Genomic DNA, 57,671 nt, shown 5'->3' with positions numbered 1-57,671 from the left:
CGTTGATATCGAACGTGATATCAATGTCGCCATTGAAATTCGCATCTGGCGTGATAGTGAAGCTACCATCGTCGTTTGCCGTAACCGTTGCATCACCGTCAACCACTAGATTAGATGCGGTTAGCGCGTCGCCTTCTACATCCGATGCTTGAGCAAGAAGCTGCTCTTGGCTAAGCGTAATTGAATTGTCTTCATCGACACTGTAAGCCAAGTTGCCCGATACTGGCGCATCGTTGATTGGCAATACATCAATGTTTGCATTGGTTGCTACCGTTGCACCATCTTCATCGGTCACGACCACATCAAGGCTGACATCACCGTTGAAGTTTTCGTTTGGTGCGAAGCTGAATGTGCCATCGCCGTTATCAGTAAAGATACCGTCGGAGCCACTGTAGCTGACGCTATCAATCGCAACTTCACCTTCAACATCAGAAGCGTTCGCCAATAGCTGCTCAGAGCTAATGGTGATGACTTCGTCTTCGTTCACTGAGTAGCTGGTCGCGCCTGCGATTGGTGGATCGTTCACCTCAAGTACTGTAATACCTGCGGTAGTTGAATCCGTCGCACCGTCTTCATCGACAACGACAACATCTAGGCTCACCTCGCCACTGAAGTTCTCGTTTGGTGAGAAGGTGTACGTACCGTCACCATTGTCTTGGAACACACCATCTGTGCCGCTGTAGCTCACGCTATCAATCGCCACTTCGCCTTCTATATCAGACGAGTTAGCCAACAGCTGTTCGTTACTAATGGTAATCGAATTGTCTTCACGAACGGTGTAAGCCGTGCTGCCTGCCACCGGAGGATCGTTCTCTGGTGTGACTGTCACATCGATATTCGCAGTCACGGTATCCGTGCCATCGGAAACATCGAAAGTGAAGTTCACGTCGCCATTGAAGTTCTCATTCGGTGCGAAGCTATATGTGCCATCGCCATTGTCAGTAAGAACACCGTCTGCGCCTGTGTAAGTGACGCCCTCAACAGATAAGTCATCCCCTTCAATATCGGTAGCGCCTGTTAGGAGATCCGCATCAGTAAAGGTCAGCACACCATCTTCACCAATGGTGAACGCTTGATCTTGTGGTTCAGGCGCATCGTTAACTGGTGACACCAATAACTCAAGGTTGGTTGAGACAACATCATCGCCGTCAGACACATCGAACGTAAAGGTGATGTCACCATTAAAGTCCGCATCTGGCGTTAAGGTGTAAGTACCGTCACCATTGTCTGTGATGGTGATGTTGTCATCATCCGTTGCCAAGTTCAGTGCTGTCAGTTGGTCTCCATCCAAGTCACGCGCATTAGCGAGCAAATCTTCTTGCGTGATTAGGATTGAACCATCTTCTTCAACCACAGCAGAAACAGGCAATGCTTCAGGCGTATGTTCAATGTGAGCACCCGTTGCATTGACGTAGATGGTTTGAGAAACGGTTTCAGAATCATTATTTGATAGCTCTGTCGCCGTTGCCGTTACATTGATTTCTAGCTGTTGGTTAAAGTCTTCTGGCAATTGAATCTGTAGCTCTTGTTCAATTGCTGTGGTTGGAAGCGTTACAGAACCATCTGGACCGACTGTTACTTCACCGCTGTAGATCTGGCTGTTCACTTCACCTACATCAATGGTGAAGTTGAAGTCACTATAATCGGCATCGCCGCCACCGTAGAGATCTTCAAAGCCGTAAACCAGTTCACCGTCTTCGTTCACAGTAGTTCGAGTATGTTCAATGCCATCTTGGTTGAGCTCTGAGCTTGTGCCGCCATGGAAGACTGCATCACCAAATTGGCTTTGAATCACGGTTTCAGAACCATCAGCACCCACAAACACGAGTTGTGGGTCGACCGTATCCATGTTCGCAGGAGAGCCATCTGCCGCACGGAACTCATACTGACCATCTTGCATGGACGCAAAGTCATTGAAGTTATGACCGTTAGGAATCAAGAATAGGTTGAAGCTTTCCCCTTCCGAGATTTGGAAGCTGAACTGATCTTGTCCCGGAATGAGGTCACCGCCTCCGCCAACTTGAGAGGCGTTTTCGTACACCACTTCAACGCCCGTGATATTGCCGTCTTCATCAACTTTGTAATAGCCAGCTGCGTTTTGGTAACCCGCGGTTTCACCTTCAAAGGTAACCGTGATTTCAGTATCGTTAAAACTGGTGATACCGTTGTCTTGATCGTTAAGTACCCCTTCGTTGTCGTAGCTGATCACCGAACCTTCTGGGACACCATCCACGGTCACAGTCAGCGTTTCTGACAAGTCTTGGTCAACCAATGCAGCGGCGATGTTCACTTCAACAATACCGCCTGGCTCAACCAAGATTGCTTGATCATCCACGTTTCGACCATCGCCATCAGTGATGACTAGGTCTGGCGCATCTGCCACGGCTTCGATATGGACATTAATGTCTTGCTCAACTTCATCAGTGCCGTCAGAAACCGTAAAGCTGAACTGCAAGTCACCACTGAAGTGCTCTTCTGGTACGAAGCTAAATGTACCGTCACCGTTGTCCGTTACAGTACCTTCATCACCCGAGTAGTTAATGCTGGTAACGGTGAGGTCATCACCGTCAATATCAATCGCGCCACTTAGAAGATCTTCTTGCGTGAACAGGATGCTGCCATCCTCTTCAATGTGGTACATGCCAGGCGCAACAATTGGAATGTCATTGACTGGGTTCACCGTCAATGTCATTTCATTGGCAACACTCAATTCGCCGTCGCTTACTTCATAAGTAAACTCTATGTCTCCATTGAAGTGCTGTGAAGGCGTAACGGTAAAGGTGCCGTCGCCGTTATCCACGATAGAGGCATTCGGATCATTGGTTTCTAGCGCCGTTGCGTATAGGTCATCACCATCTTGATCGCTGGCGTTTTCAAGTAGCATTTCTTGTGTCACGAGGATAGATCCATCCTCGTCCACGTCTGCCACGATTGGTGCTGCTTCTGGTGCGTCGTTGACGAACTCAACTTTCAAGTCGATGTTTGCCGCCACCACATCGGTGCCATCACTCACATCAAACGTGAGGTCAACATTACCAAAGAAGCCCTGCTCTGGCGTTAACGTGTAAGTGCCATCGCCATTGTCTGTCACTTGAACCGTGTCGCTTAAGCTCGTCACGTTCACAACAGATAAGTCATCGCCTTCGATGTCCGTTGCTTGAGCCAGCAACTCTGCTTCAGTAATCGTGATAGCTTCGCCGTCTTCTGTGGTGAAGGACAAATCAGGCACATCTGGCAGGTCGTTCACTGGGTTAACGGTGAGGTTTAGATCCGCGGCGACGGTTTCGATCGCGTCAGTTACGTCATAAGTAAATTCGATTTCACCAAAGAAGTTTTCGCTCGGTGTAATCGTGAAGCTACCATCAGCGTTCTCAACGATGGTTGCATTAGGATCGTTGGTCGACAGGTTCACCGCTTCAAGGTTGTCACCATCCACGTCCGTCGCGTTCGCTAACAAGTCTTCTTGAGTGATGGTAATTGAGCCATCTTCATCGACGACCGCATCAACCGGGCCGCTGACCTCTGGACCTTCGTTGACGATCTCAACATCGATCTTCGCAGTGCTTGGGGCACTTGCTTGACCATCGCTGATGTCGAAGGTCAAGTTCACTTCACCGTAGAAGTTCGAAGTTGGCTCGAAGGTAAAGGTGTTGTCGCCGTTATCTGTCAACGTACCTTGTGACTGGTCAACAAGCAGCAGATTCTCGATATGCAGAATGTCGCCATCCACATCAGTCGCACCTGATAACAGGTCTTTTGCTTCGATGATGATGGTGCCGTTTTCTAGCATTTGAGTATGCAGCGGTGCACCAGGAACTGGCACATCGTTGACAGGAATAACGGTCAGATCTAGATGGGTATCGACTTCATCGGTGCCATCGAAGACTTTGTAGTCAATGTCGACTTCACCATTGAAGTTTTCATTCGGCATAAAGGTGTAAGTGCCGTCGCCATTGTCGACAAGCTCACCGTTATCACCGCTGTAAGAGATATCAGAGATAGACAGCGCATCGCCTTCTACATCACTTGCATTCGCAAGCAGGTCGTCCGCGCTAAACGTAATGCCCACATCCTCATCAGTCGACAATACAATCGGACCAGAAACGATTGGCGCATCGTTTACTGCTTCGAAGTTGATGTTGATGATGTTGTCGTCAGTGAGTTCACCATCCGTAACTTGGTAGCCAAGCTCAATCTCACCGTAGAAGTTCTCATCTGGTGTGACTGTCCACGTACCATCGCCGTTGTCGGTTAACGTAGCGTGCTCCGCGTTATCCCCCACCAGCTCTAGGTTTTGAATATCAAGAACGTCACTATCGATATCACTCGCTTGTGCAAGAAGCTGCTCTTCTGTGATTACCACAGAGGCAAACTGCGTAGAACCTTCGGTATCGATGGTCACATTTGGTAGATCAGCGGTCAGTTCGATTTCACTGTCACCTTCACGGATATTCAGCTCTACCGTTTCCGTAATTTCCGTGCCGTCCACGCCAATAGATGTGAACACCGCTTCATCATGACAAGTTTGCGATACCGTCATGTTTTGAACCACGTAAGTACCGTTACCTTGAATCGTACCTAGCTCAAAGTAAGATACCGGCTCGTTCACCGTTAGGGTGTAATCCGTCTCATAGCTACCACGATCTTCTTTGTGGTAAGTCATCGAGTCGATCAAGTCACCATCAGAGTTGAATGCGCGAATTTCGACTTCGGTAAAGTGGCGAGACTCTTCCATAAACCAGCCGCCTAGACCATCTAGGTGGAAGCTGATTTCGTTGATGTCTTGACCTTCAACGGTCACAGTCAGTTTTTCATCACCACTCAAGCCTTGACGGTCAGTATCACCAATACCGTGACCGATGTGTGTTTTACCATTCCACGCACCGAGTGGGTCATCATTACTTTGAACAGTAACTTTCAAATCGCCATCAACAAACTCACGTGTGTAAGGGTCAACAGCAGTACCCCAATCATCGAGGCTAGCGTTGTCGTCAAAGGTACCAATTTGACTCGTATGCGTACCGTTCGCCAATGCATCATCATTTGGAATGAAGCGCACTTCCGTGTCTGCAGGAACCTCCTGCCCGACTTCTAGCTGTACCCATTCGTCATTTAGATTTGCTTCAATGATGCCGTTTTCAGGGGCTTGGTCGAGACGTAACGCAGGCTCTTCACGCAGAGAAACACCCACTGTTTGGTCTTCTTCTGCTTGAATAAAGATCTCGTCGCCCGCTTCTGGCGCATCGTTGACAGGATTAACGGTCAGATCCAACGTGGTCAGAACATCATTTTCGCCATCGCTGATGTTGTAAGTGAAGTCCAACTCACCATTGAAGTTTTCCGTATGCGTAATCGTGAATGAACCATCATCGTTGGCTACGATCGTCGCATCTGGGTCATTGGTTTGTAGATTGCTGGCAACAAGGTCATCACCTTCAATGTCTGTCGCATTCGCAAGCAATTGTTCTTGCGTGATGGTGATGGCGTTATCTTCATCCACTTCAGCTTGAATGCCTGATGTTTCAGGTGCGTCGTTCACCGCGATAACATCGATGCCTGCGGTTGTCGTATCCGTTGCACCATCTTGGTCGATGACCGTAACGTCGAGCGAAATATTACCGTCAAAGTTCTCATTTGGCGTAAAGGTATATGTGCCATCGCCGTTGTCCACGAAGCTACCGTCGTTACCAGAGTAGCTAACATTCGCCAAGGCTACATCGCCTTCCACATCAGAAGAGTTGGCTAACAACTGCTCGTCACTAATGGTGATTTGACCGTCTTCTTGAACCGTGTAAGACGTAGAACCTGCCACCGGCGGATCGTTCACTGGAGTCACGCTGACATCAATGAATGCAGGTGTTGAACCTGTGCCGTCAGACACATCGAATGTGAACTGAACATCACCGTTGAAGTTCTCATTCGGCGCGAAGCTGTAAGTGCCATCACCATTATCGGTAAGCACGCCGTCCGCACCTGTGTAGAGAACATTTTCGATAGACAGATCATCGCCGTCAATATCCGATGCGCCTTCCAATAGGTCTGCATCCGTGAAAAGCAAGGTGCCGTCTTCTTCTACCGTGAACTGTTGATCTTGCGCTTGTGGCAAGTCATTCACAGGATTAACCGTAATATCCAGACCAACTTGTACCGAGCCGCCATCGTTATCAATGAGATCGAAGGTCAGATCTAGGTCACCGTTGTAGTTTTCATCCGGTGTGATGGTGTAGCTGCCATCATCGTTGTATTGAATCGTCGCGTTGTCATCTGTCGATAGATTGATGGCTTCAAGGTTCTCGCTATCAATATCGCCCGCTTTGGCAAGCAGCTGCTCTTGGCTTAGCGTGATTGAGCTGTCTTCGTTGATGGTGTAAGCCAAATCACCCGATACTGGTGGATCGTTGATTGGCAATACGTCGACATTGATGTGCGTATCAACGGTTGCCCCATTTTCATCTTGAATGGTCACATCCAACTGAACTTGACCATTGAAGTTCTCGTTTGGTGCAAAGCTGCAAGTACCATCACCATTGACGGTAAAGATACCATCCGAGCCTTCATAGCTGATGCCAACAAGCTCTACATCGCCCTCAATATCAGATGCGTTGGCAAGAATTTGTGACTCACTGAATGTCAGTACTGAATCTTCATCAATCGTGTAAGACGTTGGACCGGCAACTGGAGGATCATTCACTTCAATGACGGTAATGCCTGCAGTCGTTTCGTCAATCGCACCTTGCTCATCCGCCACAATCACATCAAGGCTGATATCACCGCTGAAGTTCTCATTCGGCATGAAGGTGTAAGTGCCGTCACCGTTGTCTTGGAATACGCCATCGGTGCCTGAATAGGTCACGCTATCGATGGACACTGCGCCTTCCACATCCGAAGAGTTAGCCAGAAGCTGCTCGTCGGAAATGGTAATCGCGTTGTCTTCATCAACCATGTAAGACGTTGCACCCGCAACCGGAGGATCGTTGACTGGAGTGACGCTCACGTCCACATTTGCTGGTACGGTCTCAGTGCCGTCAGAAATACCAAAGCTAAAGCTGACATCACCGTTGAAGTTTTCGTTTGGTGCAAAGGTGTAAGTACCATCACCGTGGTCAGTCAGCACACCATCGCTGCCTGTGTAGCTAATGCCATCAACCGTTAAGTTATCGCCATCGATGTCGGTCGCGCCAGCAAGCAAGTCTGCGTCAGTAAACTGAAGCGTGCCGTCTTCTTCAACACTAAACTGCTGGTCTTGAGGAACAGGAAGATCGTTAACCGGATTAACCGTTAGATCCGCCGTTGCTTGGATAGTGTCTGTGCCGTCCGTAATGTTGAATTGGATATCAATGTCACCATTAAAGTCCGCATCTGGCGTAATCGTGAAGCTGCCATCGTCGTTCGCTGTGACGGTTGCGTTTCCATCTACAGTCAAATCGCTAGCAGTCAGACCATCTCCCTCAATATCAGACGCTTGAGAAAGAAGCTGTTCTTGGCTGAGTGTAATCGCACCGTCTTCATTAACGCTGTAAGCCAAACCACCCGATACTGGCGCATCATTGATTGGCAATACATTCACATTAATGACGGTATCAACTTCTGCTCCATCTTCATCTCGAATGGTCACATCAAGTTGAACTTGCCCGTTAAAGTTCTCGTTTGGCGCGAAGCTGCACGTGCCATCATCGTTAACGGTGAAAATGCCATCCGGACCATCGTAACTAATGCCAACAAGCTCTACATCGCCTTCCACATCAGAGGCATTCAGCAGCACTTGCGATTCACTGAAGGTCAGAACTGAATCTTCATCAATGGTGTAAGAAGTTGGTCCTGCGACTGGTGGATCGTTCACTTCCAGCACCGTAATGCCAGCAGTGGTGGCATCCGTTGCGCCTTCTTCATCAGCGACGACAACATCAAGCGTCACTTCACCATTAAAGTTTTCATTTGGAGAGAAGTTGTACGTACCGTCACCATTGATTTGCAACACACCATCGCTGCCAGAGTAGCTCACGCTATCTATCGAGACATCCCCTTCTAAATCCGAAGAGTTTGCCAACAGCTGCGCGTCAGAAATGGTAATAGAGTTGTCTTCGTGAACCGTGTAAGACGTTGAGCCTGCCACCGGAGGATCATTCACCGGCGTGACGCTCACATCTACATTCGCTGAAACCGTATCTGTGCCATCAGATACGTCGAAACTGAAGTTTACATCGCCATTGAAGTTCTCATTTGGCGCAAAGCTATACGTGCCATCGCCATTGTCAGTTAGAACGCCATCGGTGCCTTCATAGCTGATTCCCGTTACAGAAAGGTCATCGCCTTCAATGTCGGTCGCACCAGCAAGCAGATCCGCATCAGTAAATTGCAGCGTGCCGTCCTCTTCCACACTGAATTGTTGGTCTTGAGGAACCGGCAGATCGTTGATTGGATTAACGGTTAGATCAGCGGTTGCTTGAACGGTGTTCGTGCCATCGGAAATATCGAAGCTGATGTCGATATCACCATTGAAATCTGCATCTGGCGTGATAGTGAAGCTGCCATCGTCGTTTTGAGTCACCGTCGCATTGCCATCTACCGAAAGGTTAGAAGCCGTCAGTGCATCGCCTTCCACGTCAGAAGCTTGCGACAACAACTGCTCTTGGCTTAAACGAATCGAGCCATCTTCGTCCACCGAGTAAGCAAGATTGCCAGACACTGGCGCATCATCGACTGGTGTGACGCTTACATCAATGTTGGCAGAAACCGTATCTGTGCCATCGGATACATCAAAGCTGAAGTTCACATCACCATTGAAATTTTCATTTGGCGCAAAAGTGTAAGTCCCATTGCCGTTGTCGGTCAGGATGCCATCGCTACCGTCGTAGCTCACACCTTCAACGGTTAGGTTATCGCCTTCAATATCCGTTGCGCCAGTAAGCAGGTCTGCGTCCGTAAAGATCAGCGTGCCATCTTCTTCCACGCTGAACTGCTGGTCTTGAGGAACCGGCAAATCGTTTATTGGGTTAACGGTTAGATCAGCGGTTGCTTGAACGGTGTTCGTGCCATCGGAAATATCGAAGCTGATGTCGATATCACCGTTGAAATCTGCGTCCGGCGTGATAGTGAAGCTACCATCGTCGTTTTGAGTCACCGTCGCGTTGCCATCTACCGAAAGATTAGATGCCGTCAGTGCATCGCCTTCCACATCGGAAGCTTGCGACAACAACTGCTCTTGGCTCAAACGAATCGAGCCATCTTCATCCACCGAGTATGCAAGATTGCCAGATACTGGTGCATCGTCGACTGGCGTAACGCTTACATCAATGTTGGCAGAAACCGTATCCGTGCCGTCGGACACATCAAAGCTAAAGTTCACATCGCCATTGAAGTTTTCATTTGGCGCAAAAGTGTAAGTCCCATTACCGTTGTCGGTCAGGATGCCGTCGCCACCGTCGTAGCTTACGCCCTCAACTGTTAGGTTATCGCCTTCAATATCCGTTGCACCAGCAAGCAGGTCAGCATCGGTGAAGATCAGCGTGCCGTCTTCTTCCACCTCAAAGGTTTTATCTTCCGGCACTGGTGCGTCATTGATTGGACGAACAGTTAAATCAATCGAGCTAGAAATGGTTTCTTGACCATCACTGATATCAAACGTTAAGCCGAGTTCACCATTAAAATCAGTATCAGGTGTGACGGTATAAGTGCCATCACCATTATCCACAACCGATGCATTAGCACCCACTTGCACGTTGAATGCGGCAAGATCATCGCCATCAACATCACTCGCGTACCCGAGAAGTTGTTCTTGAGTGAAGGTAATAGTGCCATCTTCATCCATGATGTATGCCAGATCTTGCCCTACTTCTGGCGCGTCATTTTCACCTTCGACTTTAATTTGGAACGTCTCGCTCGTAGTTTCGGAGTCGAAATCGTCTTCTACTTGCGTCGTGGTTTCTTCGCTGGTGTCTTGTACATCCACCGCGAAGCTCTCTTCAGTGGTTTCTGAATCTAGCTCGTCACCACCTTGAGAACCTTCAGAGTCTGAAGAAGCACTTGGCGCAGATGAAGTTTGTACCGCTTGTCCTTGCGCTTCATTGCCTTCTGCGTCCGAACCACCTTCAGAGCCAGAGGCATCACCACCACCGACCGCTTGGGCACCCGCCCCAGAATCCGAACCACCGCTGCCCAGAGCCTCGTCACCTGATTCTCCGCTAGAAGCTACACTATCAACAACATTGGATTGTGCAGCGTCAGAGTCGCTGCTACTTTCAGTATCCTCTTCTTGAACTGCGCCACCCGAGCTCACTGCTTCTTCTTCCGTACCCGCGCCACTAGGATTTTCTTCCATCGCACGATTGGCTTCATCAACAGCATCTGCACTTTCAGCACCGGTCGCTACAGTCGAAGAGACGGTCGACTGCTGTTTTTCTTCTTTTGTCCCCGTATCCTTCGTTTCTGTTTGCTCTACCGCATCGTTAAGCTTTTCATTGTCTTTTTCTTGATTAGTGTCGCCTGCCATTACAGCCTCCGTTGCTTTTAGCTAACTGATCGTATTTAGAGGCAGTAAAGGACACCATTTTTAGAAACCAACTTTTTTATACAACTTTTTTCATACCTTTCGAGTTCTATAAAAACAAAAAAATTTGAAAACCCAGTATAAAGATCCTTACTTGTTGTCATTAAAGCAATTAGTGCGGTGGGATAATGATAAATATGACAAATCTGTTGCGCTCAGTCGACAACAGCCATAAAGGGCTGCAATTGCTATTAGGCGATTTTTACCAAGATTTCAGTGACGCAGGGATTGATATTGAGATGCTGCATAAACAAAACCGTTTTGAAGCACTCAGATGTTATTCAAAAAGACTAAAGACCATTCTCGTCTTGTTATGTGATGACGACTTACCACCAAAATTGGCAAAGCTTGAACACTTAAACAAACACCATTTCCCTGCTCCTAATGAATTGATCGAGGACGTTAAAACCGAGCTTAACAACGTAAACAAACAAATTAGCCAGCTGTTAAAAATCGAAAATTCAATCGATAGCCGCACAGGTAGTGAATCGTAGGGGTGGCTCATGAGTAATAAGCAAATAGAACATCACCTCAAAAAGGCGCTCGTTTCGAACAACGAAGCTTCGAAGGTAACAACAGACGATACAATCGTGCTAGCCAGTGCAATGACCAGCGTACACAAAACCTTGCTGGTTATCTTTTTGCTTTCCATGGTGGCTATCGCCGTGGCATCTCAGGCTCGTATCGACATTGTGGTGTCGGTGCGCGGTGAGCTATTGCTCGAATCTGACATCGAAAAAGTGCAACACCTTGAAGGCGGTATTCTAGAAGAAATGCTAGTGCGCAAAGGCGAAGTAGTTTACGAAGGTCAGCCTATTGCACGCCTTCGCTCTCTGGATAGAAACACTCAACTCGATACGGTAAACACAGAGATCATTCAGCTAGAGCTAGACAAGATTCGTTACGAAAGCCTGCGCGATATGGTGGAACCCGATTTTTCTGCCTACATCGAAAACTACCCAGAATTAGTGCAAGTCAACATGAATACCTGGCAGCAAGAATTTTCTAAAAACCGTTCCAATGAAGAGTTGATCACTCACGATATCCAACATAAGAATTCGCTTATTGATTCAATGCTCAAGCGCCGTAAAAGCTCCGAGAACCAGCTCTCCTTGATACGCAAGCAGCTCAATATTAAGAACACCTTGTACAAAGAGGAAATGGCGTCTTACGTCGATGTTCTGAATATGCAGGTTCAAGAGTCAAACATGGTGCGTGAGATAGAAAACCTTGATGAGTCGGTCATGAATGAGCGCTTCCAACTCGACAAACTAGAGAAGCAGTACCGAGACTTGGTGGAGAATCGTAATGCCGAGTATCAAGCACAAATCATTCAAGCAAACAAGGACTTAAAGTTGAAACGTATATTACGTCCTCAACACTCAGATAAAGTGGATCGCCTCGTGGTTTACGCCCCTATTGACGGTGTAGTAGATAAAGTGCACTTCAACTTCCGCTCCGCTGTGATACCGCCAGGTGAAAGCATCGCGGACATTGCACCGATCAATAACGCCCTTCACGGAGAGGCGAAGATCCCGCGTAAAGACATGGGTTTTGTAGAAATCGGACAAGCGGTCAAAGTGAAGATGGATACCTACAACTTTGCCAAATACGGATTTTTGGAAGGTCGAATTGCATCGATCAGCCGTTCTTCTTATGAAGAAGAAGACGCAGAATTCTATCTCGCGGAAATCCAAATCAGTCAAAACTATCTAGAGCGCGGAGGCACACAATACAAGCTGTCCCCTTATATGGAGTTTACCGCAGACGTGAAAACAGGTTCACGCCGGGTGATCGAATACGCAGCGAAGCCGGTTATGTCGGCTATCGAAGACGCATTCGATGAGAGGTGATGGATGAGTAGCAAACCTTCTTACAATATTTCCGTTCCTGTTATGCGCCTAAGCATCGCTTTCAGCTTGATGCTGGCTGCCCTCGCCTTTTATTTGTATATCTCTTGGGAAAAAGTGGATTCAGTCGAGAAAGTGCAAAACGCGCCTCTGTTGGTTCAAGCTCAACAGCTCAACCAAACTATCGAGTTTGATATTCAAACGCTTCAACGCTGTTTAAGCGCACGTTATTGCAGTACAACAGAGCTTGATTTTGAGGTTCTGAAAGACGAAATTGACCAATTTAAGTCGCTCGCGTCACTCAACAAAACCGAGTTTAGCTTGGTGGGCGCGACCGAATACACGCAGCTTGAACTGGCAATCAATCGCTTCTCAGACAGCCAAAAAACACGCGACGATGTGTTGGCACTGTACCTCTCGCTCACCAATAACTACCTACAAATGGACGACAACTACCGGACCATATTTAACAACCATGCGAGCGACCTAATGATGGAGAAAAACGAGTTCTTCATTTGGTTGTTTGTGGTCGTTGTCGTACTGGTTGGTATCGCAGTGCTATCGAACTTGGTGGCAATCCTTAAACTGAAAAAATCCAGCTCGAATGAGCGTGACATTGACCAAGAATTCGATGAGCTTTATCAAGAACTCAAACTACTGGATTTACAAAGGTTGGAAGAGTTGCTGAATGAAGTGAGCATCAATCCTAAGCAGCGTCAGATCTACTCACACCTAAAACTGATTTTCAGCAAACTCGAAGAGCAAAAACGCAATAACGATCTCTACAAGCAGCTCTATGCTCTGATTGGTTACGAGATTCGTGGCATCACCAACACCATTAACGGCGGCGTGCAATATCTCGTTCAAGAGACCGATGAGAGCGGAGTGTTGATGGCGCAAGATATAACCTCGGCTGCCAATACCCTGTCTGAATTGGCAGAGAACTACAACCGACTCATTTCACAAGGGACCGAGAGCAAATCGAAAGAGTTTTCACTGCTGAATGTACTGTCTGAATTGATGATTCACATCAGTTCAAAAGTGCAGCGAAATGAAGGTGAGCTAGACTGCTTTATCTCAGATAACTTACCAAACCGTGTTGAAGGACAATCCACCAGCTTATTCTGGGTGTTGTTCCTTCAGCTATCAAATGCCATCCAACTCAAAGCCGACAAGAAACTGTTTGTCACCATTGAATCAGGTGCGGCGTCAGACATTGAAAATACCCGCCTGACCATCAATCTAAACTTCTTAACCACGCTGGATGTGCCGCTTGCCAAGCTCAATACCCTACACTGGAGCGACCATAAGCAGCACACTGCAACCAAAGACGATTTGGCGAAAAGCGTACTGAAAGATTATGGCTATTACGAGAGCCATTGGTATCAATCGGGCAATCAGGAACGTTTTCAAATTCAGCTCGATTTGAAAGCCAAAAGCTTCCACACCGAGAAAACTCGCTTCGACAATAAGCGTTTGTTGCTGTGTGCCAACTCTCAGCTGCGCATTGATGTAATGAACAAAATGTTAGTCAACTTGGGCTTGGAGATCACGCCAATTCGAACGCCGAACGAACTCTTCTCTGCGGCAAAAACCTTTGGCGAATACGATGCCATCATGCTGACCGACACGTTCGAGCCAAACAAGCTGCCCTCACTGAGCAAAACGGTGAAATCGCAACTGCGCAATCACCCGAACACCAAGTTGTTGCTTTCAGTCACTAGCACTCAGCAAGCACAAGAGAGCCATACCTTTGTCGACAAGATTCTGAACTCCCCTGCGATTCCGTATGAGTTCATCCCTAACCTATTAGCAATCATGGAAGCGGAAGCCTCTGAAGAACAGATGGAGAACAGCTCATTCCTGATTGTGGAGGATGACCGTGTTCAACAGATTCTACTCAAACGTATTTTGAGCAAGCAAGAATACGAAGCCGACACCGTTGGCGATGGCGCAGACGCCGTTCAGCATTTCATGAATCAGCGCTCAGACATCATTTTTATGGACTGCATCATGCCGGGCATGGGCGGCATTGAAGCGACCAAACGCATTCGACAATACGAACAAGAGAGCGGACAGAACCCTTGCACCATTATAGGTGCGACAGCATTGACCAGCAGTAATGAACACCAAGCTTGTATCGAAGCTGGAATGGATTACGTGATCAGCAAACCTTATAAAAACGACGAAATCATCAAGGTGATCAACAAGTATGTGGCGGTACAGAAACTTAACTAGCTGTATATTGGCAGCGCTTACATTGAGCAACGCTCCTTCGGCAATGGCGACCACCTTGCTTGAGGCGGTCAAACTCGGCTTGGAAAACAATTTATCTCTGCGCGCTAGTGACAAAGGCGTGGAAGAAAACGAATACAACATCGACATTAGCCGTTCTAAGTTTCTACCCTCTTTAAACGGTGCTGCTGATACCACATGGAATGAAAACGAAACCATATTAACGGGAACACCGGATACACGTTCTAGCTACAACTCAAATAGCTACAGCGTGTCTTTATCGCAATCGGTGTTTAACCTTGGCGACATCTTCAAATACGGCACCGCGAAGCTGGATTTCAACATTGAGGAAATCAAACACGAGAACAAAATCCAGAGCACCATTTCTGAAATCGCGACGCAATATTTCGAATACCTCAAAAACAACGCGCAAATCAAAGCCACCCAAGTAGAACTTAAATCGTCTGAAACACGTGAGCGCCAAATGCGTCGCAACGTGGAACTTGGCAACACTGCGGCGAGCGAGTTGTATGAGGTAATTGCCCAGAAAGAAGGCATTGCCAATCGCTTAAGAACCTTAGAGAAAGACCGGCGCGTAATTTTGAACGGTTTAGAGATTCAAGTTCAATACCCAGTCACCCCATCACAAGACATCTACGAAAGTGTTCCCTTGGAGGAAATCAGCGAATCCGAACAACGTGAGATTCTTGAACAAGCTTTGAAGCTCAATAACGACTTATTGGTTGCGAAGAAAACCGTCGAGCGCAGCCGAAGAGGCTTGAAAGAAAGCGGTTCAAACTTTGTGCCGACCGTATCGCTCTCTGCCAGTTACCGTTACGACGATGCGAACAACTATGACCGAACCGACCCAACCGCAACAGGGGACAGTAACTCGACCAGCGTCGGGTTGAACTTGAATGTGCCAATTTTCTCCGGCGGTTCGGATTACTACGGTTATCAAAAATCGTCGACTGCCATCGAGCGAACCGAGCTGCTGTACCAAGATTCATTGTTCGCGACGCGCAATAGCGTTAACACCTCAGTACTCAACATTAACGACTTCTCCCGCGCCATCAGCAGTTACGAGAACATCATCCGTGCCAACTACGCTTCCTACAAAGGCATTCAACGCGCCTATCAGCTTGGTACGCGAACCATTACCGACTTACTGGCAGCGGAAAGTAAACTGTTCAGCGCGCTACGTGATTACGAGAGCGCGCGCTATGACTACATCATTGAATCGATCAATCTTGAGCAAATCAAAGGCATGCTATCGGTTCAATCTATCGAAAGCATCATGCAGTTGATGAGCGATATCGAAGGCAGAAGCAATCAAGACTTAGTTCCAAAACACCTTCTCTCTAAACCATCGATTAAGAAAGGAGGTCGCAATGCAAACTGAGCACTTTTCCCAAAAGATTAACTTTGCTGACAAGTGTTATCTGACTTTCTCAACGGTCATCTCAACACTGTTTGGTTTAGTGCTGCCCTTTTCGATTCTTATTATCTTTGACCGTGTTTTACCTAACCAAGCCAAAGACACGCTGTTTCTTCTGTTTGCCATTATCTTGATCACCATCTTCCTCGACTATCACTTAAAGAATCAGGAAGAGAAGATTTCGTCGGTGATCATGAAGCAATTCGAAACCAACTTAACCAACAAGGTGTTTCAATCAATCTGTTTGGCTGAGATATCGAAGTTTCGTCGTCTAGAACCCGGTGAATACCTAGAGCGTATTGCGACCATTCCAGAGATTAAATCCTTCTTTGGCGGAGAATCTGTACGGGCATTGATCAACCTTGCCGTCAGCATACTGACCATTCTGATTATCGGTGTGATCAACATTTGGGCGGGAGTGACCATCTTGCTCGCCTCCATCATTTTGGCGGTGTTCGCACTGAGCCTATCTAAGCAGAAAATCAACAGCTTAGAAAACAAATCCGACATCGAAGGCTTAACTACTTCTAAAATCATCGAGATCATCTCTAGCCCACTCGATATCAAAGCGCGCAATATGGAATATCGCGTTGAGAGCCTCATGACACAAATGGTGGAAGAGCGTGAAGTCGAGAACATCAAATACGAGCAAATTGAATCGAACTTCAGCCTTATCTTGTCGCTCATACAACAGCTCTCCATTGCTTGTGTGGTGGTAGTTTTGGCAACGGCAGTTATCAACATGCAATCTAGCCAAGGCATCATGGCTGCCATCATCATGCTTACCAACCGCTACTTCGCGCCATACCAGCAAGTAATGCGCACGGTGAGTCGATGGGAGTTGAACAAGCTTCATATTCAACGTATCGCCGAGCTGCTTGAGCTTGCTGCATCTATAGAACAACAAAACGACACGACGGAAGTCGAGCGCATCTCGGTGAAGTATTCGGAAAAACAACGCATTGAGTTTGAACGCGGTCAGGCTTACTTGCTGACGGGGAAAAGCGGCGCAGGTAAAACCCACCTCGCCAATTGCATTACGCGGCAAAACACCGACAGCAAGCTCGATATCCAAATCAACGAGACACCGCTCGATGACGTCAACTACAACGTCTGGCGTAATAGCGTGCTCATGGTCGACAAAACCAGTTCGTTCGTCGAAGGCACCATCATCGACAACTTGACTTGTTTCCGCCCGAGCTTAAATAACACGGCATTTGCGCTTTGCGAAACCATGAACATCAAGGCACAAATCGATGCCCTTCCCGCTGGTTTTTACACCGAGCTTAAAGGACATTTACGCAACCCATTCTCGCGCCAAGTCGCTTATGCCTTGTTGTTAGTGCGTGCCTTACTCGCGAACAAACGTGTGTTGATCTTCGACGACATCGACTGTGTTTATGATGACGACTTTGCTCGATTGGTTTTGACCAGCACCGCCTATCGCGCCAACGACAAAATCCTCATCATCGTCAGCAACAAGATGGACAAACTCAATCATCGCCTCAAACGCGTCAAACTTACCGGAGGTGACCAATGAGTATTTTGGTTGATTTTAATAATGTCCCTCAGCGCTTGTTGGACTTTGAGGCTCGCAGTTATGACGAGCGATACAATGAGTCACCTTTGATTCGTGGTTTAGCTTACACCCTCATAGCGCTTGAATGGGAAGGCACACCTTCTATCCTCAGTGACGCTTTTATCCCTAAACCAAAAGACAGCGACAGTTTTATTGCCACCATTGAACGTCTTGGTTACCGTTGTGACGTCACCAAATTAAAAACGTTGGAGCACATCGAGGGGCACCCTCATCCTTGTTTTATTGAGATAGAAAACCTCACTGCGATTTTCTTGGGCACCAAAGACGGCAAACTGATCCTGTTTGATTACACCAATAACAACACCATTGAATACCCGCTCTGCAAGAAGCCGTGCTTGTTGGTGTCGATCAGCGAATACTCCCGCTTATTCCGAGAGCCGCCACCTGAATCTCAAGACCGCAGTAACTGGATTAAATACGCGTTTTATCGCTACAACAATGAACTCAAAAGCCTGATTATTCTCAGCTTCGTGGTCAGCATTCTCGGCGCACTCCAGCCCTTTTTTATTATGAGTGTGTACAACTTCGCCTTAACCTCTAGCTCGCAAGCCACGCTTTATTGGCTCACGTTATTTGCTGTGATTGTTGGGTTCTCGGAATACTTTTTCAAGAAAATGCGGGTCAACATCATCGCCACATCAGGAAAGGATTTGGCGGTGCATATTTCTCAAAACGTAATATCCAAACTGTTGTGGCTTCCTTATTCGATGACATCTACCGCTGGTGTCTCTTCTCAGTTAGCACGATTGAAGGACATCGACACTTTCCGCCGTTTGGTAACCGCAGAGTCAACATTAAGCTACTTCGACATGCCGTTTGTTATCGTATTCATTATTGCCATTGCTCTTATGTCTGGTACCGCAGCGCTAGTCGTTATGGCGGGGTTGATTCTAATGTTGGTGTTCTGTGTTTATTCTCGTTACATCTACTCGCAAGCCACGTCCAAGAGCTCTCGCGCCAACGCCATGGTTTCTTACCAATGGAATGAGATTCTTCGTGGTATAAAAACCATCCAAGGCTTGCCATTATTGCGTGTTATCCAGTCCCGCTTTAGCGCATCGCATTTACAAAGCACCAACGATGCAGAACATGTTTCAGTGACTAATAGCAGGGTTCAGGCAGCAGGCGGGAGTTTGATTCAGGTTATTGGTACCGCAAGTATCGTCGCGGCCGTTATCGGCGTGATGGACGGCACCTCCGATGCAGGTGCAATGCTTGCTACCGTAATTTTAGTCTGGAAGGCGTTGGGGCCTATTATGGGCATCTACAACTCTATTTCTAAGTTCCAATCCATTAAGGCGTCTTCTGCGCAAATCAACAACCTTATGGCGATGAATGACGATAAGCTAACGTTAGAGAAAAGCCCCCCTATTCGCCTCTTTCAAGGTAGTATCGTCGGCTCTGGTGTGAGCCATCGTTATAGTGGTGCGGCAACAGGCTTAACTAATCTTGGTTTTAAAATTCCACCGGGCGCAAAAGTTGTGATTTGTGGACCAACAGGTTGCGGTAAAACGACGCTCATTTCTATTATCGCTGGGCTAGAGGAACGCTATCAAGGCTCAGTTTCGGTGGACGGTTATAACATCAAACAATTCAACAGTTACCGCTATCGAACCTCGATTAACTACATCCCGTTTAACCTGCATATTTTTGAAGGCTCCTTGGAGACTAACTTCATCTTGCATAATGGGTTAATCCCAACAGAAAAAATGCGTGAAATGGTGAGTTTCTTTGAGCTCGATACATGGTTGCCACAAGGCCTGGACACTCAATTGAGCGTTGATATCTGTAAAAGTTTACCAAATGGTATTCAACAAAGACTGCGGCTCGCATTAGGGCTAGGCAACTGCGAACAATCTTTGATTATCATTGACGAGCCATTTAATGGTGCAGAGCAAGAAAATTCCCACTACTTCAAGCGGTTATTTAGCGACAAACTACTCAATAAGACCGTTATTTTCTCAACGAATGATCCGGGCATGATCTCTACATCCAATATGAGCTTAGTCTTGGAGCCAGATGGCAACCTGAAGTATTTCGGGTTAACCGATAAGTACTTAAAAAGTCTAAGTTAAGTTCGGAATGTGGTGTGGTTCATCATTCATACTTGAGCACGGTCATTGACAAAAATGTAAACGATGAGACTATTTACTCTGTAAGCGCGTACACTAAGGAATCCGATGTATACATTTGTTGCAGACAAATTGGATGTGGTTTATTTATCAACGATACCAGAAAACTACCAGTTACAAGACTTCGACGTGCCTGAAGAAGAACTCGAAATTCGTGAAATTGTAGAGGTATGGTATGAGTGTGCGTTTCTTCCTGACTTTAACCTTCAACACATCGACATCGAAAACAAAACTGCTTTGGTCGAGACACAAGCGCAAGTCGTAAACAACTACACAAGTACGCTCGCTTTTTTACTCAAAAGTCGTACTTATCGCGCAGCACTTAACCGATTATTGAGTGTATGGAGATTGGAGGCAGCAGCTAAAGCACAGCTTGAGCTGCTGTTACTTACGGAAGAACAGAGTAGCAAGCCAGTAAATTAATCAGCTAGGATAAGGGGCTAAAAATCTTAAACCCAACCATCGAATCGGAGACGTTTCTGCACGCGTTCAACCGCCTCTATCTGCATCTGACGAACACGCTCGTTAGATACGTTTAATAACAGGCCTATTTCCGACAAGGTTTTCACTCTCTGGTCAAATAATCCGAATCGATGGATCAAGACTTTCTGCAACTTAATTGGCAAAGTTTTAATAATATTTTCAATAGCTTGAGTAAAGCACTGGTTTTCACAGTCTTGTTGTGGATCTGGCGTATACTCACTTTCACACAGTTCAAGAACAAATGGAACACGATGTAGGTCCGCAGTGGTCGATACATCAATAAAACCACTTAGAGCAACAAGTTCATCTATACGTTCTGCTTTCACCCCTGAGCAGCGTGAGAGTTCAGAAATAGACAACTCCTTGCTCTCACTTTTTGACGCATCGAGCTTTTTTAAAGCCAGGCTATTTATCTCTTTGCACACATGAGCAGGTAAACGTACCGTGCGGCCATTGTTCATTAATGCCGCTTCTATATTCTCGCGAATCCACCATACCGCATAAGTAGAAAAACGGTAGCCTGGCTCAGGATCGAACTTATCGACCGCTTTTATCAAACCAATGTTACCTTCTTCTATTAAATCAAGCAGAGTAAAGTTATTGCCTGGCCGTTTGAGGTAACCTTTTGCGATTTTCACAACAAGTCGAAGATTAGACTCAATCAACATTTCGCGCGCTTCTTCATCACCAGCTCGATTAAGTTTGGCGTAATGCAACTCCTCTTCACGAGACAACAAATCAATCCCCACAATATCTTTGAGATAGTGAGCATAAGGGTCTTTCCCAACTGACAACGATTCTTTCATTGACAGTTCATCCGTGACAGCTCGGAACCTAGCAAAGCATTCGTTGTTCATTCCCCGTCCTTCTCAAGCCAACTTATTTCTTATCTTCTTTAATTGTTTTTGTACAACACTGTATGCATCATGCTTTATATGCATTACTTTACACTGAGTGTAGACAGGGGTTCTGATCTTTACCAAGAAATCACTTATCACTTTAAAACAATTACTGCTTCTATGATAAAAACGTGAGCAGGTGGGGGGTTATATATATGAAAGTGCAAGTATTTGTACGCAAATTGGCCTCAAAGAAAACAACGCAACGTGATCGTTAACGCTTACCACGTTACTCTGACTAAAACTTTGAGGCTTGAGGATGGTTTGAAGTATCAGTTGAATTAGCGAGATCTAATTCACTTGACGAAGCGCAGGTTGAAGCTGACAGTCTGTTATAACTTGGAAAACTGCACGATTCTTTCCTTCAGACTTACCTTGATACATCAACTCGTCAGCATCTTGCAAGCTCACGATGTGGGTAAACTCAGGATAGTAAGCACAGCCCAAACTGATACTCAAATGAATTGCTTGTCCGCCCAGTATAACAGGCTGATCGTAAACTGCTTTACAGAGCATATTGGCAAAATTGAGTGCTTCTCGCTCTGACAGAGAAGACGTAACGAGTGCGAACTCTTCTCCTCCAATTCTCGCCAATGTCATTCGGTCATCAGTCATCGACTTAGCGGCTTCTGCGATGGCAACTATTGCTCGGTCTCCAGCAAGGTGGCCATATCGATCATTGATTGATTTAAAATCATCAATATCAAACACCATCACCGTTAAGTTTCGCTTCAAATGATTCAGTAGCGCCAATTGCTCAATAAGGTGTCTACGGTTGTATAGCTTTGTGAGAGAATCCGTCAACGTCATCTCCAGCAATTGCTGATTGGCAATCGTTAATTGCCTTGTCCGAAGAGCAACCATACGTTTGAGGGCAAAAATATGATAAAGCGTTGCAATCGCCATAATGAAAATAGCAATAGGGAAAAGATAAAGTGGATAAACCGTTTTCACCACACTCCAACGGGTGAGGATCCGCTCACGATCCGTATCGATGACTTTTTCAAACGCTCTTGATACCTCTAAAATGGAAGTTGCACTGTGCATTCCTGCTGCAATCCGAAGATCTTTACTATATAAGCTAATTGTCGGGACAAACATACCCGCTCCCGGCGTGGTTGCCATATAAAAGTTAGCAACTTGCAGGTCTGCAACAAAGTACAGCACCTTTTTATCGACGGCGGCTTGTATCATCGAATCATTGTTAATGTATTCTGCGATAGGTGCATTCGGATAATTCGTCTGAACAAACTCAGACTCGTAACTTCCTTTAACAACGCCAATTGGCAGCGTCATTTCGCCAGTTAAAACACTCCTGATATCAACCGAAAGTACATCTTTATTTACGTACAATTTGGTTTGGATGGGCATTATGACGGCGCCAAAGTCCATATACTTCGCTCTTTCGGGCGAGTAGACAAGTCCTCCGTGAAAGTCAGCCTTACCCTCTTTTACGGCTTGTAACGAAGCATCCCAATCCAAAAGGAGAAACTGAACGTCAATTTGGTTGTTCGCCGCGTACTCTTTCCAAAAGTCGATTAAAATACCTTTAGGTTCACCATCTGGGCTAAGGTAAGAGAACGGCTTCCACGCTTTGGAGTTAGCAACAATTAAAGAATGAGACTCTGACTTGTGTGCATGCGCCATCGGACAAATGGACAGCCACAGTAGTAATAAAGAAGCACACGCTTTTTTACATTTGCAACCATAAGTACCATAACTCGTCGATGACATACCTACTTCTCACCAGTCTTTTTAAACCATAATCTCGGCTGTTTGATTAGACTAAAGATATAGTAGAGTTGCATAATACAGGAAGTGACGCTTATTGATATGAATCTAACTTAGTAAGTTTTAGTACTTAATTGGTACTTTCAACGCTTGGTTCGCTGAAGCAGTTGAAGCAGTTGAAGCAGTTGAAGCAGTTGAAGCAGTTGAAGCAGTTGAAGCAGTTGAAGCAGTTGAAGCAGTACATGATAAATTAGGAAAACTTATCTGGTACTAAAAAATTGAATATCATCAGTTTTGCAAACACCTAGTACCAATAAAAAAGCCCTATTCAAAATCCACCTTGGGGAGAACTTTGAATAGGGCTCTTTGCCTCTATGCTTCATTTTACGGCTGAAGCTACCTTTACCTTTTTTCGCTTTAACGACTCGTGTTTGGAACAGCTGACTGGTAACAACCGCTTTTAACGCGTTGTCTTTGATTTCACCTCTGCCGAAGTCGGTCTCATGTTGTGAGCCACTCGGTTGAGGACTGATTTTACCCTTTGCCATAAATCCTCCTTAATGGTCGAACCAGATTGGACAATAATTATATAAATAAGTCAAATTTATAGATTTAGTTGAATTTTATGCTAAAAAACTTCACATCACCGTCATTTATTTGAAATTTAATCAAAAACATGCTGGTTAAATAGTGACTAAATACAAATATTTGTCCATAAAGCACTAATATATGTTGACTCTTCGTGGAATTAACCTAGACTCAAACACGGCTAGAAAGAAAGTTCTTTGTTTTCACATTTCGTTGGATTACTTGTAACCCGTCGTCCTGTGGTACGCAATAGCAATTTATTTTTCCACGCTATAAGCGCCGTTGAGGCGAAAGATTACATTATTTAGATATTTAGGAAATAGACATGTCTAACACAGCTACTGGCACAGTTAAGTGGTTCAACGAAACTAAAGGCTTCGGTTTCATTCAACAAGAAAACGGTCCTGACGTATTTGCTCACTTCTCTGCAATCACTGGTGACGGCTTCCGTACTCTAGTTGAAGGCCAGAAAGTAGAATTTGTTATCTCTCAAGGTCAAAAAGGCCCTCAAGCAGAGCAAATCAAAGTACTTTAATTCTTAAAGAATTTGATACGATAGCCAGCTTTTAAAGCTGGCTATTTTTTTGCCTAAAACTTATTTTGCCAACAAAACGATATAAATCTATGGCTCTTAAACCAACCATTTACAAATTTCGTATCGCCATTTCCGATATGAATAATGACTATTACGATTCTAAAAATCTAACTATCGCCCTTCACCCTTCTGAAAAGCCGCAACGAATGTTGGCTCGCATTCTAGCTTACTGTTTAAATGCTCAAAGCAATCTGGAGTTTACAAAAGGACTCTCTACGATTGAAGAGCCTGATTTATGGCATGTTGGCGATGATCAAAGCATTACTCACTGGATTGAAATTGGCGAACCAGAACCAGACAGAATTAAGAAAGCTTCTCGCCTAGCAAAGCATGTAAAAGTTTACACTTATAACACCAAAGCGGCTGTCTGGTGGGACAAAATGTCAGGAAAGTTCTCAATGCTTCCCGTCAACGTAGAGAGCTTTGACTATGACGCTATCGACTTGATTTGTCAGCACCTTGACCGAGGTACTAGCCTTTCTGTTATGATTACTGGCAGCTCAATTTTTGTTGATATCAATGATCAACATATCGAAGTAACGGTGAAGGAACTAAAAAACCATGACGTCTCTTAGTGAACTGAGTCAAGAGATGGGATTTGAAGAAATCCCCTTTGTTAAAGAACATAAAGCAGCAAAGCGACGTTGGTTAAAAGAACAGTCACAACTATTTACAAAAGTTTGTGAGAACAAACCCACAACAGCACCTACTCTTCACCTGCTTGGCCTTTTGACCAAATCACATATTGAAGCAAGTGCTAACTACGAGCAAAATGCTCACTCTACCCAGCGTATGCAGCAAGTTCTGACTGACTCCTTGGGTAATGAGCACGCGGATAAGTTTACTAACCAATCTGCTGAAGACCTAATCTTAGTCACCCACCTTTGGTTATACACGCAAGGCTATTTAAATATGGATTTCAGCTTGGCGCACGATCATGCCGAGCAGACTCAAAATACATTGCAGCACGAGCTTGTCATAAAACGCATGGACGTTGATGCATTCAGAACCGAACTCATGCAAAGTTTTTATCAAGGTAAAGAAGCCCGTCCGGCTTCAGCAAGTGGCTTTTGGGGTTGGTTTAAACGTCTATTTTCCGCATAAAATACATGGTTTTATCCATTTCAAACAACTGATAGACTTCACGCTCAGTGCAACAAGCATCATGATTGCATTCTTAAAGGACAATTACCCAATGAACATCAAGGGATCATTATGAAGTTTATCCGTTGGATTTTAGGCAAGGTTATCTTATTGCTGAACGCGGTGTTCTCACCTCGTGGTACTAAGCGCACCGCAGAAGAACAGCAACGTATTGATGAAAAAGCGAAACAATACGCACTTTACCAATTTGAAGCCTGCCCTTTTTGCGTAAAGGTCCGCCGTGCAATGAAGCGTCAATCGGTGAACATTGAGCTACGTGATGCAAAAAATAACCCGACTCATCGAGCTGAACTAGAGCAAGGTGGTGGGCGAGTTAAAGTCCCTTGCCTTCGTATCGAAAAAGATGGCGAAACACAGTGGTTATACGAGTCATCGGACATCGTCGCTTACGTTGAAAAAGAATTTGCCTAAGTTCCCCCTATGAACATTGGCGGATGTAAAAGAGGCACCTAACGGTGCCTCTTTTCTATTTTTTCTAGCTAAATGTTGCCGTGCGAGCTTTCCTTATTCAGTCTTCTTGCTCAACTCCGAACTTAAACTCCACTAAGCAAATAACGGGTATGCAAGAACAACACAACGAAGATTACCACCCAACGTCTGCGTTATTCATCCACGATCAATGTTAGCTCTACGCGCCGATTGCAAGCTTTACCACTCGCTGTCGCATTGCTGCACTTCGGTACATACTCCCCGAAGCCTCTAGAAAACACTCGTTGACGTGGAATACTCGTCGCCAATAGTTGTTTTTCTACTTCACGAGCTCGCTTTTCAGATAGCGTGTCATTGAAGCTTTCAGCTCCCGTGCTATCCGCATGACCATCAATCACGACATCAACATCAGTTCTTCCAGCCAGATAGTGACCAATGTTTCGAATCCAGTCTTGAGATTGAGCAGATAACCGTGCAGAACCCGTTTGAAAATGCACTTGCTCTTTCAAACGTATCATCAGGTGACCACCACTGAGCGTCTCGTGAGGAATGTTATGCCTGCTCAGGAACATTTCCAGAGAGGTCACGTTTTGCGACTTTTTTACTGACGCCCTCGCCGTTTGATATGAACGAGGGGAAGAAGCCACATTGGATGCGCTCGGGTATCCCCACTCTGGGTGTCTCAGCTCAGTGTTTGATTTAGGAGCTGTATCTAAAATGTTCCCACCAGGGACCATATCTTGATCGAGGCTGCTGCACCCGGCCAGAATGCCACAAACAATTAAAAACCAATGCTTCATACCATTACCAACGTAGAAAAACTCTTGTTCATTGTGTCGACAAAACACACCGAATCTTTAGCGCTTTTGTCCACCGATTGGTTTGTCTATGCAGCGTTCATGCCACTGGAGTCAATGCAAAATCATCTCTCAAATAAAACGCAACACTAAAATACCCTACCCTTACAGTCCATACGTCAGGCAAAGTCTGTTACCAATGGTCTCACTTTATTGTTATTTAATGGTTTTAGTCACTATCGTTAACCGATAAACTAACGCAAATTTCTCATTTAGAGCACTACTATGTTAAAAACCATATCGAAAGGCTTTGCTGTTGTTGTTGCCGTAATGGCTTTGTCGGCATGCGATAGCGGCAAGAGTCAGCCTCAGCAAGGCAAACAATACGAAGTTTTGCCAGTATCCCTTGAAGAGTATGATTTAGCTCCCCTGACTGAAGCATTCTCTTTAACTTGTGGCCACTGCCGCTCAATGGAAGAGTTTGTCCCTCAAATTGAATCATTGACCGATCAAAGCGTTGAAAAAATGCATGTAACGTTCAATGAAAGTGCACAAGTGAGCGCCATCATCTTCTATACTGCCGTAATGCAGCTTGAATCAACACCAGATAAAGCGTTTATGGCGGATCTTTTTACTGCTGTGCAAATGGGTGCCGATGCAACGGCTGAGGAACGCCAAATCGCCGTAGAGAAAGCCTTTGAGTCTCGCAACCTTATCAGCCCTTACCATTTAGATGAAGCACAGCAAAAAGCGCTGTTTGAGTACATCACTAAGGCAGAAGCGATCACGACTCGCGGCCAAATTAACTCCGTTCCAGCCTTTATCGTAAACGGAAAATATCAAGTGATTACTGGTGGTCATGACAGCGTTGAAACCATGGCAGAAACCATCAACTTTTTGCTAAAACAACCTAAATAGACAAGGAGATTACGTGTCTAAATTTTTGTTTCCTCTTATTATTTTTATTTTGGCGGGCTTTTTCATTTACCGTACTTGGACAAACCATAAAGTAGCAGATGAAAACTTTGCCAAAGGCCAAGCATTCTTACTAGAAAATGCGAAAAAAGAAGGCGTCATCACAACAGAAAGTGGCCTTCAATACATGGTTCTTGAAAAAGGCGAAGGTGAGGTTCACCCAACGGCAACAAGTAAAGTAAAAGTACACTACCACGGCACCTTGATTGATGGCACGGTATTCGATAGCTCTGTTAATCGTGGTGAGCCTATTTCATTTGGTCTTAACCAAGTCATTAAAGGCTGGCAAGAAGGTCTACAATACATGGTAGAAGGTGAGAAAATCCGCCTTTTCGTACCAAGCACGCTTGGCTATGGTAAGAGTGGCTCTGGCCCAATTCCACCAGCAAGTGTTTTGATCTTTGATGTTGAACTGCTAGAAATTCAATAAATCTAGAAAGCTTTGTCTTAAAGCCAAAGTATCAAAACCAAAAACGCCGCGAACCACGCGGCGTTTTCTGTTTTAAGAAAGGTTAAAAACCAATATAGTGATCCGAAAGCAATGCAATGAACAACGCCAAAAGATGATAGATAGAGAATTTAAACGTCTCCATCGCGGTATTTGGCTCTGGTGCATATTTTAGCTTCCATGCATGGTACATAAAGCCAGCATTGAGTAGTAGGGAGGCAAAAAGATACACCACGCCGACCATGCCAACCAAAACCGGTAGAACACAAACCAAAGTCAATAGCACCGTATACAACAGAATAGAAGTTTTGGTGTACTCAATGCCGTGTGTCACTGGCAGCATGGGAATATCTACCTTGCGGTAATCCTCGACACGATGAATAGCGAGAGCCCAAAAATGTGGTGGCGTCCAGATAAAAATGATCATCACGAGCAGCCAAGCATTCGCATGTAATTGCCCTGTTACAGCAGTCCAACCGAGAAGAGGCGGCATCGCACCGGCAATCCCTGCAATGACGATATTTTGGGGCGTAGCACGTTTGAGGTACATTGTGTATACCATCGCATAGCCGAGCAAACTCATCAAAGTCAACCATGCCGTCAGCGGGTTGACCATCGCATAGAGAAGTACAAACCCTAAGACACCTAAAACTGTAGCGAAGGCTATCACCGATGATGGCTTAGTCTCACCCGATGGCAATGGTCGTTTGTGTGTGCGTGCCATTCTCGCATCAATTCGGCGGTCAATTAGATGATTAAACGCTGCCGCAGACCCTGCCATCAGACCAATCCCCGTTAGGCCAACTACCGCATGAAACCAGGGGAAATCATCAACTGGGGCTAAGCTCATCCCTACTACTGCCGTCACCAACATTAACGCCACCACTTTAGGTTTCGTTAACTTCAAATAAACGGAACTTAGTCGCTTTCGCCCATTTAACGACAGCGCGATTTCTTTACTCATAGCGAACTCCTTTCGCGGTGTAATTCCAAGCCGTTTTACCCTGCCACAAGTAAAACTGGCTAACACAAACGAGACTCAACATAACAGCGGCACCAAGGTTGTGCGCCACCGCGACATAAATAGGAAGTTGAAATACTACGTTGCTTACACCCAGCATAATTTGGCACACCAGCGTGAATAACAACCACCCTCCGATTCTCTGTGAATGATGAGAATCTTGCCTCATAAGCCCAATACTATAAGCCAATACCACGGTGGCGGTAACAATAGCACCTATACGATGAGTGACGTGTATAGTCATTCTTGCCGGATACTCCAAGACACCAAATTCATAATTCTCGAATCCAGTTTGCCAGAAAGAAAACGCTTCTTTCCATGAGAGATGGCTCATCCAGTCTCCCTCACAAATCGGCAGTGTGGTACACATCAGCGCAGCATAATTTGACGAAGTCCATCCTCCAAGGAGCACTTGCACCAATACAACCAGAAAAACCAACAATGAAAAGCCTCTCAGAGAGCTAGAAGATGGAGAGAAATAGAGATTGTTTTGCGCTTTTAATTGGCAGTAAAAAATCGCCTGTAACGCCAATAAAACAAAACCACCGAGCAAGTGAAGCATCACGATGACGGGCATTAATTTAAGAGTAACTGTCCACATTCCCAAAAGTGCCTGCCCAATCACCAATACGCTTAGCAACATCGGAATGATTGAATTTACACGCTCAGACCTTACTGATATTGCAGCCATCGCAAAAATGACTAAACCTAACGTTCCTGCAAAATAGCGATGAATCATCTCAAGCCATGCTTTCTCATGCTCTACTGCCCGCTCGGGGAAGTTCAGGTTAGCACGTATGACGTCTTCTTCTTGATGCGGCACAGAAAAGTGCCCATAACAACCAGGCCAGTCCGGGCAACCTAACCCTGCATCTGAAAGGCGAGTATATGCCCCTAACATGATCACCACGAGAGTTAGCAGCAAACTGAATCTAACCAACTGAATTAATTTCATATGCACTTCCTCTAACCGACTCGTGACAGTTTTAAGAGCTTGCGTAAGTCCGCCAACATACCTTTATTCAATAGGACTAAGTCCTCATTTGGTTTCGGCGAGTAAGACATCACCAGCTGCCCAAGAGGATCAACGATCAACATTTGCCCAGGTTTCACTTTTGCGGTAACCAATTCATTCATTTGCATCGCTAACATCGATACTTCTATGGGATCTGAATGCTCAGTCTGCCAAACGACTGGCACTACTCGCTCTTGATACTTACCTAAAGCAACATGGCTTTGCTGAATCAGGTAAAGCTGCTGTTTACACTCTTCAGTGCATTCGTTAGGCAATACATAAGCGAGTTGCCAACCATGGTCTTTGAGAGGTGACTCTTGACCAAGTTGCTCTAACGTCGTGTATGGTTCGACTAACTCGCCTCTATTGGTCACTCCGCTTTGATACCACCCTTGTGTGAGAATGACTTTTGCAATGACAGCGGGAAGCGCGAACGTACAAACCAGCGCAATCAACATTAGTCGTCCTTTGGTTACTTTAGATGTCATGCTTCACCTCCATGTGACGCAACTTTTTTTGCCAACGAACAAAAACAATTAAAGTCAGTATTAAGAAAACACCTGCCATCGAAAACCATTGAATCGAATAGCCAAAATGTTTGGCACTATTGAGTGGTAATGGATTCCAAGGAAAGTCATAGGGCCAACGAGTTAAATTGTCTGGCTGCAAGACTGCGGGCATAAGTTCAATATTCAGTAGCTGATTCAATTGCGCGATGTTTAGGTTTTGCACGCGAATAACATCGCCAACTTCCGGCATTAACTCTGAGCTCAGTGGATTAGTAGATTTTCGGTACAGGCGTCCTGTGATGAAAATCGAATTATCGAGTTTGGTGACCGTTGGTAACATTGAGCGATCTGCTCTTCCCTCGACAAAACCAAGCTCCAATAACGCATAGGTACTAGGCTCATCGCTCGTCAATACAATCTGAAATGCTAAATATCCCACACTGCCTTGATGCGTTTGGTTGTCTAACAAAATTACGGGAAACGCCTGAGGAACAACATTAACTTCCACTTTTTTCCCGAGGATACTTTCCTCTCGCCAGTCGTTGTCTTCAAGAACGACGCTTAGTGCTTGGTACGCACTATCCGCACGCGCGAGAATGGCTTGTTCCAATGCTTGTTTTTCTTGCCCTCTCTCAAACTGCCAAAAACCCAGTTTGACCAAAAGAGAAAACACAACCACAGTTAAACCAACTGCAACCCAAAACCGTTTCGATAGCCATAATTGTCTTGATAACAACAATGATGAAACCGGAGGTGCCATGTCCACCGTATTTCTATTCAAACTGACGCTTGTCCTTTTGCTGCTTTTCATTATCTTCAACCTCGCAAAAGCGCTTATCGAAATGGTTCGTGAAGACCCAGATAATCCTGAAAAAAGAGACAAACCCATGAGTCATTACTTAGGCCGTCGAGTCATGTTCTCCGCTTTGGTGGTCGTCCTTCTGCTTATTGCGCTCAGCTCGGGTTGGCTAGCGCCAAACCCTCGCCCTTATTAGTCGAACCAAGAGTTCACACTGAGCCTAAAGTACGTAAACAAACACAAACAGACATAACCAAACCACATCCACGAAATGCCAATACCAGCTGCCCGCTTGAAAGGCAAAATGGTTCTTTGGCGAAAAGTGATCTTTAGCGATTCTGAACAGCAGCACGATCAAAAAGATAGTCCCAAGACAAACGTGTAAACCGTGGAACCCCGTCAACATGAAGAACGTGTTACCGTAAATACCGGACTGCAACGTGAGCCCTATATCTTGATAAGCATGAACATACTCAACCGCTTGGTAATATAGGAAAAAGCCAGCAAGTACGATGGTTATCTCTAACCAAACAATCAGTGCCGTTCTTTTGTCTTGTTCAAGGCTTATATGCGCCATATGTAGCGTAATAGACGACAATAGCAGCAAGATAGTATTGGTAAGGGGTATGCCCTGCCACGGCATAGCTTGTGTTGTTTCTCCTCCCGGTGTCAGTGTGAGTGGCCACATCGCTTCGAAGGTTGGCCACAGGACTTCGTTAGTCATGAAGTTATTATCTGCCCCACCTAACCAAGGCACAGAAATCATTCTGGCGTAGAACAAGGCACCAAAAAAGGCACCAAAAAACATCACTTCAGAAAAGATAAACCAGCTCATTCCTTGGCGAAAAGAACGAGTAATTTGCGAGCTGTATTTTCCACTCAGTGATTCAGTAATCACATTACTAAACCAACCAGCCAACATGTAAAGCAAGAACAAGAAGCCCACCGCTAGCACAATGCCACCAATGGTTCCCACTGCACCGTCACTTTGTGTCCCCTGGACGGTCATGCCCGCGCCAACAGCAACCAAAAACAGAGCAAATGCACCGATGATCGGCCAGCTACTTTGAGCGGGAACATAATATGTTCCTGGCTTGTTACTCATAATTTTTCTCCTTACTGACCAACCTTGGTCTGTATCTCTCTCCCTGAGTGGCTAAGAGCCTGTAGGAGGGGGAAGTTTATAGAGTGTGTAAGACAGCGTTAACGTGTGTATAGACTCCGGCAAGTCCGGTTCGATATAAAAAATCAACGGCATTTGAGCTTGCTGTTTACCATCCAGAGGCTGCTGGTTAAAACAAAAACACTCAATCTTATTGAAGTAAGCAGCTCCAGTCCCGGGAGAAACAGAAGGAACGGCTTGCCCCACCAACTTCTGCCCGCTTTCATTAAATGCAAGGTATTCGGTTTGCACGACTTCACCTGGGTGAACATCCATCGAAATCACTTTGGGTCTAAACTCCCAAGGCATATCTGGGCTTACATGCGCCATAAACTCCACGCGAACAGTTCGGCTCATGTCCGGTTGCATACCTGTCGGTTGAATGGCGGCTACTTCACTTGTCTTTCCATTGATTCCCAGTGCATCGCACATCACGTCATAAAGTGGGACTAGTGCATAGCCGAAGCCAAACATTAACAGGGTCGCCAAAAGCAACTTCACTGTGAGCTTCTTGTTTGATGGATTCGGTTTCATGTCACTCACCCCACTCTTTGCTAGTCAATCTTAGGCGGTGTAGTAAACGTATGATGTGGCGCAGGGCTTGGCACTGTCCACTCTAAGCCTTCCGCACGTTCCCACGGTTTTGCAGAAGCCTTCTCCCCGCCACGAATACACTTGATCACCAACCATAAGAAGATCAGTTGTGACAACCCAAATGCAAACCCACCAATTGATACTATTTGATTAACATCAGCAAACTGAATGGCGTAATCCGGTATGCGCCTTGGCATGCCTGCTAAGCCTAGGAAGTGCATTGGGAAAAACAGGACATTGACGGAAATAATTGAGCACCAGAAATGCCATAAACTCAGCTTGTGGTCGTACATATTGCCCGTCCACTTAGGTAGCCAGTAGTATGCCGCTGCCATGATCGAGAATACCGCACCAGATACCAACACATAATGGAAATGGGCAACTACGAAGTAAGTGTCATGATATTGGAAGTCCGCCGGCACAATCGCCAACATTAGTCCCGAGAAGCCACCAATGGTAAAAAGCACAATAAAGGCAATGGCAAACAACATTGGCGTTTCAAATGTCAGAGCTCCACGCCACATGGTGGCAACCCAGTTAAAGACTTTCACCCCCGTTGGTACCGCAATCAGCATAGTGCAATACATGAAGAAGAGCTCAGCAAAAACTGGCATCCCCGTGGTAAACATGTGGTGCGCCCACACAAGGAAAGATAACAATGCAATGCTGCACGTCGCGTAAACCATCGAATGATAACCAAACAGCTTCTTACCACTGAAAGCAGGCAGAATGGCGGAAATGATTCCAAACGACGGTAAAATCATGATGTACACTTCTGGGTGACCAAAGAACCAAAAGATGTGTTGGAACATTACCGGGTCACCACCACCAGCTGCGTCAAAGAAGCTAGTCCCGAAATATTTGTCAGTAAGAACCATGGTCACTGCACCCGCTAGTACCGGCATAACCGCGATCAACAAGAAAGCGGTAATTAACCAAGTCCAAACAAACATTGGTAACTTGAACCAAGTCATTCCCGGAGCTCGCATATTTACGATCGTCACGATAACGTTGATCGCGCCCATAATGGAGCTGATACCCATGATATGCACAGAGAATACAAACAGCGCAGTGCTATCTGGTCCATAAGTCGTGGACAGCGGAGCATAAAAAGTCCAACCAAAATCAGGACCGCCGCCAGGTAAAAACAACGAGCTCAACAAAATAAGAAATGCAAAAGGTAAGATCCAAAAGCTCAAGTTGTTCATGCGCGGCAGCGCCATATCAGGAGCGCCGATCATCATCGGGATCATCCAGTTAGCAAGACCCGTAAATGCTGGCATCACCGCACCAAATACCATCACTAAACCGTGTACCGTGGTCATTTGATTAAAAAACTGCGGATCGACTAGCTGTAGCCCTGGCTGGAACAGTTCGGCACGAATGATCATAGCCATCGCACCACCTGTTAGAAACATCGCAAAGCTAAACCAAAGGTAGAGGGTGCCTATGTCTTTATGGCTTGTAGAATACAACCAACGAGTGATGCCCTGGGGTGCATGATGCTCGTGACCATCATCAATCGCAATGGTACTGTTCGCACTGGCTTCTGCTGGCGCAGACTTCACTGCCTTATCTATTGGCTTACTCATATTTCCTCCTTAGCACTGCCTTGTGCCTTAAAGGCATTCACATCGGATGCTTGCACTGTATCGCCAGTATCGTTGCCCCATGCATTTCGTTGATATGTGATAACCGCGCCAATTTCTTTGTCACTTAACTGATTAGAAAAAGCCTGCATTGCGGTGCCCGGGCGACCGTTGACAATAATATCTATGTGCTCAGTAACATCTCCGGTTACAATAGGACTGCCTTTAATCGCGGGAAATGCACCCGGAATCCCCTCACCATTTGCCTGATGACACACAGCGCAACGCGCCGTGTATATCGATTCGCCTTGCGACATCAATTCATCCATAGATAAGTCTTGAGAGAGCGCTTCTTGTGCCGCCGCTTTTTGAAGTGCGAGTTCTTCCTTCTTACTCGCTAGCCATTCATCGAACTTTTCTTCTTCCATCGCATGCACCACCACTGGCATAAATCCATGTGCACGACCACATAGCTCCGCACACTGACCGCGATATACGCCTGGCTCATCAATTCTTGTCCATGCTTCATTAATAAAACCTGGAATGGTGTCTTTCTTGACGGCAAAGTCCGGTACCCACCAAGAGTGAATGACATCATCAGAAGTCATCAAAAAACGCACTTTGCGATTCACAGGCAACACCAAAGGGTTATCTACTTCCAGTAAGTAATGTGCGCCTTTAGCTTCGATTCCATCAATTTGTTTTTGGCTGGTGGCAAGCAAACTAAAAAACTCAACATCTTCGCCAAAATAGCTGTAATGCCATTTCCATTGCGAGCCTGTGATCTTGACCGTGATATCCGATTGGCTTGTGTCTTCCATTGCTACTAGAGTTTTTGTTGCGGGAATCGCCATAGCGACAAGAATGATGATGGGTATGACCGTCCAAATAATTTCCACTTTTGTACTTTCATGGAAATGTGCGGCAACTGCTCCTTTTGACTTGCGATGACGGAAGATGGAATAGAACATCACACCAAAAACAATCAAAGCAATTACACAGCAGATATAGAAAATCAGCATATGTAATTCATACACTTGCCCACTTATCTCTGTGACCCCTTTTGTCATGTTGTAGTCATTTTCCTTTGACCAACCAAAAGAGGAAAATGTGATTAAAATCACATTCAGTGATAAGGCTAGAGTAGTCGTTAATCTTTTCAAAAGATCTCTCCTCTGCTCAGCCGCTACGCCTACGCGAGCTTCCTTGCGTCCCGATGCAAATATCGAACAACTTTACGAAAAATCACAAAAACTACGATTTCGACACGGTTTGTTATATTTATGTTAAAAGGCTAGTTATAGTTCCAAGGTTCTTCAAGAAATTAAATATGATTAAATTTTGTTCGGATAAGAAAAATTAATTCGGTTTATCGATTGCCCTCTTTGAAATGTAATTGAGAACCATTTACATTGATTTAAAAGAAAACATTGAGATACTTACCAAACGAAGTGTCCAAGAAAGTAGGCTCCCCCTACTAAGGAATGACTGATATGACAGCACTAATTACGCAATGGCTAGAACGAGACCCTGATCCTAAGACTCGTGAAGAGCTACAACACCTCGTCGATACGAACAATGAACAAGAACTTACTGATCGCTTTGGCTCACGCCTTGCCTTTGGTACTGCAGGCTTACGTGGCAAAGTGGGCGCAGGTCCAAACCGAATGAACCGCTTGGTGATTCAAGAGACCGCCACTGGTTTAGGGAACTATTTGCTTGAGCAAGTCAAAGATGCCGCGAGTCGTGGTGTCGTTATTGGCTACGACGGTCGTCCCGATTCAAAACAATTCGCGCATGATACCGCATCCGTACTGACGGCCCTTGGTATCAAGGTTTACCTAACGTATGACGTTGCAGCAACCCCAATTGTCGCGTTTGGTGTCCGTACATTGAATGCAGCGGCCGCTGTTGTTGTTACTGCCAGTCACAATCCACCAGAATACAATGGCTTTAAAGTATATTGGGAGAATGGCGCACAGATTATTCCTCCACACGACTCTGGAATCGCAGCGAAAATTGATGACGCAACAACGAAGCCATTACCTTTAATGTCTCTCGATGATGCAAAACAGCACGGTTTGTTAGTTTGGTTGGAAGACGACTACTACCAAACTTACCGTAAGACAATGAATGAAAACGCGCTGCTTACTCCTGACAACAATACCGATATATCTATTGCTTACACCGCAATGCATGGCGTTGGCGCGAATATGGCGGAAACGCTACTTGCCGACGCAGGCTTCCAAAAAGTGGCAAGTGTTAAGGAACAACGCGAACCTGATGGAAGCTTCCCAACCGTCAACTTCCCAAACCCTGAAGAAGCCGGTGCAATGGATATGGTGATGGCATTAGGTAAGTCCGTAGATGCCGATATCGCTTGCGCGAACGACCCAGATGCGGACCGTTTTGCCGTGGCAGTTAAACGCCCAGATGGCGAGTATCAAATGCTAACGGGTGATCAGGTGGGCTCACTGTTTGGCGATTACTTGTTGGAACAGCAACCTAACGCTTTGGTTGGCAACACCATCGTATCCTCAAGAATGCTGAGCAGCATCGCTAAGGCGCATGGCGCACAATACTATCAAACATTAACTGGCTTTAAATGGCTTACTAACGTTGCCATGGAACAAGAGACAGAAACCAACCCATTCTTGTTTGCTTATGAGGAAGCGCTCGGTTATACCGTGGGTAACAAGGTGTGGGATAAAGATGGTTTATCTGCAATCGTCGCGTTTTCACAGCTAACAGGCAAGCTTAAAGCGCAAGGTAAAACACTGTGGGATAAACTGGAAGAGCTGTACCGCGAGCACGGTTTCTACTTCAACGCGCAACGCAGCATTGCTCTCGACCCGAACTCTCCACCAATCGGCGACAAACTCCGAGCAAATCCACCAACAGAGATTGCTGGTAAAAAAGTTGCAGTAACCGAAGATCTAAAAACATCGGTTCGCATGTTTGACGACGGCTCTGAAGAATCCATTGACTTACCGGCAAGTGACGTATTGATTTATCACCTAGAAGATCAATCACGCGTGATTGTTCGTCCTTCTGGTACTGAGCCAAAACTAAAATGTTACTACGAAGTCATCAACCTCTTCCCTGCGGATATGAGCTATGAACAAGCACAGCAAGCAGCAGAAGCGAAGATGAACGAACTTATCGACGCGCACCAGCAAAGTTTGTAAGTCAAAGAGAAACATAGATATTTGATACAACAAGAGGCGCAAATTCGCGCCTCTTTTTTTGATTTTAACGAGAACAAGTCAAGCTAACCCGTGCTTTCCCTAGCCTACAATTTCCTTTTGTAGAAAGTACTTGTGGATCCCCTCTGCAGGATAGCCTGAGTACTGCCCCACTTTCTCAAAACCCAATTTGAGATAGAACTCAAGAGCTTGAAAGCTGTAGGTATCCAAATAAACATGGGTAACCCCATGAGGCTTTACTTTTTGTTCTAGCATCGACATTAATTGGCTACCGAGACCAGAGGTTCGACTTTCAGCGTCTACCCACAAAAACTCAACAAATACCGTATTTTTAAACATTTCGCCAGTCAAGCCACCCATGATCTTGCCATTCTCATCTTTTGCGAAACAGCCTACAGCATGCACTTCCCCTTCAGGTAAATGCAGTCGGTTATAAGATCGAATACCTTCACGAACAAAATCAAGGTCTGTTTGATCTGGATTTAAACAAAATTCAAGCTTCATATACCCTCTCCTTAGGAAACACCAATATCCTAAAACAAAAAGCCAGCAATTGCTGGCTTTCTGATGGAATATGATAACTTTACAAGGCGAAACTACTCAGCATCCACAACGCCAGAATAACAAACACTAACCCCATTAGTTTATGTTGATACGTGCGGAGTTTTTCGTTCTCGAGCAGCCCTTTGCCCAATGTGCCTGCTAACCCAACAAGTAATAAATTGAATGACAAGCCAAGAACGTTCAACAATAACCCTAGCGCTAGCATCTGCTCACCAGAAGATGCCGTGATATTGCTTGAGACAAACTGCGGCAAAAACATCACAAAAAAGACTAAGGCTTTAGGGTTGAGCAAATTACTCATCAAAGCACGTTGATAATAAGTTGATGCCATTTTGTTTTGACCATCAAGCTCTGGAGCCGAAGATGCCTCAGCTCGTAAGCAGTCCCAACCCATTTTTAGCAAGTAAGCGCCACCTAATAGATGAAGGACTTTAAGGGCTATTGGGCTCATGGCAATCAGGGTAGATACGCCCATTGCAGCAAGCAAAGTAAGAATAACACCAGACGTCGCATTGCCTAAGCTAGCAAAAAAACCGACCTTCTTACCGTAACTCATACTAGAGCTCGCTATCAGCAACATATCGGGCCCTGGTAACAGCAACAAAGCCACTACTGCGGTGAGATAAACAGGAAGTACAGATAAATCAATCATGATGAAACCGCTTTTCTACAACAAGGCGGCGAATGTTATACCAACAAAATAACATCATCCAGCCCAAAATAGCCAAGATAAATCAAAAAATAAAAATCATAGTTTGCCCAGTTGAAAAATAGCAATCAATTCGCCTGTTTATCAAAATCGAATAGCAATTTTGTACAAAAATAAGCACGATGGATCCGTTACACTTCTAAAATGATTTTCTTGAGCAGACCGGATAAAGATGAAAGAAAAGAATAAGGAAATCGCTACCTTCAAGATAGCTCAAGAGCTCGGCGGTTTAGAACTTCTCGATGCAAAGTATGAGAAGCAGAATTTTTCACGCCATAGCCACGAAGGTTACACTATTGGTGTCATCGAAAAAGGGGCACAACAATTTTTTAGGACGGGCGGGAATCATATCGCGCCACAGGACAGCATCATCCTTGTTAATGCAGATGAAGTACACAACGGACATTCAGCCTCGGAAGGCGGCTGGGAATACAAAGCAATGTACCCCGTACCTCAGCAGTTTCAAACTTTAGGACAAGAGCTTGGTTCACCAAATGTAGCTCTGCCCTACTTCCCTCAACCTGTGGTTTACGATCCTGAGCTGGCTAGTCAGTTACGATTGGTATTTGAAACACTAGAAAAATCAGACAACCGTTTGTTGAGAGAAACTTTGGTTTACGGCACGTTGATTAAGCTAGCCAGTAAACACAGCACTCATCGGGCACCACTGAAAGAATCAACCAGAGCTCAGCGACAAGTGCAGCTAGTCAGAGAATTTTTGGAAGACTTTCCACAAACGGACGTCTCACTAGAAGAACTCGCCAAACTGTCTGGATTAAGCCCTTTTCATCTGCTGAGAGAGTTTCAAAAGCAATTTGGCTTTCCGCCTCATGCCTATCAAATTCAGCAACGTTTACGTATGGCGAAGAAGCTACTAAAAATGGGACAAAAAATTTCAGACGTGGCACAAGAATGCGGCTTCCATGATCAAAGCCATCTGCATCGACACTTTAAAAAAGCCATGGGCGTCACTCCCGGCCAATACGTCCGTCACAGCTAAAGCAGCAATATTGTACAAGGCGTTATGCGACTACCGAGCTATCTTGGTAATCTGATTTAGGAATAAATAAGAAGAAACTATGGACCACACTTTGCCGTTACAAAAAGAATCAAAAGCCACGCTATTTTGGCAAGGTACACTTGCGATGATGCCTCTGAGTATCGCAGTGCTCCCTTGGGGCTTACTCGCAGGCTCATTCGCAATTGATACTGGGCTTCACCCTTTGGAAGGACAAGCACTATCCGCCATTCTGTTCGCAGGTTCTGCACAGCTCGTCGCGATGGGAATGATTAAAACGGGAGCAGGTCTAGTGACCATGTTACTGACAACGCTTTTTATCACCTCTCGACACTTCCTCTACAGTGTATCGATGCGCAGTAAAATTGCACCGCTCCCTCTAAAATGGCGATTATCACTCGGCTTCTTACTTACTGACGAGCTATTTGCGATTGTAGGCCACCATTCCGATAAACAGTTTAATCGCTGGTATGCACTTGGGGCTGGTCTGAGTTTTTACCTGTTTTGGAATGTCGCGACATTGACGGGCATTATTGCGGGAAGTCTAATCCCTGAACTGAACGAAATGGGTTTGGAATTTGCTGTAGCCGCAACTTTTATCGCGATAGTAGTACCCACCATTAAAAATGCAGCAGTGCTCGCGAGTGTTATTGTGGCTTTGGTGAGCTCAGTTGCCCTAACCTATTATCAAATTGAGGGAAGTTTGATGATTTCAAGCATTTTAGCCATGCTTACTGGTTACTTTGTGGAACAAGTAAAGGAGAAACGCTAATGATCATGTTGGCTATTTTGCTGATGACGGTACTTGTTTTCACCAGCCGCTACTTGTTTTTAGAACCCAAGCTACCATTGCGATTAGGGACGCGCACTCAAAAAGTACTCAATTACGCTAGCCCCGCAGTACTGACTGCGATCTGGGCACCTATCGTTTTCATTCCCGATGGGGAGCTCAGCGTCAATGTGCAAAACCCATTTTTACTGGCTGCCGTACTGGCTGCTTTAATCGCGTATTTTACTAAAAATGTTCTTTTAACGACGGTTATCAGTATGGTGGTATTTCTCGTTCTACGAATTTGGCTTTAATCCGCCAACCACTCAATCTCCAACAAGGTGACATCGCCACACTTTAATCGACCAAGGAAGATGTCACCTTCATGTACCTCACCAACGCCCTTTGGTGTACCAGTCATCACTACATCGCCATCTTGAAGTGTTGTGTAACTGGTTAATTCATCCAGGATAGTTAGCGGCGGGTAGAGCATTTGGTTAACGTGACCTTTTTGTACACGAACACAGTTAATTAAGAGCTCAAGGTTAAGATCATTGATATCAATGTTATCCAAAGAGACAAACCGACTAAACACAGCAGAGCCATCAAATGCCTTAGCACGCTCCCACGGCAACCCCTGATTTTTAAGCGAGGATTGCAAACCACGCTTGGTCAGATCCAATCCCAAACCAACCGCTGAATAACGTCCATCCTTGATCAAAAAGCAGATTTCAGCCTCATAATGAAGGGGCTCTTGATGGAATGAACGCAGAGTTGTTGATACGGAAGTTGCGGGTTTATTAAATACCACCATTTGCTCAGGCATTGCATTATTAAGCTCATGAATATGTTCAACGTAATTTCGTCCAACACAAAGCACTTTACCCACTTCTACTTTCTTTTCTTCAACTTGAATAACACTCATCATTCTTCCCTGCAAAACAAAAATCCCATCATAATCTAACCTATTGACTTAACGACACTAAATAGCAACCTCTAGTGTAAAAAATAAGACATTCACCCCGTTTTGAGTTTTGTATCATCTAATTGAAACAGCAAAGTATTTGTAAAACAAATAGACAAAAAAGCCAGCACGAGGCTGGCTTTAGATCAATGAGCTGAATAATAGTTCTCGCTAAATCCTATTATAGGTAGTAACGAGCACCTAACGCCCATTTGTCATCAGTTTCACGACCATTGTCGTCATTTAGGTCAAACTGGTAACCCGCGTAACCAACAAATTTAGGCGTGAAGTTGTATTCTGCTTGTAGTGCCATTTCTTCACGAGCAGTTTCTGTTTTAGAGCTCTTAAACTCTTTACCTTCCACCATCTCATAGTTAACACTCAAGTTTAGGCTGTTTGCTAGAGCGTATGCGATGATCGCTTCGTATGCATCACTTTCTTCTAAACGGTCGCCTTTTGCACTGAAGTTCATGTTTTCGTTTGAACCATAAACCGCAGCAAGGAATAGGCCTTGGCCGTACGCACCGTAAGATGCTGATACAACGTGTGATTCCGCCGTGTGCTTACCTGCATATGCAGGGTGCTGGAAATCGCCGCCATTGTAAGAGTAACCGATTTTAGCGCCCATGATTGAGTAAGAAAGCGCAGCTTGCACACGGTCATCGTATTTAGCACCGCCAGTTATAACTCCAGCATCGTTGCGCGTGTAATCATCGTTTGCACCCTGCCAACCAAGACCAAAGTTGATCACACCCGCTTCACCCAGCTCGATGGCATTACGGTAAGAAAGCATTTTATCCGCACGGCCAGTGCCAAGGTTTCCATGATCGTCATAGATGAAGTCGTTGGCAAACGCGATTGGCATATCTGCAATACCTGCGACATCGTAGTAAGGTGACCATTGCGTACCACCTACTGCACGACCATAAACCTCATGCGTTATACCTAAGTAACCTAGACGAGTTTTAAACGACTCTTCACCACCGTCTAAGTAGTTTAGCGCCCATTCACCACGTGCGTCTGCGGTGAAGCCATTACCCAAATCCTGTGTCGCAGAGATATTGATACGAGGAGAGTTAGTACCCACATCCGTGTCACCTTGCTCTGATCCATTTAAATTAACAGAAACGTGGCCGCCCATCGAAAATGTTGTGCCATCGTTATTATATAGTTCCACTGCAACTGCTTGAGTACCGAAGGTTGCTGCCGCGATTGCCGCTGCTAATAATTTTTTATTCATTTCTAAATCCATTACTTATTAGTTGGTTAGTCAGTTTTAGACCCGGCTTTGGTTCACTTTCGTAAAAACGAAATGATGAACAAAGAGAGGAATACAAAGGCTATCCGAGGCATCGTTTCCACCAGATTAGTTTTACCTTTGTGTAACAACTGCCGACACTTTATTTGATTAGTTCCTGACAACCGAGTGAAAAGATCTCAGACAAAACCTAAAAAGCAATCGTTTACTTAGCCTTCAAGAAATCGAGAAATAAAAACCTTACAATAAGAAATGCTTTAGAGAGAGTTAGCTCACAAATAGCTGATGATTCGCTATTTTTAGGCCAAACTTCCCTGCCAAATTGAAATGTTTACTTACATTTAGGGTCAAGAAACAATTCAGGAACTTTTTGAAAAAAACACAGTCTTCAACGGAGAGGAAAAAACCTCAAAAAAGATAAACCTTTCTTTTTATAAGTGGTATGAGAAGGGGCACTTATTCTCGCCAGCAATAAAAGTGCAATCAAATCATAACTTAACAGAAATCTATCTTTCATTTTCAGCCTTTACCTTAGCGTCATCAACACATCGGGCAAGAAAGCCCATCGATTACAACTAGGGTAATAAGAAAATGAAAAAGGCAGCACTAACTACTGCAATTCTTACAGCATTGGTATCAGCACCATCATTCGCAGCAACTGTATACAAAAACGACGGTACTGAATTAAAAGTTGGCGGCCGCGTTGAGTTTCGTGGTGACTTCATCGGTTCAGACGGTGCTGAAGTTGAAGGTTCCATGGAAGATAAAAGCCGTGCTCGTCTTAACCTAAAAGGTAAAACAGACATCGGCAACGGCCTTTCTGCTTTCGGTGTTTACGAAGCCGAACAAAAAACGGGCAAGAGTGAATTCAAAAACCGCTACATGTATGCAGGCATCGACTCTGATATCGGTGCTTTCTCTGTAGGTCGTCAAGACATGGCTGCAGTCATCATCTCTGACATGACGGATATCACAGAATTCTCTGGTGTTCAGCAAGTTATTGATTCGTCTTCTGATAAGCAAGACAGCGTTTTCGCATACCGTGGTGCGTTTGATGCACTACAACTTCAAGCAACCTACCAAGCAAACTCTAGCGATAACGAAGATAAATACGGCATCTCTGGAATGTACTCACTACCAATGGGCCTCGACTTTGGTCTTGCATACTCTGGTGGCGATGTAGATAAAGATAACTCTGAAGATCAAATTCTAGGTGGTATCGCTTACTCGATGGACAACCTTTACCTAGCAGGTACTTATTCTCAAGGTTCCCTGACTGACTCTGAAGACTTTACGGCTTACGAGCTAGTCGCAAGCTACAAAGTAGCAAGCAAAGTGACACTTGCAGCTCTATACACAGCTCAAGAGAATGATCCAGACAACGGTTCAAAGTACGACACAGTTGAAGGTATCGAGCTTGTTGGTTACTACAAACTAAACAGCAACTTCCGTACTTACCTGTCTTACTACATCAACCAACTTGATGAAGCAAAAGATGCAACAACAGGTCTAGTAACAGAAGGCGAAGATACACTGCGCCTAGGCGTACGTTACGATTTCTAATTCACTCTTGTCCTAAGAGCGAGTCCACTTGGCCAGCACCTTTGCTGGCCATTTTTTATGTAACCCAACACAACTCGATAAGTTTTCACACTATCCAAGCATCGCTCAGCAATGAAAAACGAGCGTAACGACGCCTACTTCTGCCCTCTTTTAATGCGATTGATCACTAAGTTAGTGCATTTCATCTAATCGACAACATAGAAAAACCAAAAAACCATTTAAAATCAAATATATAAAAGTTGGCACGTGTTCTGCAATGTTATTTATGCAAATGCATGGCAGCGTTTGTGCTTCTCGTTCTTTGTACCTGTTATAACAGGCACGTCCTTTGAATTGGTAATGTCGCCTCCCTCTGGGAGGCATTTTTTTATTGGCGCGAAAAACAATAGGACGTATGATCCCGCCACCTCTATCAAACTGGAATTTTTCAATTGAATCATCATCCTGTTCAAGGTGCGTCCTGGATGCTAACAGCTGGCTTGGCATTCGCCATAGTGAACAGCTTCGCCCAAATTGCTAGCATCAACTTTGGTGTCTCCTCCACCACATTTGCGTTATTCCAATATGCAATCGCCTTATTTGTTATTCTGCCCTACCTACGTACACTTGGGATTAGACGTTCTTTAAGAACCCAACACTTTGGCTGGCATGCATTCCGCATTTTTCTCTCTGTTATCGGGATTCAACTTTGGTTATGGGCTCTCGCTTACCCAGTTCCAATTTGGCAAGGTATTGCACTTCTCATGACCTCCCCGTTATTTGCCACAGTTGGTTCTGGCTTGTTACTCAAAGAGAAAGTAGGTACTGCACGCTGGTTAGCGACATTGACGGGGTTTGTTGGTGCCATGATCATTCTTGAGCCTTGGGCAGACTCATTTACATGGGCGACCCTGCTCCCTGTTGGCGCCGCATTTTTCTGGGCAGCGTATTCATTAATGGTTAAAAAAATGTCGGTAAACGATCCGCCTTCAACCATGGTCGTCTATTTATTACTGCTGATAACGCCATTTAATATCTTGTTAGCGATACCGACGTTTACTATGCCAGATACGTGGACGATATGGGGTGTGCTTTTAGCCGCAGGTGCACTTACAGCACTCGCTCAATGGGCTATCGTTAAAGCATATGCAGTAGCAGACGCCTCATTTGTGCAACCATTTGATCACGCCAAACTGCCTTTGAATGTTGTTGCTGGTTGGTTGGTGTTTGGTTGGGTGCCTCCTGGTCGTTTATGGTTAGGTGCTGCGATTATTATTGCATCTATTGCGTTTATTACGCATTGGGAAGCGAAAAAGACAAAGTTAGTTGAAAGAAAAATCTAATTTAAAAGTTCTATATTTTCAGGAAAGGAAATGAGGAACCCATATGAGTCAACCAATCAAAATTACACTGTATCGCTGGGCTGGTAGTTGGGGCCCATTCAAAGTCAATATTCCTTGTGGTGAATGTACATTAACCAAAGATATTTTAAAGGATACTTTTGAAAACGAACTAGCCGATGTGCCCGTTGAACTTGAAGTAAAAGATTGGTTATCGCACTGGTGGGAACCATTAAAAGCTGGTGCTTGGCATGCACCCATTCTTCTTGTCGAAGGGAAAGTTATCAGCCAAGGAGAAGCATTGAATCGGGGTGTGCTTGTACAGTCTGTTATTGCTGAGTGGGTAAAACGCGATGAGCTAAAAGGCAACATTGTTTATGGTAAAGCAACTTGCCCTTACTGTGTCAAAGCCAAACAATTACTTGACGAGGCTGGCGTTCAGTATGAGTACCATGATGTAGTTAAAGACAGCGCCGCCTTATACCGCATGATTCCTGAAGTAAAAGCCATCATTGGCGAAAAAACACCGGTAACAGTGCCGCAAATTTGGTTAGATGGAAAATATGTTGGAGGCGCTGACGATTTAGAAAAGTGGTTATCAGCAAAGGGGCTAGATAAAGTGCCTAACAATGTTGTGGAGATACCAAGCCAATCCGCGTAATTCTAGATTTAAATGTCATCAATCTTTGAGTAGCGTTTTGCCAATGTTGTGCAATATGTTGGCTACTTACTAACAACAAAACAGAGAAAAGCAAAAAGCCCTGATTTTTCAATCAGGGCTTTTTAAATTATTTCGCCAGTTTTTTAATAACACGAGCAAAAACAGAAGCTTTTTTCTTCTTCGCTTTACCGTAAAGCGCTTTGTGCATCGCGTCTTTTGCAATCATCTGGCCAATATAAGCACCACCAAGTTCGTTACCCATGACCTTCTCCTGAATGTATTGACTTAACTATGTTGTAATTTTACACCACAATTAGATAAAAACAAGACTCCAGTCACATTTATTTTGTAATTAACTTTCAGTTTGATTTTCGTGGATTTCTTGAAATGAGCGTCTATCGCTTAGGTTGTTGGTATGTTTTACCCGCTGCGACGTACGTATCTTTCTGTTTGATTTCAAAGAATGTTTCAAAGAACCACGCAGCAAACTTGATCAAGTGATCGCCTTCATTCATGACGTGCTCTACGTATTCTTGCTCTTCTCCGGACTCATCTTCTTGAGTGGTAATATGGTAAATACGTTTCTCACCATCAACTTCTGCAAGGCCAAACTGACCCGTTAGGGATTGCGCCGCTTGTGCAACTTCTTCTTCCTCACACGCCTTCAAGATTTCAAGTGCCTTTGGCATGCTTTCTTGCTGAGTAATTTCTTTTACCAGTGTTTCAAATTCGTTTTGTTGCATTCTTTCACCTAACGATTAGAGATCGGATAGCCATTGGGCAGAAATGTATTCCAAGCTTGAGAGAAGTATCAAGGTTCGCCCTCTTCCTTTCAAACCAAGTCATTCAGTATACACAACAAGCCAGACTTAATTTAGCTGCGCATTTTAGAAAGCCGACCTTCTGGTTGCAAGTATATTCAGATGGAAGTTTCTGCTTGAACCGTCCCTTCTGGCACTTTACGAAATTGGCTTAGTACAAGAACAAAGCAAGAAAGTAACGCAATAAACAAATAAAACACCCCAAGCTGCTGCTGATTCGTAACCCATGAGTCTACTAAGTACCCACCAAACAAACCTGCTAAACACATTTGAATAGAGCCAGATAACGCAGAAACCGCGCCTGCCTGTTGCTTATGTGGCGAGAGTAGCAAACTAATCGATACTGGGAATGACATGCCTTGGGCAAAACTTAAACACGTGAATGCCGTCAGCAATGAAAATACACTGAAGGGGGTAACCAACAACATGAAGCCAGCAACAGCAACAATCGCGAAACTCATCAGCAAGATTTGCTGAGCTTTGTAACGAGCATTGATCAAATTCAGCACTAAGCTACCCGTCAGCAAACCAACTGACGGTATGATCATCAAAGAGCCGTAATCTGCCGCCGTTAATCCTAACTCTTGTTGCATTAAAAATGGATACAAGGAGAGCGTAACCAGAGCCGATAAATAACTAAGCCAGTTGTAGCTCGCACTACCAATCACTTGTGTATTCGTTAACAGACGCAAATAGTTCGCGCTTACTTCGCCTACTTTAAATTTTCTCTTCGGATAAGGCAGCGTTTCTGGCAGCACCAATAAACCAAGTGTAAAAATTGCCATTAAGTAAATCAGTACAAACACGAAGACAGCATGCCAACTCAGGTGAAAAGCAATCCAGCCACCAAACAGCGGAGCAATAATTGGCATCACTGAAGCAGTGACTGAAATATAAGATAGCGCTTTGGTTAATTGCATACCGTCATAACTATCACGCAGTACTGACCGACCAAGTACCGAAGCGCTGCCCGCTCCTAGGCCTTGCAGTAACCGTCCCGCTTCAAGGGCAACAATGTTGTCCGAAAACGCGATGCAAATAACCGTACCAACTAGATATACACTTTGCCCCAGAATAAACACTGGCCGACGACCAATCGCATCAGACAATGGGCCGTAAAAAAGCTGAGAGATACCGAAGCCAACGAGAAATAGCGTGACGAGATTCTGAATCGAATGTTGCGGCAAATTCAAGTCATGACCAATCAATGGCAAAGAAGGAAGATAAATACTAACGCCAACTTGGCCTGTGGCAATGATCATCATCGCTAATAACAATGGTGTTTTACGCAAACGTTCCTCCTACTTTGTGACAGATTGATGGCAAACAGTGTATATTTGATACTCAAAGATGATAATCAGCTAAGTTGGAAAGGAATTAATTCCCAAGGAGATACAATGGACTGGATTCAAAGCGTGAAGAGTTATATTCGTGTGGTCGAAGAAGGTAGCTTTAATGCAGCAGCGCGGAAACTCAATACCACCAGCTCAGCTATCAGTAAGCGAGTTCAATGGCTAGAAGATAAAATTGGCGTTCAACTACTCAAACGTACGACCCGCTCAATTAGCCAAACTGAAGCTGGTGCGCTGTTTTATCAACGAGCAAAAAGTCAGCTTGATTCATGGCAATCGGTATTAGATGAAACTCGCTCAGTCAACCAATCACCAGCGGGGCTATTAAAAATTGGCGCGACACTGGCCGTTGGTTCCAAGTTTCTAGTTCATTATCTCGATGATTTTCTTGAGAAATATCCAGACATCACACTTCAATTAACAACAACGCTACCAGGCCAATTGCCAGAGCTAAGCTTAGACCTGTTTATTAGCCGGGAATTAGAGCAACTGAACTCTCTGAGTTTCAAAGCCACTGCGCTTTTCGAACATAAAGCCCAGTTTTACGCTGCGCCTAGTTACCTAAAAAAATATGGAACACCGCAATGCGTTGAGGATCTGACAGAGCATAATGTCCTGATTTGGGGAGAAAAACCCTCACGAGAAATCAAAACAAATCGAGGTAAGCGTATCAGCTTGTCCGGTAACTTTGCCACGACCAACCCAGAAGCGCTGTTTCATGGTGCCAAAAGAGGCATGGGTATTTTGATGACGAACAACGTCATGATCAAAGATGATCTCAAATCCGGCGCGTTAGTCCCTATCCTGCCCGATATCACAGCGGATAAAGCCACTGTATATGCCTACTATCCAAAGCTGGATTATCAGCATACCCGGACTAAGCTATTCCTCGATTATCTCAAATCACGATTAGAAGAGGAGAAGCGCGCCTAGCTTAGCGTTTTTATCGCTATACCTTTAAAAGGTTCAAGCATAAAAACATGAAAATAATGATTTGTTCGTTCACAAAATTTGAAAAATCTGCCTTAGTAACCGATAGTTTATTTGATGCATATCAAATAATAATTCGTCGTGTCTTACACGATATGTTAATAACAACGCTAGGTGAAATGCTCGATGGGTCAGGTACAAATCAGTTTCCACAAAATTGATGAGATATTGAAGCTAAACGGCACGGCTCAGCTAAACCGAGTCACGTTAGATATTCATCAACACTTGCAGAGCCATTGCACTTGCGTTGTAGAAGTTGCGCATCTTCAGCATTCGGCTCATACCATTTCCTTCGCCAGCAATGGAAAAATTACAGACAACCTAAGCTACCACCTTTCAGGCACCCCCTGTGAAAAAGTGGCGAAAGACATTGGCGAACATATTTTCTATCAAGACCAGGTATACAAGCGTTTTCCTGAAGATCAGATGTTTCAAGAAGATGGCATTCAAGCTTACATTGGCCTGCCATTGAAGACACAAAATGGCGAAGTTCTGGGAATTTTACTGTCTACCTTTACCCGAAGCATCCACGCGAAAGAAGCGCAAGATATCCTCGACTTCCACCGATTTTATGCCAATGTCATTATTCATAGCTTACGTGAAAAGTGGGTCAGTGAACGTTCAGATAAGCTTCTTAATCAGCTTAGCTATGAGGTATCGCATGATAACCTAACTGGACTGCTCAACCGTAGCTGTTTAGCTGATACCTTGGAGACATTAACGCAGCAAGCGACTCGTCCATTCAGTTTGGCGTATCTTGATATCGATAATTTCAAATCGATCAATGATATCAACGGAAACTATATCGGCGACCAAATCATTAAGTTCACAGCTAACGCCATTCAACAGAGCTTGTCGTCGCCAAACAATGCGTTCCGTGTTGCAGGAGATGAATTCGCCTTCATCACGTACGACGAAGATCCTGTCGCCGTGTGTCAGGAAGTACTCGACAAAATTGAAAGCGGCTACAGCGACAAATCTAACCGGATTTCTTTCACCGTTAGTATTGGTATTGCACGTGCCCCAGTACATATGTTGAACAGCGATGAGCTGATTTTGAATGCCAGTCTCGCTCTCAAAGATTGTAAAAAACACCGCGATACACGGATTCAGCATTACGACACACACCTTAGTGCGTTATACCACCGTAGGACGCAGCTTATTGAGGCAATGCGAATCCAGCTAAGTACTGATATACAAGACAGCGATGAGTTGTATGTAGTGGTTCAACCGATCGTCGATATCACGAGCGACCGCTGGAATTACTTTGAAATTTTGACTCGTTGGAATAGCAATATCTATGGAAATATCTCTCCAGCGGAGTTCATTGAAGCTGCCGAACAATCAGGCCTGATTATCGAGTTAGGTGAACGGATTATTGAACTCGCGTGTATCGCAAAGCAAGAACTCGAAGCGAACCTAGGCTATAAAGTCAAACTCTCCATCAATTGCTCAGCGTATGAGCTGGTTGATTCCAACCGTTATATTAATCACTTAACCAACATGGTTGAAAAGTATCAGCACGAAGCAAAAGACTTTGTTATAGAGCTCACCGAGACCGTCTTACTCTCACAAAGTGGCCGTGAACAGATGGTACTTAACTCGTTGCGATACTTGGGTTTTAAAGTCGCACTGGATGATTTTGGTACGGGATACTCAAGCTTGAACTATATACACAATTATCCGATTGATAGCATCAAAATCGATGCTACCTTTGTGCAGAACATGCTCTCAAATACAACCTCTGAACAAGTAGTGTTTTTGATAGCGCAATTGGCAGAGCTGCTCGATGTGGATTTGATTGCCGAAGGAGTAGAAGACGATAGAGCACTACAAAAGTTAATTGAAATGGGCTGCCACTACATCCAAGGTTATTTTTACTCTCGTCCACACAGTGTTGAAGAAATCGTACACCTGATAAATGAACGTGAAGTGCGGAGTGCCTAACGTACTGAACAGACTGCTGTCATAGAATTCAAATCTAGTTAATGCACAAAGTAAAAGAGACCAAGCTATGCTTAGTCTCTTTTTGTTTTTTGAGCGAAGTACTTTATTACAGCACTGCTTTCTCTTTATCGCGTAATAGTCTATCCATTTCATCTCTGTTCGCGACAAAAGTAGCCATCTCTTTCTTAGGAACAGAACTCGCCATTGGGATATTTGCTCGCATAGCGTTAACTGGACGGCCGTATTCAATCAACTCATAGTGAAGGTGTGGCCCAGTCACTCGACCTGTTTTACCAGAAAGACCGATACGCTGGCCTCGAGAAACCTTTTGCCCTTTCTTCACCAAAATCTTACTTAGGTGTAAGTAACGGGTTTTGTATTTGCTGCCGTGCTCAACAACCACGTAGTTACCCGCATAAGGGTGTTTACGAGTCATGATCACTGTACCATCACCAGTAGAAACGACTGGTGTACCGGTTGGTACAGCAAAGTCAGTGCCGTTGTGCGGCGCAACACGCCCCGTTACTGGATGTAAACGATTAGGGTTGAAGCCAGAACTGATACGCCAACGGCTACTTACAGGGTAACGCTGGAATGCGCGCTGTAAGCTTTCACCTTTGGCATTGTAGAATTGACCATCAGTATGAAGGTAAGCGGTGATCTCGCGGCCGCGATTATAAATCTTAATCGCCTCAATTTCGTTCTTACCTGTTGGTACACCATTGATGCTTTGTGAGCGGCGAACAACTTCAAATCGATCACCTGCACGAAGATCACGTCCAAAGTTAAGTTGTTCTTTGAGTAAGCTTACGACTTGACTCACTTCCGCCGACGTTAAACCTAAACGACTCGCAGAAGAAGAAAAACTGCCTTGAATAACGCCAACTAAAGGTTCTTGGCTCCACACGCCAGGAATGGAAATATCAGTAAAGTCATAGCTACCATCACTATTCAGCTTGTAGACCACTTTATCTGCAATAGAAAATTGCAGTTCCATTTTCGCTAACTCGCCTGTCGCATCATCACGCCAGAAACGGAGCGTATTGCCCGGCTTAAGTGTATCAAGTGCCAAGTAGTTCAAATCCGTTTCCATTACTTTCATTAACGAGCTGTAACCGAAACCGAGCTGACTAAAAATAGTGCTTAGGTTGTCACCTGCTTGGATTTGATATTCGAAGTTCGGGGGAGTGACAACTTCGGCAGTTGTCGCATCAAGAATTTTTTCAACGACCTGAGATTCAGGTAGGTTCAATGCGATGGTTTTGGTTAAAGATGACTCTTTGAGAGAGTGAGAAACACCAATCGCAACTAAAACTGGCAAGGAGTATAACAGCAGCGCTCTACGACTTGTCAGATTCGGCAACCGTCTTGTAATTTCATTTGTAGACACGGGAATTACTATCTCCTTTCAAACAAGGCTCATAGCTTATGCATTCCCGAATAAGAAATCACTAGGAAATTTCGAGATCTAGCGCAGAAAATACTGAATTTTTACAGAACTCAAAAAAAATTCATCACTGTTGCATATGTAAGTTATTCCCTACACGCTGTAATGTGGATGAATTGAATTGATTTGGCGTGTCTGCCATTGCTTGATCGTCACCGTGCGCTAAATATGAAAGAGTGATAGTTGTATCACTTTTCCATTCGAGCTGAGTAAATTTCACGCGGTCACCAACAAAAATACTGTCTAAAAGGACAACTCGGCTCGGCACGGGGTCAAACTTGAACAAGCCAACATAGTTAAACGAACCGCTACCTTGTGTCGTTACAATCATCGGTGCAACAACCCATGAAACACCTTCAATCTCACGCTGACTAATCGACGCAGTTGGAACAAGTACCTGACCTTTTGTCGCACCTGCATCATAGTCACCGATCAAATAGCCGTTTTCTTTATCCCACTCATCAAGAAAAGTGACCGCACCCTGCTCGGGTACTTGGATCGTCCAAGGGTTACGTGCAGTGATGCCAAGCGTCTCTTGCACAATAACGTTCGTTTCTACTTCTGTTTGAGGAAACTTAGCCATGATCTCGTCATCAGACAAACTAAAACGATAAACACCTGCGATCACAACCACAACCAATAAAACGATTGGAATAAGTAGAATAAGTGGTATCGGCAGGATTTTTTTGTGAGTCATGAAGAGTTCCTTGTTTCAAGGTATAAACGAAAAGCGAGTATACCATTGTATACCCAAATGATTTCACCTCTTCAAGTGTTTCAAAATTAAACTAAACTGATTGTATCCAAATAGTTTCAAGTCCAGAGCTCATAACGAGCTAGTGACACAAGCTCTGTGCTCTAGGTCTATTGGTGTATTGGGACAAATAGGTAATCACGATGACAAAAACCATTCATACATGCGAGTGCGCCTGCGGTTTAGTTGAGATCCGTTGTAAGGGAGAGCCCACCCACACGTCTGTCTGCCATTGCTTCGAATGCCAAAAACGAACTGGCAGTGTTTTTGGGGTACAAGCTCGCTTTGAAAAAGAGCACGTCACTTTAAACGGTGAAGTCACTAGCTATACCCGAATTGGCGATGATGGCAGTGAGGTTCAGTATGACTTTTGTCCATCCTGCGGCACGACAATGAGGTTGTTCGTTTCTGCATACCCGGAAATCATGATCATTCCCGTCGGTCTATTTACCGATAAAGAGTTCCACCAACCTACCGTTTCAGTCTATGAACAAATGAAACACGGGTGGGTGAGTTTCGAATGCACAACGGAACACATCTGCTAGCGAGCAATCCGCGTTCACGTATTTACTTTGGCTCGGACAAACGACCTATAAGTGAGATTTTTTTGAGAATGATCAATCGAGTTTTACTGTAAAGGGTTTCGTAACTCGGTGTGAGCGTTATAATCGGCTCCTAATATTTGGTTGGGGTTTATTGTGATTTCCAGACTTCCTCGTTGGGTGGAATATGGCGCGTTTCTACTAGCTCTTCTCGCGGGCTGCGTCAACGCCGTTGGTCTTCTCGGCTTTCAACACCAAGCGATAACTCATCTTTCGGGAACCGTAACTCAGCTAGGGAACAGCTTGCTAACAGGTGTGGATAGCTCCATTCACCTGCTCTTCATCGTATTTAGCTTTTTGATTGGCGCTGCCTTTAGCGGCTTTTTTATTGAAAGCAGTGCGTTAAAACTAGGGCGAAGATATGGTGTTGCACTGTGCATAGAAGGGAGCTTGCTCTTACTCAGCTTGGGCTTTTTGGTGCAAGGGGATTTGTACGGCCAATATCTAGCATCAGCAGCATGTGGATTACAAAACGCAATGATCACCACGTTTAGCGGCGCAGTAGTCAGAACCACACATATGACCGGAATCATCACCGATCTAGGGATTATGATTGGAGAGAGCTTGAGAGGTCGTCAATTTGACCGACGTAAAGCAAAATTATTCCTATTCATTTTCTTTGGCTTTTTGTTTGGCGGCGTCGCGGGAGCGGCTCTATTTACGGTATATGGTTTATATACGCTGGTTTTCCCAGCAATATTGGCTTTTTCTACAGCTCTGATTTACTGGAGTTACCTATACATACTTAGCCGTCAACAAAAAGCATAAAATTTCGGTCCGATTGAAGCGACATGCTTCAATCGGATTTGGCTCAATAGGTTCACACTGCAACGGTACAAGAAACGCTGAACGGTATTTTGACACCACTAAAAACCTTAAAATAGATAAGGCTAACTGAATTTCTGGCAAAGAAGTTAGTTAGATCAAAATCACATTTGTTTACCATTTTATTATTCCAGTCACAATGCGCCCCATAATTCACTGCGCAATTCACCTCTCGTGCTACAATTTTCTAACACAAGCAACATATTCGCATACACTTAGACGTTATTTGACCAATTACCCGACAAATCGGCTGAATAACTAGATGTATTTAATGAATAGTATTGCAATGGATGCAGTTTGCGGGTACCCTCCGCAAAACTGTGATTAAATACGGATGTTTAGTGAATATTTATGTCATGGAAATGGCAAGTATTGACTAGTAGTAACACGAGACAACTATGCATAACACCACTAATGCTACTGAAGCTCCTAAGGGCAACTTTTGGATGTTTTTCATCCCTTCCCTAATTGGTCTTCTACTCTTTATGGCTCCGATCTCTTACGATGGTGGCCTAACCATTCCCGTTGCCGTGATGGCAAAAGTCATCCCAGCGGTGTTAGGCGATACCTTGATTGCTATCGTCACCAGTATCATCGCTTTCATGGCCGTTGCTTCTGTTCTTTGCAAAATTTTTAAGCCAGCTGCAATTTTACGTAATGGTTTTTTAAACGGTCTCTTCAACCCATCTCCACTTTGGCTCGTTGTTCGTTTAATCGGCGGCGCTGCCGTGTTAATGACGTTCTTCCAAGTGGGTCCAAAAGCAATTTGGGAAGAGAACACTGGCGGGCTTGTTCTTACTGGTCTTCTACCTACTCTGTTTGCCGTTTTCATTTTCGCGGGTTTACTGCTTCCGCTTCTTTTGAACTTCGGTCTTCTGGAGCTATTTGGTGCGTTACTCAGTAAAATAATGCGTCCGGTATTCAACCTACCTGGCCGCAGTGCAATTGACTGTATGGCATCTTGGTTAGGCGACGGAAGTGTTGGTATCTTGCTAACCAGCAAGCAATACGAAAATAAGTTTTATACTCAGCGTGAAGCGGCTGTTGTCGGGACCACTTTCTCAGCAGTATCGATCACGTTTAGCTTAGTTGTTATCGCTCAGGTAAAACTAGAGCACTTATTTTTGCCTTTCTACGGCGCTATCTGTCTAGCTGGTATCGTAGCTGCGATTATCATTCCTCGCCTGCCTCCGCTTAGTCTGAAGAAAGATCGCTACATTGACGGCAGCAACCCAGATAAAGACGCAGATGCAGTGCCAGAAGGCCACACCACATTCTCTTGGGGTATGGATCTAGCTCTTAAGCGTGCTGGTCAAGTCACATCAGTTCAGTCTGTATTTAAAGAAGGCGTACACAACGCAGTCGACATGGTATTTGGCGTACTACCTGTAGTTATGGGTCTTGGTACCGTTGCATTGGTGATTGCAGAATACACGCCTGTATTTGCAATTCTGGGTCAACCGTTTATCCCATACCTAGAGCTACTGCAAGTCCCTGAAGCTGTTGCAGCATCACAGACAATCGTTGTTGGCTTTGCAGATATGTTTATTCCAGCAATTTTAGCGGCCTCAATCGATAACGAAATGACACGTTTTGTTATTGCAGCAATGTCAGTAACTCAGCTTATCTACATGTCGGAAGTAGGTGCCCTACTGTTAGGCAGCAAAATTCCAGTAAACATTGTAGAGCTCTTCGTAATCTTCATTTTACGTACGCTAATCACGTTACCTGTGATTGCTGGCGTTGCTCATCTTATTTTCTAAAATCGAGACGTCAATTAACAAAGGCTCCGCATCGTCGGGGCCTTTTTTATACCTAAAACTCCGTCCACATTAGGCTTTTAGTAAAAAGCTCATAATTTACAAAGACAAAACTTCAACAAAACACCTTTCAGCACCAACAAAATTTTCATCACCTCACCTGTAAAGCCAGTTGATGCCACTGTTTGTTAAGCAATTATTTTCATTATGACGATTTCATTAATTGAGCTCGCAAACATGATCACACTCACAAGTTTTAACGTAAATTGTCGGTTTGTTTAAATTTAGTTAAAAAAGACGACAAATGAGTTCATGTTTTTGACAAAGATGTCGATAAAAATATAACCAAACACAATAGGTTTCTCTTTATGCCCAATTCGCTCGGTTTAAAAGAGGCGAAAGCAAAGTGGAACCAACCGGGAGAATCAGAGGAAAGCTCATGAAATTCAGACATAAGGTTGTCACAGCCTCTTCATTTTTGCTGCTAATTACCGTGTCGTTATTGTCGACACAACAAGTTATGACCATCCGCTCCCAAACTCA

At 44.8% G+C, this 57,671-nt stretch carries 49 protein-coding genes (2 of these 49 only partly in view); 27 read left to right on the top strand and 22 right to left on the bottom strand.

Going from position 1 to position 57,671, the window contains the following annotated elements; all coding sequences use genetic code 11:
- Positions 1-10,489 carry the 5' portion of a tandem-95 repeat protein gene (locus R7O03_RS04335; protein ID WP_318131536.1) on the bottom strand. 9,911 nt of this gene lie to the left of the window's left edge, so the window shows 10,489 of its 20,400 coding nt (coding positions 1-10,489); it begins with the start codon at positions 10,487-10,489; its stop codon lies off the left edge, out of view.
- Between the two features lie 182 nt (positions 10,490-10,671).
- Here R7O03_RS04335 and R7O03_RS04330 point away from each other — a divergent pair, with 182 nt between their 5' ends.
- The 7 genes from R7O03_RS04330 (at position 10,672) to R7O03_RS04300 (ending at position 20,224) form a co-directional block, all read left to right on the top strand.
- Entirely contained in the window at positions 10,672-11,040 is a 369-nt protein-coding gene (locus R7O03_RS04330; protein ID WP_031777210.1) for a hypothetical protein, read from the top strand.
- A 9-nt stretch (positions 11,041-11,049) separates the two neighbouring features.
- Positions 11,050-12,399 carry an HlyD family type I secretion periplasmic adaptor subunit gene (locus R7O03_RS04325; RefSeq protein ID WP_053307833.1) on the top strand — a complete coding sequence of 450 codons (1,350 nt, stop codon included), beginning with the start codon at positions 11,050-11,052 and terminating at the stop codon, positions 12,397-12,399.
- Positions 12,400-12,402: 3 nt separating this feature from the next.
- A complete protein-coding gene (locus R7O03_RS04320; protein ID WP_213968313.1) occupies positions 12,403-14,634 on the top strand; it encodes a response regulator in 2,232 nt (743 codons plus the stop codon).
- Positions 14,609-16,033 (top strand): TolC family protein, encoded by a 1,425-nt coding sequence (locus R7O03_RS04315; protein WP_213903492.1) that lies wholly within the window; start codon positions 14,609-14,611, stop codon positions 16,031-16,033. Before R7O03_RS04320 ends, R7O03_RS04315 begins: the two co-directional genes overlap by 26 nt.
- On the top strand, positions 16,023-17,609 hold the full coding sequence (locus R7O03_RS04310; protein ID WP_064354595.1) for an ATP-binding cassette domain-containing protein: 1,587 nt from the start codon (positions 16,023-16,025) through the stop codon (positions 17,607-17,609). The genes R7O03_RS04315 and R7O03_RS04310 overlap by 11 nt, the downstream gene beginning before the upstream one ends.
- On the top strand, positions 17,606-19,744 hold the full coding sequence (locus tag R7O03_RS04305; protein WP_053350479.1) for an ATP-binding cassette domain-containing protein: 2,139 nt from the start codon (positions 17,606-17,608) through the stop codon (positions 19,742-19,744). Before R7O03_RS04310 ends, R7O03_RS04305 begins: the two co-directional genes overlap by 4 nt.
- A gap of 105 nt (positions 19,745-19,849) precedes the next feature.
- Entirely contained in the window at positions 19,850-20,224 is a 375-nt protein-coding gene (locus R7O03_RS04300) for a hypothetical protein (RefSeq protein ID WP_005375619.1), read from the top strand.
- A gap of 26 nt (positions 20,225-20,250) precedes the next feature.
- On the opposite strand, the gene R7O03_RS04295 is transcribed toward R7O03_RS04300, so the two are convergent.
- From R7O03_RS04295 to R7O03_RS04285, 3 genes are all read right to left on the bottom strand, one after another.
- Positions 20,251-21,141, bottom strand: a complete 891-nt coding sequence (locus R7O03_RS04295; RefSeq protein WP_025768458.1) for an RNA polymerase sigma factor RpoD/SigA — start codon at positions 21,139-21,141, stop codon at positions 20,251-20,253.
- Between the two features lie 333 nt (positions 21,142-21,474).
- Positions 21,475-22,917, bottom strand: a complete 1,443-nt coding sequence (locus R7O03_RS04290) for a diguanylate cyclase domain-containing protein (RefSeq protein WP_132936358.1) — start codon at positions 22,915-22,917, stop codon at positions 21,475-21,477.
- Positions 22,918-23,174: 257 nt separating this feature from the next.
- The gene (locus R7O03_RS04285) at positions 23,175-23,462 is read right to left on the bottom strand and encodes a ribosome alternative rescue factor ArfA (protein ID WP_318131535.1); all 288 of its coding nucleotides are present in this window, start codon (positions 23,460-23,462) and stop codon (positions 23,175-23,177) included.
- A 365-nt stretch (positions 23,463-23,827) separates the two neighbouring features.
- Here R7O03_RS04285 and R7O03_RS04280 point away from each other — a divergent pair, with 365 nt between their 5' ends.
- From R7O03_RS04280 to R7O03_RS04265, 4 genes are all read left to right on the top strand, one after another.
- On the top strand, positions 23,828-24,037 hold the full coding sequence (locus R7O03_RS04280; protein ID WP_005375625.1) for a cold-shock protein: 210 nt from the start codon (positions 23,828-23,830) through the stop codon (positions 24,035-24,037).
- Between the two features lie 89 nt (positions 24,038-24,126).
- The gene (locus R7O03_RS04275; RefSeq protein WP_005375627.1) at positions 24,127-24,672 is read left to right on the top strand and encodes a YaeQ family protein; all 546 of its coding nucleotides are present in this window, start codon (positions 24,127-24,129) and stop codon (positions 24,670-24,672) included.
- A complete protein-coding gene (locus tag R7O03_RS04270; protein ID WP_213897602.1) occupies positions 24,659-25,201 on the top strand; it encodes a hypothetical protein in 543 nt (180 codons plus the stop codon). Before R7O03_RS04275 ends, R7O03_RS04270 begins: the two co-directional genes overlap by 14 nt.
- A gap of 111 nt (positions 25,202-25,312) precedes the next feature.
- Positions 25,313-25,672 carry a glutaredoxin gene (locus R7O03_RS04265; protein WP_318131534.1) on the top strand — a complete coding sequence of 120 codons (360 nt, stop codon included), beginning with the start codon at positions 25,313-25,315 and terminating at the stop codon, positions 25,670-25,672.
- Between the two features lie 191 nt (positions 25,673-25,863).
- Here the strand turns inward: R7O03_RS04265 and R7O03_RS04260 are convergent, their stop codons facing one another.
- Positions 25,864-26,490: an OmpA family protein gene (locus R7O03_RS04260; RefSeq protein WP_025768460.1), complete on the bottom strand. Its 627-nt coding sequence runs from the start codon at positions 26,488-26,490 to the stop codon at positions 25,864-25,866.
- 282 nt (positions 26,491-26,772) lie between these two features.
- Here R7O03_RS04260 and R7O03_RS04255 point away from each other — a divergent pair, with 282 nt between their 5' ends.
- Positions 26,773-27,405, top strand: a complete 633-nt coding sequence (locus R7O03_RS04255; protein WP_318131532.1) for a thiol:disulfide interchange protein DsbA/DsbL — start codon at positions 26,773-26,775, stop codon at positions 27,403-27,405.
- 13 nt (positions 27,406-27,418) lie between these two features.
- A complete protein-coding gene (locus R7O03_RS04250; protein ID WP_005375638.1) occupies positions 27,419-27,892 on the top strand; it encodes an FKBP-type peptidyl-prolyl cis-trans isomerase in 474 nt (157 codons plus the stop codon).
- Between the two features lie 82 nt (positions 27,893-27,974).
- Here R7O03_RS04250 and cyoE read toward each other — a convergent pair whose 3' ends face one another.
- From cyoE to R7O03_RS04230, 4 genes are read right to left on the bottom strand one after another with little or no spacing between them, the layout of a single operon-like run.
- Complete coding sequence (cyoE, locus tag R7O03_RS04245; RefSeq protein WP_172563879.1) at positions 27,975-28,874, bottom strand: heme o synthase; 900 nt, start codon at positions 28,872-28,874, stop codon at positions 27,975-27,977.
- Positions 28,867-29,886, bottom strand: coding sequence for a COX15/CtaA family protein (locus R7O03_RS04240; protein ID WP_086047292.1), 1,020 nt, complete (start codon positions 29,884-29,886; stop codon positions 28,867-28,869). The genes cyoE and R7O03_RS04240 overlap by 8 nt, the downstream gene beginning before the upstream one ends.
- Positions 29,887-29,897: 11 nt before the next feature.
- Entirely contained in the window at positions 29,898-30,434 is a 537-nt protein-coding gene (locus R7O03_RS04235; protein ID WP_213876052.1) for a cytochrome oxidase biogenesis cluster protein, read from the bottom strand.
- Entirely contained in the window at positions 30,424-31,215 is a 792-nt protein-coding gene (locus R7O03_RS04230; protein WP_031777208.1) for an SURF1 family protein, read from the bottom strand. The genes R7O03_RS04235 and R7O03_RS04230 overlap by 11 nt, the downstream gene beginning before the upstream one ends.
- Between R7O03_RS04230 and R7O03_RS04225 the strand changes: the two genes are divergently transcribed.
- Positions 31,214-31,450 (top strand): DUF2909 domain-containing protein, encoded by a 237-nt coding sequence (locus tag R7O03_RS04225; protein WP_005375504.1) that lies wholly within the window; start codon positions 31,214-31,216, stop codon positions 31,448-31,450. The genes R7O03_RS04230 and R7O03_RS04225 overlap by 2 nt on opposite strands.
- A 24-nt stretch (positions 31,451-31,474) precedes the next feature.
- On the opposite strand, the gene R7O03_RS04220 is transcribed toward R7O03_RS04225, so the two are convergent.
- Genes R7O03_RS04220 through coxB form a run of 4 tightly spaced genes read right to left on the bottom strand, consistent with a single transcriptional unit; the run spans position 31,475 to position 35,762 of the window.
- Positions 31,475-32,359, bottom strand: coding sequence for a cytochrome c oxidase subunit 3 (locus tag R7O03_RS04220; RefSeq protein WP_005385214.1), 885 nt, complete (start codon positions 32,357-32,359; stop codon positions 31,475-31,477).
- Positions 32,360-32,410: 51 nt separating this feature from the next.
- Positions 32,411-32,950, bottom strand: a complete 540-nt coding sequence (locus tag R7O03_RS04215) for a cytochrome c oxidase assembly protein (protein WP_005385211.1) — start codon at positions 32,948-32,950, stop codon at positions 32,411-32,413.
- 20 nt (positions 32,951-32,970) lie between these two features.
- Positions 32,971-34,602, bottom strand: coding sequence for a cytochrome c oxidase subunit I (gene ctaD / locus R7O03_RS04210; protein WP_005375510.1), 1,632 nt, complete (start codon positions 34,600-34,602; stop codon positions 32,971-32,973).
- Positions 34,599-35,762: a cytochrome c oxidase subunit II gene (coxB, locus tag R7O03_RS04205; RefSeq protein ID WP_213879505.1), complete on the bottom strand. Its 1,164-nt coding sequence runs from the start codon at positions 35,760-35,762 to the stop codon at positions 34,599-34,601. Before coxB ends, ctaD begins: the two co-directional genes overlap by 4 nt.
- A gap of 330 nt (positions 35,763-36,092) precedes the next feature.
- Here coxB and R7O03_RS04200 point away from each other — a divergent pair, with 330 nt between their 5' ends.
- Positions 36,093-37,787, top strand: a complete 1,695-nt coding sequence (locus R7O03_RS04200) for a phospho-sugar mutase (RefSeq protein ID WP_025768465.1) — start codon at positions 36,093-36,095, stop codon at positions 37,785-37,787.
- Positions 37,788-37,886: 99 nt separating this feature from the next.
- Here the strand turns inward: R7O03_RS04200 and R7O03_RS04195 are convergent, their stop codons facing one another.
- Positions 37,887-38,309: a GNAT family N-acetyltransferase gene (locus R7O03_RS04195; protein ID WP_005375519.1), complete on the bottom strand. Its 423-nt coding sequence runs from the start codon at positions 38,307-38,309 to the stop codon at positions 37,887-37,889.
- 79 nt (positions 38,310-38,388) lie between these two features.
- Complete coding sequence (locus R7O03_RS04190; RefSeq protein ID WP_318131529.1) at positions 38,389-39,021, bottom strand: LysE family translocator; 633 nt, start codon at positions 39,019-39,021, stop codon at positions 38,389-38,391.
- 229 nt (positions 39,022-39,250) lie between these two features.
- Here R7O03_RS04190 and R7O03_RS04185 point away from each other — a divergent pair, with 229 nt between their 5' ends.
- The 3 genes from R7O03_RS04185 (at position 39,251) to R7O03_RS04175 (ending at position 41,179) form a co-directional block, all read left to right on the top strand.
- Positions 39,251-40,078 (top strand): AraC family transcriptional regulator, encoded by an 828-nt coding sequence (locus R7O03_RS04185; protein WP_005385198.1) that lies wholly within the window; start codon positions 39,251-39,253, stop codon positions 40,076-40,078.
- A 79-nt stretch (positions 40,079-40,157) separates the two neighbouring features.
- A complete protein-coding gene (locus R7O03_RS04180; RefSeq protein WP_213885957.1) occupies positions 40,158-40,868 on the top strand; it encodes an AzlC family ABC transporter permease in 711 nt (236 codons plus the stop codon).
- Positions 40,868-41,179 (top strand): AzlD domain-containing protein, encoded by a 312-nt coding sequence (locus R7O03_RS04175; RefSeq protein WP_005385193.1) that lies wholly within the window; start codon positions 40,868-40,870, stop codon positions 41,177-41,179. Before R7O03_RS04180 ends, R7O03_RS04175 begins: the two co-directional genes overlap by 1 nt.
- Here the strand turns inward: R7O03_RS04175 and R7O03_RS04170 are convergent.
- Together R7O03_RS04170 and R7O03_RS04165 are read right to left on the bottom strand one after the other, a co-directional pair.
- The gene (locus tag R7O03_RS04170) at positions 41,176-41,790 is read right to left on the bottom strand and encodes a fumarylacetoacetate hydrolase family protein (protein WP_017635857.1); all 615 of its coding nucleotides are present in this window, start codon (positions 41,788-41,790) and stop codon (positions 41,176-41,178) included. The two genes, R7O03_RS04175 and R7O03_RS04170, sit on opposite strands and share 4 nt — an antisense overlap.
- A gap of 220 nt (positions 41,791-42,010) precedes the next feature.
- Positions 42,011-43,069: a porin gene (locus tag R7O03_RS04165; protein WP_042521502.1), complete on the bottom strand. Its 1,059-nt coding sequence runs from the start codon at positions 43,067-43,069 to the stop codon at positions 42,011-42,013.
- 609 nt (positions 43,070-43,678) lie between these two features.
- Here R7O03_RS04165 and R7O03_RS04160 point away from each other — a divergent pair.
- From R7O03_RS04160 to R7O03_RS04150, 3 genes are all read left to right on the top strand, one after another.
- Positions 43,679-44,650: a porin gene (locus tag R7O03_RS04160; protein ID WP_318131527.1), complete on the top strand. Its 972-nt coding sequence runs from the start codon at positions 43,679-43,681 to the stop codon at positions 44,648-44,650.
- Positions 44,651-45,114: 464 nt separating this feature from the next.
- Positions 45,115-45,972 carry a DMT family transporter gene (locus R7O03_RS04155; protein WP_005375542.1) on the top strand — a complete coding sequence of 286 codons (858 nt, stop codon included), beginning with the start codon at positions 45,115-45,117 and terminating at the stop codon, positions 45,970-45,972.
- Between the two features lie 43 nt (positions 45,973-46,015).
- The gene (locus tag R7O03_RS04150) at positions 46,016-46,630 is read left to right on the top strand and encodes a glutaredoxin domain-containing protein (protein ID WP_053307846.1); all 615 of its coding nucleotides are present in this window, start codon (positions 46,016-46,018) and stop codon (positions 46,628-46,630) included.
- Between the two features lie 127 nt (positions 46,631-46,757).
- Here R7O03_RS04150 and R7O03_RS04145 read toward each other — a convergent pair whose 3' ends face one another.
- From R7O03_RS04145 to R7O03_RS04135, 3 genes are all read right to left on the bottom strand, one after another.
- Positions 46,758-46,892 carry a hypothetical protein gene (locus tag R7O03_RS04145; protein WP_017635854.1) on the bottom strand — a complete coding sequence of 45 codons (135 nt, stop codon included), beginning with the start codon at positions 46,890-46,892 and terminating at the stop codon, positions 46,758-46,760.
- 133 nt (positions 46,893-47,025) lie between these two features.
- Complete coding sequence (locus tag R7O03_RS04140) at positions 47,026-47,373, bottom strand: hypothetical protein (RefSeq protein ID WP_005375501.1); 348 nt, start codon at positions 47,371-47,373, stop codon at positions 47,026-47,028.
- Positions 47,374-47,549: 176 nt separating this feature from the next.
- Positions 47,550-48,743 (bottom strand): multidrug effflux MFS transporter, encoded by a 1,194-nt coding sequence (locus tag R7O03_RS04135; protein ID WP_017821607.1) that lies wholly within the window; start codon positions 48,741-48,743, stop codon positions 47,550-47,552.
- Positions 48,744-48,848: 105 nt separating this feature from the next.
- On the opposite strand from R7O03_RS04135, the gene R7O03_RS04130 reads away from it, so the two are divergent.
- Both R7O03_RS04130 and R7O03_RS04125 read left to right on the top strand, forming a co-directional pair.
- Complete coding sequence (locus R7O03_RS04130; RefSeq protein WP_017635852.1) at positions 48,849-49,736, top strand: LysR family transcriptional regulator; 888 nt, start codon at positions 48,849-48,851, stop codon at positions 49,734-49,736.
- Between the two features lie 183 nt (positions 49,737-49,919).
- Entirely contained in the window at positions 49,920-51,740 is a 1,821-nt protein-coding gene (locus tag R7O03_RS04125; RefSeq protein WP_005375494.1) for a putative bifunctional diguanylate cyclase/phosphodiesterase, read from the top strand.
- A gap of 106 nt (positions 51,741-51,846) precedes the next feature.
- Here the strand turns inward: R7O03_RS04125 and R7O03_RS04120 are convergent, their stop codons facing one another.
- Complete coding sequence (locus R7O03_RS04120) at positions 51,847-53,130, bottom strand: peptidoglycan DD-metalloendopeptidase family protein (protein WP_025768471.1); 1,284 nt, start codon at positions 53,128-53,130, stop codon at positions 51,847-51,849.
- A gap of 124 nt (positions 53,131-53,254) precedes the next feature.
- The gene (locus tag R7O03_RS04115) at positions 53,255-53,884 is read right to left on the bottom strand and encodes a hypothetical protein (protein WP_017635850.1); all 630 of its coding nucleotides are present in this window, start codon (positions 53,882-53,884) and stop codon (positions 53,255-53,257) included.
- A 200-nt stretch (positions 53,885-54,084) separates the two neighbouring features.
- On the opposite strand from R7O03_RS04115, the gene R7O03_RS04110 reads away from it, so the two are divergent.
- From R7O03_RS04110 to R7O03_RS04095, 4 genes are all read left to right on the top strand, one after another.
- Positions 54,085-54,486, top strand: a complete 402-nt coding sequence (locus R7O03_RS04110; protein ID WP_017635849.1) for a GFA family protein — start codon at positions 54,085-54,087, stop codon at positions 54,484-54,486.
- A 153-nt stretch (positions 54,487-54,639) separates the two neighbouring features.
- A complete protein-coding gene (locus R7O03_RS04105) occupies positions 54,640-55,311 on the top strand; it encodes a YoaK family protein (RefSeq protein WP_005375484.1) in 672 nt (223 codons plus the stop codon).
- A gap of 455 nt (positions 55,312-55,766) precedes the next feature.
- Complete coding sequence (locus R7O03_RS04100; protein WP_017635848.1) at positions 55,767-57,131, top strand: YjiH family protein; 1,365 nt, start codon at positions 55,767-55,769, stop codon at positions 57,129-57,131.
- 436 nt (positions 57,132-57,567) lie between these two features.
- Positions 57,568-57,671: the 5' end (the start) of a methyl-accepting chemotaxis protein gene (locus tag R7O03_RS04095; protein WP_318131525.1), read on the top strand. Its footprint extends 1,768 nt past the window's final position; 104 of the gene's 1,872 nt are visible here — the first part of the coding sequence; it begins with the start codon at positions 57,568-57,570; the stop codon falls past the right edge of the window.

The sequence above is a fragment of the Vibrio sp. Vb2960 genome, assembly GCF_033337665.1.
GTDB lineage: Bacteria > Pseudomonadota > Gammaproteobacteria > Enterobacterales > Vibrionaceae > Vibrio > Vibrio alginolyticus.
Note: the sequence above shows the minus strand (reverse complement) of the source record. Positions and strands in the feature narration are given on the sequence as shown.

Excerpts from the sequence above, each read along its gene's own strand:
- R7O03_RS04100 (WP_017635848.1), top strand. The coding sequence starts at position 55,767 with ATGCATAACACCACTAATGCTACTGAAGCTCCTAAGGGCAACTTTTGG.
- R7O03_RS04170 (WP_017635857.1), bottom strand. The coding sequence starts at position 41,790 with ATGAGTGTTATTCAAGTTGAAGAAAAGAAAGTAGAAGTGGGTAAAGTG.
- R7O03_RS04310 (WP_064354595.1), top strand. The coding sequence starts at position 16,023 with ATGCAAACTGAGCACTTTTCCCAAAAGATTAACTTTGCTGACAAGTGT.
- R7O03_RS04215 (WP_005385211.1), bottom strand. The coding sequence starts at position 32,950 with ATGAAACCGAATCCATCAAACAAGAAGCTCACAGTGAAGTTGCTTTTG.
- R7O03_RS04145 (WP_017635854.1), bottom strand. The coding sequence starts at position 46,892 with ATGGGTAACGAACTTGGTGGTGCTTATATTGGCCAGATGATTGCAAAA.
- R7O03_RS04225 (WP_005375504.1), top strand. The coding sequence starts at position 31,214 with ATGTCCACCGTATTTCTATTCAAACTGACGCTTGTCCTTTTGCTGCTT.
- R7O03_RS04325 (WP_053307833.1), top strand. The coding sequence starts at position 11,050 with ATGAGTAATAAGCAAATAGAACATCACCTCAAAAAGGCGCTCGTTTCG.
- R7O03_RS04315 (WP_213903492.1), top strand. The coding sequence starts at position 14,609 with ATGTGGCGGTACAGAAACTTAACTAGCTGTATATTGGCAGCGCTTACA.
- R7O03_RS04130 (WP_017635852.1), top strand. The coding sequence starts at position 48,849 with ATGGACTGGATTCAAAGCGTGAAGAGTTATATTCGTGTGGTCGAAGAA.
- R7O03_RS04190 (WP_318131529.1), bottom strand. The coding sequence starts at position 39,021 with ATGATTGATTTATCTGTACTTCCTGTTTATCTCACCGCAGTAGTGGCT.
- R7O03_RS04280 (WP_005375625.1), top strand. The coding sequence starts at position 23,828 with ATGTCTAACACAGCTACTGGCACAGTTAAGTGGTTCAACGAAACTAAA.
- R7O03_RS04230 (WP_031777208.1), bottom strand. The coding sequence starts at position 31,215 with ATGGCACCTCCGGTTTCATCATTGTTGTTATCAAGACAATTATGGCTA.
- R7O03_RS04270 (WP_213897602.1), top strand. The coding sequence starts at position 24,659 with ATGACGTCTCTTAGTGAACTGAGTCAAGAGATGGGATTTGAAGAAATC.
- R7O03_RS04115 (WP_017635850.1), bottom strand. The coding sequence starts at position 53,884 with ATGACTCACAAAAAAATCCTGCCGATACCACTTATTCTACTTATTCCA.
- R7O03_RS04320 (WP_213968313.1), top strand. The coding sequence starts at position 12,403 with ATGAGTAGCAAACCTTCTTACAATATTTCCGTTCCTGTTATGCGCCTA.
- R7O03_RS04265 (WP_318131534.1), top strand. The coding sequence starts at position 25,313 with ATGAAGTTTATCCGTTGGATTTTAGGCAAGGTTATCTTATTGCTGAAC.
- R7O03_RS04165 (WP_042521502.1), bottom strand. The coding sequence starts at position 43,069 with ATGAATAAAAAATTATTAGCAGCGGCAATCGCGGCAGCAACCTTCGGT.
- R7O03_RS04155 (WP_005375542.1), top strand. The coding sequence starts at position 45,115 with ATGCTAACAGCTGGCTTGGCATTCGCCATAGTGAACAGCTTCGCCCAA.
- R7O03_RS04240 (WP_086047292.1), bottom strand. The coding sequence starts at position 29,886 with ATGAAATTAATTCAGTTGGTTAGATTCAGTTTGCTGCTAACTCTCGTG.
- R7O03_RS04125 (WP_005375494.1), top strand. The coding sequence starts at position 49,920 with ATGGGTCAGGTACAAATCAGTTTCCACAAAATTGATGAGATATTGAAG.
- R7O03_RS04290 (WP_132936358.1), bottom strand. The coding sequence starts at position 22,917 with ATGTCATCGACGAGTTATGGTACTTATGGTTGCAAATGTAAAAAAGCG.
- R7O03_RS04220 (WP_005385214.1), bottom strand. The coding sequence starts at position 32,359 with ATGAGTAACAAGCCAGGAACATATTATGTTCCCGCTCAAAGTAGCTGG.
- R7O03_RS04285 (WP_318131535.1), bottom strand. The coding sequence starts at position 23,462 with ATGGCAAAGGGTAAAATCAGTCCTCAACCGAGTGGCTCACAACATGAG.
- R7O03_RS04195 (WP_005375519.1), bottom strand. The coding sequence starts at position 38,309 with ATGAAGCTTGAATTTTGTTTAAATCCAGATCAAACAGACCTTGATTTT.
- R7O03_RS04140 (WP_005375501.1), bottom strand. The coding sequence starts at position 47,373 with ATGCAACAAAACGAATTTGAAACACTGGTAAAAGAAATTACTCAGCAA.
- R7O03_RS04260 (WP_025768460.1), bottom strand. The coding sequence starts at position 26,490 with ATGAAGCATTGGTTTTTAATTGTTTGTGGCATTCTGGCCGGGTGCAGC.
- R7O03_RS04175 (WP_005385193.1), top strand. The coding sequence starts at position 40,868 with ATGATCATGTTGGCTATTTTGCTGATGACGGTACTTGTTTTCACCAGC.
- R7O03_RS04295 (WP_025768458.1), bottom strand. The coding sequence starts at position 21,141 with ATGAACAACGAATGCTTTGCTAGGTTCCGAGCTGTCACGGATGAACTG.
- R7O03_RS04200 (WP_025768465.1), top strand. The coding sequence starts at position 36,093 with ATGACAGCACTAATTACGCAATGGCTAGAACGAGACCCTGATCCTAAG.
- R7O03_RS04300 (WP_005375619.1), top strand. The coding sequence starts at position 19,850 with ATGTATACATTTGTTGCAGACAAATTGGATGTGGTTTATTTATCAACG.
- R7O03_RS04160 (WP_318131527.1), top strand. The coding sequence starts at position 43,679 with ATGAAAAAGGCAGCACTAACTACTGCAATTCTTACAGCATTGGTATCA.
- cyoE (WP_172563879.1), bottom strand. The coding sequence starts at position 28,874 with ATGAGTAAAGAAATCGCGCTGTCGTTAAATGGGCGAAAGCGACTAAGT.
- R7O03_RS04185 (WP_005385198.1), top strand. The coding sequence starts at position 39,251 with ATGAAAGAAAAGAATAAGGAAATCGCTACCTTCAAGATAGCTCAAGAG.
- ctaD (WP_005375510.1), bottom strand. The coding sequence starts at position 34,602 with ATGAGTAAGCCAATAGATAAGGCAGTGAAGTCTGCGCCAGCAGAAGCC.
- R7O03_RS04275 (WP_005375627.1), top strand. The coding sequence starts at position 24,127 with ATGGCTCTTAAACCAACCATTTACAAATTTCGTATCGCCATTTCCGAT.
- R7O03_RS04150 (WP_053307846.1), top strand. The coding sequence starts at position 46,016 with ATGAGTCAACCAATCAAAATTACACTGTATCGCTGGGCTGGTAGTTGG.
- R7O03_RS04180 (WP_213885957.1), top strand. The coding sequence starts at position 40,158 with ATGGACCACACTTTGCCGTTACAAAAAGAATCAAAAGCCACGCTATTT.
- R7O03_RS04305 (WP_053350479.1), top strand. The coding sequence starts at position 17,606 with ATGAGTATTTTGGTTGATTTTAATAATGTCCCTCAGCGCTTGTTGGAC.
- R7O03_RS04235 (WP_213876052.1), bottom strand. The coding sequence starts at position 30,434 with ATGACATCTAAAGTAACCAAAGGACGACTAATGTTGATTGCGCTGGTT.
- R7O03_RS04110 (WP_017635849.1), top strand. The coding sequence starts at position 54,085 with ATGACAAAAACCATTCATACATGCGAGTGCGCCTGCGGTTTAGTTGAG.
- R7O03_RS04255 (WP_318131532.1), top strand. The coding sequence starts at position 26,773 with ATGTTAAAAACCATATCGAAAGGCTTTGCTGTTGTTGTTGCCGTAATG.